We start from the raw sequence: 57,671 nt of genomic DNA on the forward strand, positions 1-57,671 counted from the left end.
AGGAAGATTGCTCCAAATGCTAGACCGATAATAAGACCGATCCAATACCCTTTTGCTGCCCAGTCAGTATAAGTTGCTAACATGTAGCCAAGAGGTAGACCTATTACCCAATAAGCTATTAATGTCATAATTAAGGCAACATTTACGTCTTTATAACCACGAAGTGCTCCTTGTACTGGAGTTGCAATCGCATCTGAAATTTGAAATAAAATCGCGAATATAAGAAATTCTTTAGCTAAATGATGGACATTTGCATTTGTCGTATAAATAGAAGCAATTTCATCATCAAAGAAATAAAGAAGGATTGAATATAAAAGAGCGAAAGCAAGGGCTAATCCAATTCCGATAAATCCATATTGTTTCGCATTATTGTATCGTTTTGCTCCAACTTCAAATCCAACTGCTATCGTCATTGCCATTGCTAAACTTAAAGGAGTCATATATAACAAGGAAGCAAAGTTCATAGCTGCTTGATGTGCTGCTATTGTTGTCGTACTAAAATTGCTCATCATAAGTGTTACCGCAGCGAAAATACTCGTCTCAAAAAAGATAGCAAATCCGATAGGGACACCAAGTTTCAGGAATTCCTTCCAGCTCGTAAAGGAAGGGCGGTATAACTGTTTAAAGATATTGAAAGAAGCGAAAGGCTCTTTCGTACGAATAATAATGACGGTAATAATTAAAATACACCAATATGTTGCTGCAGAAGCGATTGCCGCACCAACACCACCGAGTTTTGGAAAGCCAAAGTGACCAAAAATTAATAAGTAATTTAATACTACGTTAATTGGTAATGATAGTAATGTAATAATCATCGTTGTTCGAGTTTTTCCTAATGCATCAATAAATCCACGTAAGACGGTGTAAGTAAATAAAGGGATAATTCCAATCGCGATAATACTTAAAAATTGTGCTGCAATACGTTCCACAGGTTCTTCTAATTGCATGCCATTTAAAATAGGTGAAACAGCGAAGAATCCGATAAGGATAACAACGAAACTAGCACAAATTGCTAAATATACTGCTTGTATGACAATGTGGGGAACGTCCTCCTTTTTCTTTGATCCAACGAGCTGTGCAACAATAGGAGTAGTAGCCATTAAAATTCCTGTTAAGCCGGTACTAACGGGAAGCCATATACTTGTCCCGATAGCAACACCCGCTAAATCAATAGGACTTGCATGTCCTGACATTGTCGTATCAAAAAAGCTCATCGAAAATAATGACATTTGCGTTACAAAAATCGGGAAAAAGAGTAATAAAAATTGCTTTAACTTTTGTGAGAATGAAGTAGTTTCTTTCATAAAATCCCCTTTCAACGTAAAAAACAAACTCTTATTATCATACAATTTAATCAAAAAATAGAAAAGAAATAAGCGTATACAACAAATGAAATCAATAAAAAAAGGATGCACTTTGAAAAGGGATAAGGTATTATGATAAGGTGTGAAAAAATTACATATTCGTTATTAAGGAGGCACTACTTGTGGCTGATTGGTTAATTGGATTAATCATGGGTGCTGTTGAAGGTTTAACAGAGTTTCTACCAGTTTCATCAACAGGACATATGATTTTAACAGGTCATTTACTTGGATTCGACGATGAGAGAGCGAAAGTTTTCGAAGTTGTTATTCAGTTGGGATCGATTTTAGCAGTTGTTGTTATATTTTGGAAACGTTTATGGTCATTAGTTGGAATAGGGAAAGTAACTGATGGACCATCTTTAAATTTATTACATATTATTATCGGGATGATTCCTGCCGGCATACTCGGCGTATTATTCCATAGTGCAATTAAAGAAGTTTTATTCGGTCCAGGACCGGTTGTTATTAGCTTAGTAGCTGGTGGTATTTTAATGATTGTTGCTGAGAAGTTTTCAAAACCAAGTACAGCAAGAACGTTAGATGAAATCACATATAAGCAAGCATTTACAATCGGAATGTTCCAATGTTTAGCACTTTGGCCAGGATTTTCTCGTTCTGGTTCTACAATAAGTGGTGGTTTATTAGCACGTGTTTCGCATACAGCGGCAGCGGAATATACATTTATTTTAGCGGTGCCAATGATGGTAGCTGCAAGTGCCTTAGATTTAATTAAAAGCTGGGATATATTAAGCGTAGCTGATATACCGTTATTTGCAACTGGATTTATTACAGCATTCGTTGTTGCGATGCTTGCAATTGTTTCATTCTTAAAATTATTAGGTCGTGTAAAACTAACACCGTTCGCTTATTACCGTTTCATTTTAGCTGCGGTATTCTATTTCTTCATTATGTAAGAATAAATTGTCAGCAATACCCTATAGAATAGACATTTGAAAAAAGTCTATTCTATAGGGTATTTTTTTATAGCGAGAGAAAAATAAAACTTTTACCTTCAATTACTTGTATTTCACCATGTGAAATATGCCATAATGATTTCGTTATAATAATTTTAAGGAAATCGATAGGGTATTTGAGATGGGCAGTTTAGTGAGTTTTGCAATAGAAATAGTAATTCCAGCACCAATTGATGTTGTATTTGATTATGTAAATAATGACGAGAAAATAATGGAATGGAGTACCTTCATGGTAGAAAATAGGTATCCTCCAAACGTAGATGTAAACAATCTTCGTGAAGGTGATAAATATATATCCGTGCAAAAGATGGGGAAGAAAATATATGAGTTTGAGGCGGAAATTTTAGAGTGTGAAGCACCTTATATCGTATCAATTGGATGTGAAATGAATCAAGGCTATACAGCCGCAACTTATATGTTAGAAGAAGATGAAGAAGGTACATCGCTTACCTTAATATTAGAATTTGAACCGAAGAATTTTTTATATAAGATTATGTATAAGTTGACTGGATGGATGACACGTGCAGTATATATGGGTGAAATGGAACGTTTAGCAGAGTGCGTAGATGCTGCACATTCTCAAAAAAAAGTAGTAAAATAAAAAAACTGCCGAGTTCGGCAGTTTTTTTATTTTACTACTTTTTCAATCATGCTTTCCATTACATGTTCCCAAAGAGAAGTATCATCAGCTAATGTAGCACGGAAATTAGCGTACATTTCTTTTTGTTTTTCCTCGAATGTTGGATCTTCTTTTTCAGGCAATGTAGCACGCATGGAAGTTACTAATTCTTGTACTTTTGGAGCGCGTGGTCCCCAAACGGCTTGTTCATTTCCATCTTTATCAATGAAAATAAAGATTGGAATCGCACGTGCAGTTCCGTTTGTTAAGTATTGATCCATTAATTCTAAGTTTTCATCACGAATTAATAATCGCATATCGATATTTGCAACTTCAGAAATTCGTTTCATAACAGGTACGCATAAAAGAGCGTCACCACACCAATCAGCTGTTAATACGATAACGCGCCAGCCGTCATTTTGGCGTTTTTCTAATACAGGAAGTAATTCATTTGGAATTAAAAAGTTATTGTAAATGTGTAGTAGCTCGTATTGGTTTACTTTCATTTCATTCACATATGTATCAAAGGACATACCTTTATCAGCCCATTGTTGTAAGTTCATAAGTAACACCTCTTTAGTATGATTTGTTTTTATTGTACCAATTTTTATATAGAAAAGCTTGTATTCTTACTCTTTCTTATCACTTAATAATTTATTTAGTGTGAAAAGGAATAGTGCGACATATAATTCAGCTGTATTTGACATTTGTACGCTCTCTATCCAGTCGTCAGCGGTATGAATGACGAACCAATCTAACGTAATTTCAATAATGGAGAGAAGAGCAATCGAGAGCCAATTAGGCATACTTGTCATCATTGGATGTAGGAGTACTTTAAAGAAAATGAATATAAAATATGTAAGACCATCTAAGAAAAGGATAAGTAAAAAAAAGAGTAGTAGAGCTGTTCGTGATGAATATTCTATACCTGTGATTTGAAAGATTCCTACATATACAAAGAATATAAATGCAAAGAATATAATGAGAATAAGAATAACAAAACCAATAATAATAGTCTTATCTTTTAGACTGAGATTAGAAAACTTGTCTTCTTCACTCACTATTCCAACTCCTTTTTCTGGAAATTAACTTCATTGTAACATGAAATATATATTAAAAAAGTACGAATTATGGGAAAATAAGGTGACAAAAAGTAAGATTTCATGTAAAATTATTAATAAGGTTTTTATTTAACTAAATGAAATAAAAGGGGCTGTCAAAGTTGTCTCAAAATAGAGAGCAATTAATGGAAGAACTATCGACAAATGTTTTTTCTATGTTTCGCACGTTGCGTAATGATATTGGAAAAATATTTGGTGGTTACATACCGTGGAATGAGTTCATTGTCCTTAGAATATTGAACCGCACGAATAAAGAAATGGTATCACGTGTAGCTAATGAGTTAAATGTGTCGAATAGTCATATTACAGCCGTTACAGAAAAATTAATTAATAAAGGCTTTGTAACTCGTTCACGTTCTACATCAGATCGCCGAGTTGTATATTTAGAGATTACAGAACAAGGGAAAGAGTTAGTTGCGAAAATGGAAGGTGAGAAAAAGAAATATTTACAAGAAAGATTCTCCTCACTTTCAGAAGAAGAAATGAATGTAATGATATCTATTTCTAAAAAACTTATTTAAGTAGTTATAAACAAGAAAACGCTTACTTAACACAGAAGAAGACCTTCCTCATATATGGAAGGTCTTCTTCTGTGTGTAATAGATGATAAAAAATAAAATGTGTATGAAAAAAGATAGAGCGCCATACTACTAATAAAGGAAGGAGGGGGAAATATGACGAATCGTAATGGTAGTCAAGGAAGTGGAAATCAAGGTTCACCAAAATCAGGGCAATTCCAGCAGGAGTTTAGTGCTGAATTTGAAACAGGTAATGATAACAAAGGAAAAGAATATCGTTCGAAAAAAGGAAGCAAATCAAAAAAGGAGTGAATCATTTCACTCCTTTTTGATTTAAGATGCTGCAGATTGATCCGTATTATATTTTTCTTCTGATTTTGAAACAATCATTGCACAAATTGCATCGCCAGAAATATTGACCGCATTCTAGACATGTCTAGAATGCGGTCAATACCGATAATTAAAGCAATACCCTCTACTGGTAGATTTACTTGATTTAAAACCATCGTAAGCATTACTAGTCCAACACCTGGTACACCTGCAGTACCGATACTAGCTAGTACAGCAGTTAATACAACCATAGCTAATTGCTGAAATAAGCGAAGAGAGTTAAATTATGTATTGGGAAAATAAAATAGACCATCACATGATGGTCTATAGGGAAGGGGACAATTTATGTCAATTTAATTAGGGATGGAAAGCTGTTCAAGACACTGGGGAATGTCTTATAAATTAGGGAGGAACAGCTCCGATACATATACTATAAAAGATAGATGTGACCTAGATGTGAACATAGAGTGAAAGAGAGAGGGAGTTTTAAGTAAGAAGAAAGAGAGAATAAAAAAATAAGACCATCACATATAGGATGGTCAAGGAAGGGGACAATTTATGTCAATTTAATTAGGGATGGAAGCTATTCAAAGACACTGGGGAATGTCTTATAAATTAGGGAGGAATAGCTCCGATACGTATACTATAAAAGGTGGATGTGACCTAGATGTGAACATGGAGTGAAAGAGAGAGGGAGTTTCAAATAAAAGATAGAAAGAACAAAAAAATAAGACCATCACATATAGGATGGTCAAGGAAGGGGACAATTTATGTCAATTTAATTAGGGATGGAAGCTATTCAAAGACACTGGGGAATGTCTTATAAATTAGGGAGGAATAGCTCCGATACGTATACTATAAAAGGTGGATGTGACCTGGATGTGAACATGGAGTGAAAGAGAGAGGGAGTTTCAAATAAAAGATAGAAAGAACAAAAAAATAAGACCATCACATATAGGATGGTCAAGGAAGGGGACAATTTATGTCAATTTAATTAGGGATGGAAGCTATTCAAAGACACTGGGGAATGTCTTATAAATTAGGGAGGAACAGCTCCGATACGTATACTATAAAAGGTAGATGTGACCCTCGTGTGAATTTGGAGTGAAAGATATGGGGATTTGAAAAGGGATATAATAGAAAATATTCTTTTGTAAAACGATAGGAGTCTGAATAGAAATAAAAGTTGAAATCTATGAAAAAAAGGATTATGCTCAACTATATTATAAGAATATAAGGTTTATTCCGCTACTTGTAGGCTCTTAAAGAGTCTTTATTTATGAGGGGATAAAAGCTTCACTTGATAAAGGGAGTTAGTGATATGGAAGTAGCAAAAAAACAAGGGTTGTATAATCGCTTTATACGATTAAATCCACCACAAATTTTAGCATTAGGCTTTTTTTGTTTAATTGTGGTCGGAGGATTGTTATTAAAGTTACCGTTTGCAACGAAAGTACATATTAGTTGGGTAGATGCTTTCTTTACAGCTACGTCGGCAGCGACTGTAACCGGTTTAGGTGTTGTAGATACTGCAAGTACGTTTACGATGTTTGGTGAAATTGTTATTATGTTTTTAATTCAAACGGGTGGTCTCGGTCTTATGACGATTGCCATTTTAATAGTTTGGGTATTAGGTAAAAAAATCGGTTTACGCCACCGGTTATTAATTGGAGAAGCATTTAATCAAACAAATATTGGTGGTCTTGTGAAATTAGTGAAACGTGTCTTTATTTTTTCTATTTGTATTGAGCTAATTGGAGTTATCTTTTTATCGATTCGCTTTATTCCAGAGTTTGGTTTTGGAAAAGGTTTATACTATAGTATTTTTCACGTTATTGCGTCATATAATAATGCTGGCTTTGCGCTTTGGCCAGATAATTTAACAAGATATGTAGGAGATCCTATTATTAATATTGGGATTTGTTCTTTAATTGTAATAGGAGGATTAGGGTTTACGGTATTAATTGATATATGGTATAGCCGTAGTTTCCGAAAATTATCACTGCACTCCAAAATCATGATTGTTGGAACGATAGCACTTAATGTTATTGCGATGATTGTGATTTTTGTATTGGAATATAATAATGTGAAGACTTTGGGACACTTATCTTTAAATGAAAAGTTATGGGCTTCGTTCTTCCAAGGAATTACACCTCGTACAGCCGGTTTTAACACGGTAGATTATGGGGGGATGGAAGAGTCATCGATACTATTTACGATGGTATTAATGTTTATTGGTGCGGGAAGTGTATCGACAGGCGGTGGGATTAAGTTAACGACATTTGTTATTTTAATTACATCAGTTCTTTCTTTCTTTAGAAAGAAAGAGGATTTTGTTTTATTTCAGCGTACTATTAAAATGTCGACAGTAACGAGAGCATTAGCAATTGTCGTTGCTAGTCAAATACTTATTTTTACAGCGGTATTTGTATTAATGCTTACAGAAGATTTCAGTTTTATTCAGTTATTATTTGAGACAATTTCAGCGTTTGGCACAGTAGGGTTAACGATGGGGATTACTGCGAAGCTATCGGCGTTTGGAAAATGTATTATTATGTTTGTTATGTTTTGTGGATTAATCGGACCGTTAACACTTGTGTTCTCTTTGGCTCGACCAGCGAAACAAAAAATTAAATATCCATCAGAAGATGTATTTACAGGATAAGGTATCCCGCATAAAGCGAGATACCTTTTTCTTTTTAAAAAAGAGAGAACAATAAACCAATAAGCGCCACTCGGAATAAAATCGCAATGAGTGCAGCGATACCGCCAATAATCGCTGCGGTGCCACCAGTTACAGTAGCCCCGCGATTATAAGCGTAAATACCGAGTAAAACAGACACAAGACCAAATAGTGTTGGGAATGTGAATAGTGATAATATTGCTAAAGCAAGAGCGATAAAACCAGCAGTCGATCCAGCTGCAGATGATCTTACATCATCGTTATCTTTATCATCATAATCAATACGCTGTGGTGCAACTTCAGCTGCGTATTCTTCTTTATAGTCACTATAATCACTATCTATTCGATCTCTTTTTTTATATTCATCAAATTTCTCAGTCAAAGTAAGGACTCCTTTCATAACAAGGTTCAATAGTAGTATGTTTCTCTTTACTGTTTTTATCCCGCTATTTGCGGGCAGTAAGACTCCCACCTCAAAATTCGGCTGGAGCGAAGAAGTTAGGTGGGAGTCGGGCTGCCCGTAAACGCCCGATTGGTGAGGGCTAATAATCAGTGGGGGATGAACAAAACCTCCACTGATTAAAGTTTCACTTTATCCGAACTTGTACAGGGAGTAATATCCAATCGGAAAGTGAAAAATGTTTTTTCAAAATAGGAAAACTTAGTATGACTTCCTCTATTTTGGAAAGTATAAAAAAGAATAATGAGGAAAGGGTGTAGTACATAATGGAACATCCAATTGAAAATTTAATGAAAACAGCAATGACAAATTTAAAAGAGATGGTAGATGTAAATACGATTGTTGGAAGTCCGGTTTCAACAGCTGACGGAAATGTAGTATTAACAGTATCTCAAGTGGCTTTTGGTTTTGGAGCTGGTGGAAGTGACTTTAAAGGGGATTTTATTTCTGAAAAACATAATGGCGGACAAGGGCAGCATAAAGAGAACAAGCAAAGTCATCCATTCGGAGGCGGAAGCGGGGCTGGGGTTTCTATTAGCCCAGTTGCTTTTTTAGTAGTTGGATCTAACGGTGTGCAAGTATTACACCTCAATAGTAGTACACATTTAATTGAAAAGGCTTTAAATACTGTACCAAGCACTGTAGATAAATTTGTAAATGGTCGCCAAAAGTGAACTTGCATTTTTTAGGAATTATGATATATTAGAAAAAGTGCGCTTTAGGATGATCGGAATAATTGAACTGTAAATATATATGATGTGTGGAATAAGGGAGAGGAATTTATGATTAATATCAAAAACTTAGTAGTTGGCTTATTTATGTTAGTAAGCGGTTTTGTTGTATATGTAATAAAAGAAAAAGCTCCATTCTAAAACAGACAAACCGTTAATGTCTGTTTTAAATTTGTAAAAAATGTTGACAAGTTATTGTATTGGTGTTAAAATTTTAATTCGTGTCTCGGTTAAAGCTAGTGTAAAGTAAATAAATCTTATGAATATAATACGAAAAGTTTGCGAAAGATCGGGTAGTCTTACCAACAACTTTTGTGAACAAACCCTATAAATTGTATATGTAAGCTTTATATGTATACTAGTGAATCAAGGAGCGGTCAGTGGAACCGTAATGATGAGAGAGAGGTAGGGCTTTCATCCAGTATATGTTACTTTCCCGTTAGGTGAATATAAAAAAGAGGGCTCCTTTTGAAAAGGAGCCCTCTTTCTATAGATAAATTGAAACTATAATCAGTGTGAACATTCCTTTTACATGTTAGCTCGCAAATAACGTGATAAAAATGATTAAGTGCGGTTTTCAACTTGTTGACAAATTTCATCTGTTGTTAAACCATGTGCTTTAATTACAGATCCTTTTATCGATGCATCTGCAATACCCATCATATTAGAATCTTGCCCGGTTACAACGCAACAATCGCATCCATGTGCATCATTTTCAGAGTTAAGTGAAACGACTTCATGTCCTTGTTGCTGAAGAGCTTGTTGAACATCTGTTAAAGAGTTCTCAACGCCAATTCTAGCCATAATTTTCACCTCCTACCATCTAGTTGCTAGTATGCTCAAGTCCATAGCATATATTTATGAAAAGATGGTAGGAAGAGATTATTTGTTTAGTCGTTATATACACCAGTAAGCATTTGACTAACGAATTGATCATTTAATGTATCTTGTGCTGAACTGTTATTAGATTGAATATCGATTGAAGCTGTATAGTTGTTATGTTTCCTGCCATTTGGTTCTACTTCAACGTAATTATCGAATTTACAAAACCCTTTCGTATCCATTAGATCGAATAGTTGTAGCATTTCTACTACCTCTTGTCTCGTTCCTTTAATTTGTACACACGCCATTTTAATTTCCTCCTTCAATTTGACAAATTGTTTTTTAAAAATAGGATTATGATTACTAAATGAAAAATATGAATGTTATTTTTAGACAGCGTTATTTTTGTTATTTTCCCCCTTTTTCACCAAAAGTCGTCGTATATTCCCGAATTTATAAAATCGGACGTCCGTTTATTGAATACAATAGATTCGTATCAATTGGCGAAAACCCTTCTTTTAAACAAATATTTTTTTAGTAGAATTTGGCGAAAAAAAATTTTTGGATTTTTGTAAACGTTAACAATGTTGTTAAATCAATATAATCAAAGATGTACGTACGATTAAAAATTAGAAATTTTCTAAAAATTCACTTGATTTATTTGAAAAGGAGAGTAAACTAGGAAACAATAAAAAACTCATAGAACATAGGGGGCGCTTTCAAGTGAACGAGCAGTGGATTTTCTTAAATGGAGAATTTGTTCCAAAAGACGAAGCAAAGGTTTCAGTATATGATCATGGCTATTTATATGGCGATGGAGTGTTCGAAGGAATTAGGGTATATAGCGGTAATGTTTTCCGTTTGAGAGAGCATCTTGTCCGGTTATATGAATCAGCGAAATCCATCATGTTAGAAATTCCATATACGTTAGAAGAAGCAATGAAAATCGTTGTTGAAACGATTCGACAAAACAAACTATCTAATGGATATATCCGCCTCGTTGTATCAAGGGGACCTGGGAATTTGGGATTAGATCCCGATTCTTGTACGAAACCAAATGTAGTAGTAATTGCAGAGCAATTATCTTTATTCCCACAAGAATATTATGAAAAAGGGATTCCGATTATAACAGTTGCAACGCGTCGTAATCGCCCGGATGTTTTATCGCCTCAAGTAAAATCTTTAAATTACTTAAATAATATTTTAGTTCGCATTGAGGCGAAACTAGCTGGAGTACAAGAAGCACTTATGTTAAATGACCAAGGATATGTAGCTGAAGGCTCTGGAGATAACGTATTTATTGTGAAGGGAAATAAATTAATTACACCACCAAGTTCTGCTGGAGCGTTAGAAGGTATTACACGAAACGCGATTTTAGAAATCGGCGAAAAACTTGGATATGACGTAAGAGAAGAATTATTTACAAGGCACGATGTATATGTAGCTGATGAAGTGTTTTTAACAGGAACAGCTGCTGAAGTAATTGCTGTTACGACAGTAGATGGAAGAACGATTGGTTTAGGGAGAACAGGGCCACATACGAATCGTTTATTAGAAGAATTCCGTAAATTAGTTGTAGAAGATGGAGAGAAAATTTACGAAGAAAATAAAGTTGGATAATAGCTCTTTATGACATGATAAAGCGTTGATAGGGAGGAGTAGTTGACTGTGAAGCCTCACAGAGAGTCGGTGGTTGCTGGAAACCGATGGTTCACGTCGACGAACATCACCCTTGAGTGCTAAGCTGAAGTGTTTATTTAGGCTTAGACGGTAGCTCCGTTATTAGCTAGACTCATATCCCGAGTCACTGAGGCAAGAGTAATCTTGCAAAGAAGGGTGGTACCGCGAAATCTTTCGTCCCTTCAGCACATAGCTGGAGTGTGGACGTAGGATTTTTTTATTTTATAAATGGTTTAAAAAAGGGGGCTTATAAGAAAAATGTCTTCAAAAACGGAAGAGAAACTGGCAACTGGTGCACAGCTATTGTTAGAAGCGCTAGAAAAGGAAGAAGTAGAAGTGATTTTCGGGTATCCAGGTGGTGCGGTTTTACCTCTATATGATGCGCTTTATGATTGTGAAATCCCGCATATTTTAACGAGGCATGAGCAAGGTGCAATTCATGCTGCTGAAGGATATGCAAGAATTACAGGGAATCCAGGAGTGGTAATTGCAACAAGTGGACCGGGTGCTACAAATGTTATTACTGGTTTAGCTGACGCGATGATTGATTCATTACCGCTTGTTGTATTTACAGGGCAAGTAGCAACAACGTTAATCGGAAGTGATGCTTTCCAAGAAGCAGATATTATGGGGCTTACGATGCCGGTGACAAAACATAATTATCAAGTGCGAAAAGCATCGGATTTACCCCGAATTATTAAAGAAGCATTTCATATCGCTAGAACAGGAAGACCGGGCCCAGTCGTAATTGATCTTCCGAAAGATATGGTAGTAGAGCAAGGCGAGAGATGTAGCGACGTACAAATGGATTTACCAGGATACCAGCCTAATTATGAACCGAATCTACTACAAATAAACAAATTATTACAAGCGATTGAGGTCTCAAAAAAGCCATTAATTTTAGCTGGAGCAGGTGTATTGCATGCGAAAGCATCGAAAGAATTAACAAGCTTTGCTCGCAAATATCATATTCCAGTTGTTCATACATTACTTGGTCTTGGCGGGTTTCCGCCAGATGATGAACTATTTCTAGGGATGGGAGGAATGCACGGTTCATACACCGCAAATATGGCGTTATATGAATGTGACTTACTTATTAATATAGGTGCAAGATTTGATGATCGTCTTACTGGGAATTTAGCTTATTTTGCTAAAGAAGCGATTGTCGCACATATAGATATTGATCCAGCGGAAATTGGGAAAAATGTGCCGACTGAAATCCCTATTGTTGCGAGCGCGAAGCAAGCATTAGAAGCTATACTCACTTTTAAAGAAGGGGAAGTAGATTACAATGATTGGCTTTCGTTATTGAATAGTAGAAAAGAAAAATATCCTCTTTCTTACAAAGAACATGCAGAACGTATTAAACCTCAATATGCAATTGATATGCTATACGAAATTACGAAAGGAGAAGCGATTGTAACAACAGATGTTGGGCAACATCAAATGTGGGCAGCTCAATATTATCCATTGAAAAACCCAGATAGATGGGTAACTTCTGGGGGATTGGGAACAATGGGCTTCGGGTTTCCAGCAGCAATAGGTGCACAAATCGCAAAGCCTGAAGAACTAGTTATTGCAATTGTCGGTGATGCTGGATTTCAAATGACCTTGCAAGAACTTAGTGTGTTGAAAGAGCATTCTTTACCGGTTAAAGTTTTTATTTTAAATAATGAAGCTTTAGGGATGGTAAGACAATGGCAAGAGGAATTTTATAATAGGCGATATTCGCACTCCTTACTTTCATGCCAACCAGATTTTGTCGCACTTGCCAATGCATATGGCATAAAAGGTGTTCGTATTGAAGACCCACTTCTTGCAAAGCAACAATTACAGTATGCAATTGAATTAAGAGAGCCAGTCGTAATTGATTGCCGCGTACTTCAATCTGAAAAGGTTATGCCGATGGTTGCACCAGGGAAAGGGGTTCACCAAATGAAGGGGGTGGAGAAAAGGTGAAGAGAATTGTAACAGCGACAGTTCGAAATCAAAGCGGTGTGTTAAATCGAATTACAGGTGTTATGACACGTAGACATTTTAATATTGAAAGTATTTCAGTAGGTCATACGGAATCATCGGATATTTCGAGAATGACGATTGTTGTACACGTTGAAAATGAACAGCAAGTTGAGCAGTTAATTAAACAACTTCATAAGCAAATCGACGTACTGAAAGTATCAGATATTACAGAAGAAGCGATGATCGCTAGAGAACTTGCACTTATTAAAGTAGCAACGTCTGTAGCAAGAGCAGAATTATATAGTTTAATTGAACCATTTCGAGCCACTGTAATAGATGTTGGGAAGGATTCCATAGTGGTGCAAGTAACAGGTACTCAGGAGAAAGTAGAAGCGTTAATTGAATTACTTCGTCCATACGGTTTGAAAGAAATTGCTAGAACAGGTGTAACAGCATTTACACGTAGTATGAAAAAACAAGATAAACAAGTTATGTTAATTCAATAATTATTTAAAAAATAGGGGGAAATGAAAATGGCGAAAGTTTATTATGAAAAAGACGTAACGGTAAATGTATTAAAGGAAAAGAAAGTAGCAATCATCGGATATGGATCGCAAGGCCATGCGCATGCACAAAACTTACGTGATAACGGATTTGATGTAGTAGTTGGACTGAGGAAAGGGAAGTCATGGGATAAGGCGAAAGAAGACGGATTTTCTGTATATACAGTAGCGGAAGCAGCAGAAAAAGCGGATGTAGTAATGATTCTACTACCTGATGAATTACAGCCAGAAGTATATGAAGCTGAAATTGCACCAAACTTACAGGCAGGTAATTCTCTTGTGTTCGCACATGGCTTTAATGTTCACTTTGATCAAGTAAAACCGCCAGCTAATGTAGACGTATTTCTAGTAGCACCGAAAGGTCCAGGACATCTAGTACGTCGTACGTTTGCAGAAGGGGGAGCTGTTCCTGCATTATTTGCAGTATATCAAGATGCAACAGGAGTTGCGACTGAAAAGGCACTTTCATATGCAGATGGAATTGGGGCGACGAGAGCAGGTGTATTAGAAACAACGTTTAAAGAAGAAACAGAAACAGATTTATTCGGAGAGCAAGCTGTACTTTGCGGCGGAGTGACTGCACTTGTAAAAGCGGGATTTGAAACGCTAGTTGATGCTGGCTATCAACCTGAACTTGCATATTTTGAATGTTTACATGAACTGAAATTAATTGTTGACCTTATGTATGAAGGCGGACTTGAAAATATGAGATACTCAGTTTCAGATACAGCGCAGTGGGGTGACTTCGTATCAGGTCCACGTGTTGTTACTGAAGATACAAAGAAAGCGATGGGGGAAGTATTGGCAGAAATTCAAGATGGTACATTTGCAAGAGGCTGGATTGCAGAGCATAAAGCAGGAAGACCAAATTTCCAGGCGACAAATGAGAAAGAAAATGAACATGAAATCGAAGTAGTTGGACGTAAATTACGTGAAATGATGCCTTTTGTACAGCCGCGAGTAAAGGTAGGGATTAAATAATATGAAGCAGATTTTGTTCATGGATACGACGCTTCGTGATGGCGAACAATCACCAGGAGTTAATTTAAATGAACAAGAGAAATTACAAATTGCGAGGCAACTAGAGAGACTTGGTATTAATGTAATGGAAGCTGGATTCGCAGCGGCTTCTGAAGGTGATTTTCAATCGGTAAAACGTATCGCAAATACCATTCAAAATGCTACTGTTATGAGTTTAGCTAGAGCAAAGGAAAGCGATATTCGAAGAGCATATGACGCAGTGAAAGGTGCTGTCTCTCCTCGATTACACGTATTTTTAGCTACGAGTGATATTCATATGAAATATAAGCTGTGTATGTCGAAAGAAGATGTATTAGATAGTATTCATCGCTCGGTTACACTTGGAAAATCATTATTTCCAACAGTGCAATTTTCAGCAGAAGATGCGACAAGAACATCGAGAGCATTTTTAGCTGAAGCAGTAGAAGTAGCGATTCGTGCAGGAGCGAATGTAATCAATATTCCTGATACAGTTGGATATACGAATCCAGAAGAATATTATTCTCTTTTTAAATACTTAAAAGAATCCGTTCCTTCGTATGAAAAAGCAATTTTCTCTTGTCATTGTCACGATGATCTTGGGATGGCAGTAGCGAACTCGTTAGCTGCAGTTGAAGGCGGAGCGTTACAAGTAGAAGGAACGATTAATGGAATTGGAGAAAGAGCAGGAAATGCAGCCTTAGAAGAAGTCGCAGTTGCTCTCCATATTAGAAAAGATTTCTATGAAGCAGAGTCCTCTATGACGTTAAAAGAAATTAAAGCGACAAGTACATTAGTAAGTCGTTTAACAGGTATGGTTGTACCGAAAAATAAAGCGATTGTTGGAGCAAATGCGTTCGCTCATGAATCAGGTATTCATCAAGATGGTGTTTTAAAAGAAGTGACGACATATGAAATTATTGAACCGGCGCTTATAGGTGAATCTCAAAATCTATTTGTACTTGGAAAACATTCTGGACGTCACGCATTTACGGAAAAAATGAAAGAATTAGGCTACGAATTTACAAACGAAGAACGAGATGCGGTGTTTGCAGCATTTAAAAAATTAGCTGATCGAAAAAAGGAAATTACAGAAGAAGATTTACGTGCGCTTATGCTTGGTGAAGCAGCATTTTCGGCACAACAATATAGCATTACGCAATTGCAAGTACACTTCGTATCAAATAGTACACAGTGTGCAACGGTTGTACTAAAAGATGAGGAAGGGAATATGTACGAAGATGCAGCAACTGGTTCTGGAAGTATTGAAGCAATCTATAATGCAATTCAAAGAATTTTAGGATTAGAATGTGACTTAGCGGATTATCGCATACAATCTATAACGCAAGGTCAAGATGCACTTGCACATGTTCATGTTGAATTAAAAGAAGGAACTCATCAAGTATCAGGTTTTGGTGTTGCGCAAGACGTATTAGAAGCATCGGCGAGAGCGTACGTTCATGCGGCGGGAAAATTAAAATCTTTTATTACTCTTGTGAAGTAACTGTTTGATAAGTGAGGGACTCGTCCCTTACTTATCAAAATATATTTCTGAAAATTCAGATAAAAAAGGAGTGTTTAAATTGGAAAAACGTATCGTTTGTTTAGCGGGTGATGGTGTTGGTCCGGAAGTTATGGAAAGCGCGAAGGAAGTATTGCATATGGTAGAGAGGTTATATGGACATCATTTTCATTTACAAGATGAGTACTTTGGCGGAGCTGCTATCGATTTAACTGGGCAACCATTACCACAGCGAACACTTGCCGCTTGTTTAGCGAGTGATGCGGTTTTACTTGGAGCGGTTGGTGGACCTCGGTGGGATGATGCGAAAGAAAGGCCAGAGAAAGGATTATTAGCTTTAAGAAAAGGACTTGGTGTATTTGCAAATGTTCGCCCTGTAACAGTAGAAAGCGCAACTGCACATTTATCGCCATTAAAAAACGCAGATGAAATTGACTTCGTTGTCGTTCGTGAACTAACAGGTGGTATTTATTTCTCTTATCCAAAAGAAAGAACGGAAGAATCGGCAACTGATACACTTACGTACCATCGTCATGAAATTGAACGTATCGTGTCGTATGCTTTTCAATTAGCGAGTAAGAGAGAGAAAAAAGTAACGTCTATTGATAAAGCGAATGTTTTAGAATCTAGTAAACTGTGGAGAGCTGTTACGGAAGAAGTAGCTCTTCGTTATCCTGATGTTGAATTAGAGCACATTTTAGTAGATGCAGCTGCTATGGAGTTAATTCGGAATCCAGGACGTTTTGATGTAATTGTAACCGAAAATTTATTTGGTGACATTTTAAGTGACGAGGCCTCTGTATTGGCAGGTTCATTAGGAATGCTTCCATCAGCGAGTCATGCGGAAAATGGGCCGTCTTTATATGAACCTATTCACGGATCAGCACCAGATATTGCAGGGAAAAATAAAGCGAATCCAATTGCGATGATGCGTTCAGTTGCGATGATGCTCGGACAATCATTTGGATTAACGAGAGAAGGGTATGCAATTGAATCCGCGATATCTGCAGTTCTTAAATCTGGAAAATGTACAGCTGATATTGGGGGAGATGAGACGACAATTTCATTTACGAAAGCGGTTATTCAAGAAATGGAAGAGCAAGCGCTAGTAGGGAGAGGACGATAATGGGAAAAAGATTACTAGATAAGCTTTGGGAAAGACATGTAGTTGTAACGAATGAAAATGGATTGGATTTATTATATATCGATCTTCATCTCGTTCATGAAGTAACGTCACCGCAAGCCTTTGAAGGCTTGCGGCTTGCAAATCGAACTGTTCGAAGACCGGAATTAACGTTTGCAACGATGGATCATAATATTCCAACGATAGATGTTTGGAATATTACCGATCGTATTGCGAAGCAGCAATTGGATACACTTCGTGAGAACTGTAAACAATTTCAGGTTTCATTAGCTGATATTGGTGATGAAGAGCAAGGAATCGTTCACGTTATAGGACCAGAACTTGGACTCACGCAGCCAGGGAAAACGATTGTTTGTGGTGATAGTCATACAGCAACCCACGGTGCTTTCGGAGCGTTAGCATTTGGTATTGGTACGAGTGAAGTAGAACATGTATTAGCAACGCAAACGTTGTGGCAACGAAAGCCGAAAGCGATGGGAATTGAATTAAAAGGAAAGTTACCAAAAGGCGTTTATGCAAAGGATATTATTTTGCATCTCCTTTCAAAGTACGGTGTAGCAGTTGGAACTGGATATGTAATGGAATTTTACGGTGAGACGATTCATGCTATGGAAATGGAAGAGAGGATGACGCTTTGCAATATGGCAATTGAAGGGGGAGCGAAAGCTGGCATCATTGCACCAGATGAGAAAACATTTTCTTATGTAAAAGGGCGTGAATATGCACCGAAAGACTATGAAATGTTTACGGGAAAATGGTCGCAGCTTTATACAGATTCAGATGCAATTTATGATTTACATATTTCGGTAAATGTTACGGATTTAGCACCGTATGTCACTTGGGGAACAAATCCTAGTATGGGTGTTCGAATTGATGAAAAATTACCAGAAAAACATGATGAAAATGATGAAAGAGCATATTCGTATATGGGATTGAGTCCTGGACAAAGTACTTTTGAAATTCCAGTTCAGCATGTCTTCATTGGGTCTTGTACAAATTCTCGATTATCTGATTTGGAAATTGCAGCATCTGTTGTAAAAGGGAAAAAAGTGAAAGACGGTGTGCGAGCCCTCGTTGTGCCTGGTTCTAAAAGGATAAGAGAAGCAGCGATGCAAAAAGGATTACATCACATATTTGAAGAAGCGGGATTTGAATGGAGAGAGCCTGGATGTTCAATGTGTCTTGGAATGAATCCGGATCAAGTGCCTGAAGGGGAGCATTGTGCATCTACTTCAAATCGTAATTTTGAAGGAAGGCAAGGGAAAGGAGCACGAACACATTTAGTAAGCCCAGCTATGGCAGCAGCAGCTGCGTTATATGGTCATTTTGTTGATATTAGAAAGGAGAATTATGATGGAGCCATTTCGTATTCATAAAGGTACTGCCGCAGTACTTATGAATGATAACATTGATACAGATCAAATTATTCCGAAGCAATATTTAAAGAGAATTGAAAGAACGGGATTTGGAAAATATTTATTTGATGAGTGGCGTTACGATAATGAGCGCCATGAAAATCCTAATTTCCCTCTTAATGCGCAAGAACGAAAAGGAGCAAGTATATTAATTACGGGTGATAATTTTGGGTGCGGTTCTTCAAGAGAACATGCTCCGTGGGCGCTTGCTGATTATGGTTTTCGCGTTATTATCGCCGGGGGATTTGCAGATATTTTTTATATGAATTGCATGAAAAATGGTATGTTACCGATTGTAATGGATAAAGAAATGCGTGAACAACTTGCTAAAACGGATGCGAGAGAACAAATAGAAGTAGATTTAGAGAATGAGGTAATTACAACGAATACGCATAGGTTTCATTTTACAATCGAAAAAATGTGGAAAGAAAAATTATTAAATGGTCTAGATGAAATTAGCATTACGATGCAATACGAACGAGAAATTGGAGAGTATGAAAGAGAGATAGCCTTATATTAAGAAATAACGGAATATTAAAAAATCTGTTTACATTCAGAATTAACTGTTATATACTATGTGAAAATCAGAGGAGAAAGGGAGTAAGTATTATGAATATCGTGCAATCTATTAAAATGCTTACACAACTACATCATCATACATGAAACCCTTGAACCTAACGTGAAAACGTGTAGGAACAAGGGTTATTCCCGTTGTACCTACACTCTACTAAAGAGCCTTGTAGGTATTTTTTCTACAAGGCTCTTTTTATTTTCGGTTTAGGTGAATGGAATGAGCATACATTAGAGAGGGAAAGGTGTGTGAAATGAGATGGCAAAGTGGAAGCGTGCAAATCCGAATGGAACGAGGGATTACTTATTCGAAGAATGTACGTTAATTGAAGAAGTGGAACAAAAATTAAGACGGACCTTTTTAGGCAGAGGTTATGAAGAAATAAGGACACCTACAATTGAATTTTACGATGTTTTTGCATTTCAAAATAGGCCAATAGATGAAGAAAAGATGTATAAATTTTTTGATGAAAAAGGGCGGATTATCGTTTTACGCCCAGATATGACAATTCCTTTAGCCAGAGTAATAGGAACGCAGAGATGGGACACTCCTCTTAAAGTGACATATAGTGGAAATGTATTTCGGGCAAATGAGTCGCTTTCTGGAAAATATAATGAAATGGTACAAAGTGGTATTGAAATTATCGGGATTGATAATGTAAGAGCGGAAATTGAGTGTGTCATAAGCGTAATTCAAGCACTTCAAAAATTGAAGGTACAATCTTTTACAATTGAGATTGGGCAAGTGCAGTTATATAAATGTATTGTAAAAAAACTCTCCATTCATGATGAAGAAGAGAAGTTACTTAGAACATATATTGAGAGTAAAAATTATGCCGGTCTCTCAAATTTTATCGAAGAAAAAAAATTAGATCGGTGTGATGAAACAGTAAAATTACTTGAGAAACTACCAAGGTTATTCGGGAGTTTAGATGTTATTGAGGAAGCAGAAAAACTCGCCTCAAGTAATGAAATGAAAATGGCCATTGCAAGAGTGAAAGAAATATATGAAACAATTGAAAAGTTAGGATATGGCCCTTACATATCAATTGATTTAGGTATGGTTCAACATTTGGATTATTATACAGGAGTTATTTTCAAAGGGTATATATATGAAATTGGAGAAGAAATTATTAGTGGCGGAAGATACGATGAGTTAATTGGAAATTTTGGAGAAATGATGCCAGCTGTTGGACTCGCGGTGCAAGTAAATCAAATAGTTAAGGCACTTCAAGAGCAACAAGAACCATATAAACGAAAGAGAATAGATATTATGATTCATTATGAGTTAAATAGATTAGCAGAAGCGGAAAGATTACGAAATTTACTTCAAAAGGACGGGAAAAAAGTAGAGCTATCTTTGTTCTCTAATTTAAACGATACTTTTCAATTCGCAAAAAAGAATAAAATAATGACAGTCGTTGAGACGAAGAGTGATTCACTAGTGGAATATGTATGGAGAGAGAAATGGATCATCCAGAAAGAAGGGGAGGCTTCATGCGTAACATTCAAATTGCGTTAACGAAAGGAAGATTAGAAAAGCATGTTATTCCACTGTTTGAGAAAATTGGAATTGATTGTTCGGAGCTCAAAGATAAAGGAAGAAAACTTGTGTTTAAAAGTAAAAACACAAATATTTCATTTATTTTAGTGAAAGCGGTAGATGTTGCTACTTATGTAGAACATGGTGTAGCTGATATTGGAGTCGTTGGAAAAGATATATTAATGGAATGTGAGAAAGATATATATGAGATGGTGGATTTAGGAGTAGGCGTGTGTAAATTTTGTGTCGCTTCTATTCCTACGTATAATCCGAAGAGTTATCGAAAAAAACGAATTGCTACGAAATATCCGCACATTACTTCTACATATTTTCATGATAAAGGGGAGGATGTAGAAATTATTAAAATAGAAGGATCTGTAGAGATTGCTCCACTTCTAGGGTTGGCAGATGCAATTGTGGATATTGTTGAAACAGGAAAAACATTACAAGAAAACGGGTTAATTGTATTTGAGGAAATGTGCTCTATATCAGCTCGAATGATTGTGAATAAGGCTGCATTGAAAACTAAAAAAGACGAAATATTCGGTATTATAAATATGATGGAACAAGAAATTTTGTCAGGAAAATAGGGGGACTTTAAATGGAGATAGTTTGTGAAGATTTCCAAGAGGCTTTATCGAAAATAAAATTGCTACGAGAAAGCGCTAATTTAATAGAAGAAACTGTTCAAAGAAGTGTAAGCGAAATTGTTCAAAACGTAAGGGAGAGTAAAGATAAAGCTGTATCGTTCTATACAAAAAAGTTTGATGGTGTAGAGATAAAAGATTTTCGTGTAAGTGCAGAAGAAATAAAACAAGCAAGTAAGTTTGTAGAACAAGCTTTTTTAGAAGCGTTAGAAGAGGCAAAGAAAAACATTGTCTCGTATCACGAAAAGCAAACAAGACAATCTATGTTCGATTGCGTGAGTGAAGGGGTAATTAGAGGACAGCTCATTCGGCCGTTAGAAAATGTAGGTGTATATGTGCCGGGCGGGACAGCTTCGTATCCTTCATCAGTATTAATGAATGTATTGCCAGCAAAACTCGCAGGAGTGAAAAAAATTGTAATGGTAACACCGCCGAGGCAAGGAGGAATTGATCCGCATATTTTAGCTGCTGCAAGTCTTGCAGGTGTAGATGAAATTTATATGGCCGGTGGTGCTCAAGCAATTGCTGCTCTAGCATATGGAACGGAATCGATTCCTAAAGTAGATAAAATAGTTGGACCTGGAAATTTATATGTTGCTCTAGCGAAGCGAGAAGTATATGGGATAGTCAATATCGATATGATTGCTGGACCATCAGAAATTGTAGTTATCGCAGATGAAACAGGAAATGCCGAATATATTGCTGCTGATTTATTATCACAAGCAGAGCATGATGAAAGAGCGACTGCTATTTGTATTACAACGAATGTACAGCTTGCTAAAGAAGTAGAAAGAGAAATAGAAAGACAGCTAGAGACGTTACCAAGAAGTGAAATAGCTCGTGAGTCAATAAAAAGAAATGGAGCAATTTTTATTGTCCCTTCTTTAGAAGAGGCGTTTCATTTATCAAATGAAATCGCTCCAGAACATTTAGAGTTACACATAAAAGAGCCAATGAATGCTCTAGCTTATGTAAAGCATGCTGGATCAATTTTTCTTGGGCCATATGCACCTGAACCGCTTGGAGATTATTTGGCGGGGCCGAATCACGTATTACCGACAAGTGGAACAGCAAGGTTTTTCTCTCCGTTATCCGTCGATGATTTTGTGAAAAAATCAAGCTTCGTTTCTTATACGGAAGAAGCGTTAAGAAGTGTACAGCATCATATTGTAGAACTTGCAAATAAAGAAGGTTTACATGCACACGCAAGAGCGATCCAAATTAGGTTTAAGGAGGAAGAATAATGCGCCAATCTAGTCAAGTACGTGAGACGACTGAAACAAAGATTAAATTAAGTTTGCAGCTCGATGAAAGTACGAATGTTTCTGTGCAAACGGGAGTTGGTTTTTTTGATCATATGCTAACTTTATTTGCTAGGCATGGAAGATTCGGTTTGCAAGTTGAAGCTGAAGGTGATGTATTCGTTGATGCGCATCATACGGTTGAAGATGTTGGAATTGTACTCGGAACTTGCTTGAAAGAAGCATTGCAAAATAAAGAAGGGATTAATCGTTATGGCTCAGCGTATGTACCGATGGATGAATCTTTAGGATTTGTCGCGATTGATATAAGCGGGCGCTCATATATTGTATTTCAAGGTGAATTAACAAATCCGAAGCTTGGAGATTTTGACACAGAATTAACGGAAGAATTTTTTAGAGCAGTTGCCCATGCTGCAAATATTACGTTACATGCTCGCATTTTATACGGAAGCAATACACATCACAAAATTGAAGCTCTATTTAAAGCATTTGGTCGAGCGCTTAGAGAGGCAGTCGATAAAAATGCCAACATTACTGGTGTAAATTCAACGAAAGGGATGTTGTAATTGATTACTATTATAGATTATGGAATGGGGAATATTCGCAGTGTGGAACAAGCATTAAAATATATTAGAGCAGAGTACATCGTAACGGATGACAAAGAAGAAATATTGAGAAGTGATGGCGTTATTTTACCGGGAGTAGGTGCATTTCCGAAGGCGATGGACATTTTAGAAGAAAAAGATTTAGTATGTGTGCTAAAAGAAGTTGGAAGTTCAGGAAAACCACTTCTAGGTATTTGCTTAGGAATGCAGCTTTTATTTGAAAAAAGTGAGGAACTACAAGACTGTAACGGATTAAATTTATTGCCAGGTGTCATTAGAAAGTTAAAAGTTCCTTATAAAATTCCACATATTGGGTGGAATGAGTTGAAGAAAGATGGAGAAATACCGCTTTGGAATGGAGTAGAGGACGGTTCTTTCGTATATTATGTCCACTCTTATTATGCAGATTGTCCAAATGAAATTGTGTATGGGGCAAGTGAGTATGGAGTGCAAGTACCTGGTTTTGTAGCAAAAGGAAATATATTTGGCACACAGTTTCATCCTGAAAAAAGTGGTGAAATTGGAATGCAAATGTTAAAAAATTTCAAAGGAGTGGTAGAAGCATGGAAATCTTCCCAGCTATCGATGTAAAAGAAGGGCGATGCGTAAGGCTGTATCAAGGAGAGTTTAGTAAAGAAACGGTGATGAATGAAGACCCAGTCGCACAAGCAACAGTATTTGAAAAAATTGGAGCGAAAATACTACACGTTGTTGATTTAGATGGAGCAATTGCTGGGAAGTCAGTAAATTTACCTGTCATTGAAAAAATATGCAAGGCGGTACGTATTCCGGTGCAAGTTGGAGGAGGAGTTCGGTCACTCGCGGCAGTGGAGAAGTTGTTGTCAGTAGGTGTAGAAAAAGTGATATTAGGAACGGCTGCCCTTTACGATAAATCATTTTTAGAAGAAGCGGTTCGTCTATATAAGGAGAAAATCATAGTTGGAATTGATGCGAAAAATGGTTTCGTAGCAACAAGGGGCTGGTTAGATGTGTCTGAAATTTCGTACATCGATTTAGCGAAGCAAATGGAAAGCTTAGGTGTTCAAACGATTGTGTTTACGGACATTTCAAAAGATGGGACGCTTGCAGGACCAAATTTTGAGCAATTAGAGTTACTACAAAAAAGTGTGGGCATTCGTGTAATTGCATCTGGAGGTGTCGCATCTATTCAAGATGTGAAAAGATTAAATGATATGAATATATATGGCGTCATAATTGGAAAGGCACTTTACGAGAAAATGATTGATTTAGAAGAAGTGTTACGGGTAACAAAGCTATGTTAGCGAAACGAATTATTCCATGTCTAGATGTAAAAGCAGGGCGGGTCGTAAAGGGTGTAAATTTTATAGGGTTACAAGACGTCGGTGATCCTGTTGAAATAGCCGCATTATATAATGATGCGGGAGCAGATGAAATCGTATTTTTAGATATTACTGCGACGCATGAAGGGCGAAAAACGATTATAGATGTTGTAGAAAAAACTGCTTCAAAAGTATTCATTCCTCTCACAGTTGGCGGGGGGATTTCAAATGTGAGAGGAATGTACAATTTACTAAGAGCTGGAGCGGATAAAGTCTCAATAAACTCAGCGGCAGTGAGAAATCCGAAGTTAATCCAGGAAGGTGCAGAACATTTTGGCTCACAATGTATTGTCGTAGCAATTGATGCTAGAAAAGTAGCAGAAGATAAATGGAATGTATACGTAAATGGCGGAAGACTTAATACAGGGATGGATGCAATCGAATGGGCGAAGCGCGTTGTTGAGCTCGGAGCAGGAGAGATTTTGTTGACGAGTATGGATGCAGATGGAACGAAAAACGGATATGATATTCGTTTAACAGAAGCAATTTCAAACAGCGTCTCTGTCCCAGTAATCGCATCAGGTGGATGTGGTCATGTGGATCACATTATAGAAGTATTTCAAAAGACAACAGTTGATGCAGCATTAGCAGCATCAATCTTTCATTATGGTGAAGCGACTGTACAGGATGTAAAGCGAAAATTAAGAGAAGCAAATGTTGAGGTGCGGTTATGAAACCTAACTTTGCAAAAGGGTTGATACCAGCTGTTGTTATCGAGGAAGATACGAAAGAAGTTTTAATGTTAGCTTATATGAATGAAGAAGCGTATGACAAGACGCTGGAAACGAAAAGAACATGGTTTTATTCCCGTTCGAGACAATCGTTATGGAATAAAGGAGGTACATCGGGAAATATCCAATATGTGCAATCACTTTATTTAGACTGTGATCAAGATTCAATCGTTGTTGTCGTAAAGCAAGTAGGGCCTGCTTGCCATACGGGAGAAAAAACGTGTTTTCACTATAAAATTATATAGGGGGATACATATGGAAGATATTCTTAAGTTACTATTTGAAACAATTGAAGAACGAAAGAAAAATCCACTTTCTGAATCATATACGAATTATTTATTTTCAAAAGGTGAAGATAAAATTTTAAAGAAAATTGGTGAGGAGTGCACAGAAGTAATTATCGCGTCTAAAAATAATGATAAAGAAGAACTAGTGAAAGAAATGGTTGATGTATTTTATCACTGTTTTGTTTTATTAGCCGAAAAAAATATATCATTAGAAGATGTTATGAAGGAAGTGAAAGAACGAAACGGAAAGCTTTCGAGAGTAGGGGACAGAAGAGAAATAGATACATTATAGGGGGGATATGTATGAAAGTGGACTATCATATTCATTTAGAAGAAGGACCGTATTCAATAGGTTGGCTTGCTAAAATAAATGAAGCACTACAATATTATGAACCGCTTAAAGAAGAAAAATATTCTATGGAGTGGCTTATAAAAACGCAAGAGCGTTTGCAAAAACGTGTGAAGGAAGGGCCGTTTACAGCAAAATGGATTGATTTATATTTAGAAGAAGCTTTACGAAAAGGTATAAAAGAAGTTGGTATTGTTGATCATTTATATCGTTTTCGCGAGGCGCAAGGATATTATGAGAAATATGTAGATATTAGTCATTCAAAGCTGGGTCGTTTACAGAAGGAATGGTTAGATCAAGTAAGAGTAACGTCTATTTCTGAATTTACAAAGGCGATTGAAGATGCAAAAGAGCGATGGAGTAAACGGGGGATAACGCTTAAGCTTGGAATTGAAGCAGATTATTTTATCGGCGGGGAACAAGAGTTAAAAGGTTTGCTAGCACTAGGAGACTTTGATTATGTAATCGGTTCGGTCCATTTTATAGATGGATGGGGATTTGATAATCCAGATACGAAAGAGTATTTTGATACGCATGAGTTACATACTTTATATCATACGTTTTTCGCTACAGTTGAAAGTGCTGTTCGTTCTGAGCTCTTTGATATAATAGCTCATCTTGATAACATAAAAGTATTTAATTACCGATTAGATGAGAATGAACAGCTTTCTTATTATAAGGAAATTGCGTGTGCGTTAGTGGAAACAAATACCGCAACAGAAATAAATGCGGGATTGTACTATCGCTATCCTGTGCGCGAAATGTGTCCAAGTCCGCTTTATTTGCAAGTATTAGCTAAGTATGGAGTTCCGATTACTCTATCCTCAGATGCTCATTATCCGAATGATTTAGGAAAGTATGTGGAAGAGAATATAAAGACATTACGCAATCATGATATTTCTCACATAGCTACATTTACGAAACGAGTAAGAACGATGAGATTGCTTGAAGAAGAAGTAACAATTTCAAAATAAAACACGATTTTTTGATGAAAACGACCCTTTTTGTTCAAAATAAGAAAGAATGAAAAGGAGGGTGGAAAATGGCGAAACAACAAAATAAACAAAACGTACAAGCGGCAGATCAAGCTTATACTTCTGAAACGAATAATACAGCTAACTCAGTTATCGAGGAACAAATTAGTGATACAGTTGCAGAAGGAACAATCGATGCAAAGCTTGGGCAAGAATCACAAGAGAAAGCGTAAGAAGAGGGGAGAGATGAATCTCCTCTTTTCTTATGGGTAAAAAAGTGTCGATTTTCAAAACTATAATCAAATTCCTTGGTTTTTACATGTGGATTTCTTACAATGAAATATAAGAGATATCTTATTTTGTATAGAAGAGGTGTTAGTAGTGGCGAAAATATTAGTTGCAGGGAAAATTCCAGAAATCGGATTAGAACTATTAAAAGATCATGATGTAGAAATGTACGATAAAGAGGAGTTAATTTCTTTAGATGAATTAACAGAGCGTGTAAAAGATAAAGATGCATTGTTAAGTTTACTTTCTACAAAGGTGCCGAAAGAAGTTATTGATGCAGCACCTAATTTAAAGATTGTTGCAAACTACGGTGCTGGTTACGACAATATTGATTTTACGTATGCAGGAGAAAAAGGAATTGCAGTATCGAATACACCGAAAGTATCAACTGAAGCGACAGCAGAATTAACATTTGCACTTCTTTTAGCAGCGGCACGTAGAATTCCTGAAGGGGATACGTTATGTCGTACAACTGGATTTAACGGCTGGGCACCATTATTTTTCTTGGGCCGCGAAGTGCACGGTAAGACAATTGGAATTATTGGCCTTGGAGAAATAGGGAAGGCAGTTGCAAAGCGTGCGAAAGCATTTGGAATGGATATTTTATATACAGGGCCAAATCGTAAGCCTGAAGCTGAAAGTGAACTGGGAGCAACATATGTAACATTGGAAGAATTATTACAAACAGCGGACTTTATTACAATTAACTGTGCTTATAATCCGAAATTACATCATATGATTGATGAAGAACAGTTTAAAATGATGAAGAAAACAGCATATATTATAAATGCTTCACGTGGACCAATTATGCATGAATTTGCACTTGCTCATGCACTAAAAACGAATGAAATTGAAGGTGCAGCTCTTGATGTATTTGAATTTGAACCGAAAATTACAGAAGAGCTAAAAGGATTAAAGAATGTGGTACTTGCGCCTCACGTAGGGAATGCAACGTTTGAAACGCGTGATGCGATGGCTGAAATGGCAGTAAGAAATATTTTAGCTGTATTAAACGGTGAAGAACCTGTAACACCTGTAAATCAAAAAGTATTGGTTACAAAATAAAAAGAAACCTTCCAATTTCGGAAGGTTTCTTTTATTTTTCTTTATTTGCTTTTTTAGAAGGTCTTTGTCTAAGGAATTGAGATAGCATATACAAAATATATAGTGGAATGGCAATGAATAAGAAAACAGAAAAATTACCAAAACCTGTTTGGTACATTGTGATAATACTTCCAACTAAAAATAGTGTAATAATTATGCTATATCGTGGAATTGGTACATCTTTTAAACTTGGGATGCGAATTCGGCTCACCATTAAAAATGCGAACGTTACAAATACTGTAATAAGAACGATTTTTGGAATGGTATTTGAAAATAATGTTAGGAAAGCGACAAGCCCTCCTGCTGCAGTAATCGGAACTCCAGTGAAATATTTCATAGAAGTAGAAGATGGTGTTACATTAAATCGTGCTAAGCGATATGCTCCGAACAGTGGGAATAATCCCGCTATGTATAGTCCAATGATTCCGTAGTTGGAAAAAGATGTGTAATACATTAAAACAGCAGGTGCTGCGCCAAATGTTACAACATCTGCGAGTGAATCAAGCTCTTTTCCCATTTGTGAATCAACGCGTAATAAACGAGCAACACGACCATCAAGACTATCTAACATCATCCCGATAAGTACTAAAATAGCAGCTGATTTATAATATCCTAAAGATGCATAGCCGATTGACAAGAATCCGCTATATAAATTTCCGAGCGTAAATAAGTTTGGAATAGCTGCTCTATACAAAATCTGATCCCTTGCTTTCTGTTATAAATTCTTAATTAGTGTACGAAAGTTTACTTATTTTATCATACCATAAATTTCTTTCTCATACGAAAGAAATTCCCAATTTGTGAAAGATTTGAAGTGTAAGTAAAAAAGAAGCAACTTTTCACAAAGTTGCTTCCTGCATTATTCAAATTTCGTTGTCATCGTTCCAGTTTTAAATCGATTGTTAGGATCGAATCGTAATAAATCTCCATAAATCAGTTTGTCAGAGAGTTTTAAATCTGTTTTTGCTTTTTCAATATACGGCTGACACAGTGCTACATCTGCCTCTTCACCTGAGCTTCTTTTGTAGCACATATTTTTTGTATACACATAATCCTCTGTTACAAAACTACCATCTCGCATTACCATAAGTGGATCTTTTTCTTTTATAAATAAGTCAGTTCCAAATTCAACTGATTGATTCGTTTTAATACCAAGTAAATGAAGCAGCGTTGGTTTAATATCAATTTGTCCTGATACTTTAGAGATAACTTTTCCTTCTTGACCCGGTACATGAATAATGAGGGGGACGCGCTGTAATTGCATAGAATCAAATGGTGTAATAGCGTCTTTCCCAAGGAACTGAGCCATAGCTGCATTATGGTTTTCGGAAATGCCATAGTGATCCCCATAAATGACAATAACGGAATTGTCGTATAGTCCTTCTTCTTTTAATTGGTTAATGAATAATTTGAGAGCTTCATCCGTGTAGCGAACCGTTGGGAAATAGCGGTTTAGAACACCGCTTTCCGAATTAAACTCATCAACATATTGATCTTCTGGATTTAGAAGAAATGGAAAATGGTTTGTTAAAGTAATAAATTTCGTATAGAACGGTTGCGGTAAAGATTTTAACTTGGGAATAGATTGTTCAAAGAACTCTTTATCTTTTAATCCCCAACCGACAGACATTTGTTCAGTGCCTACGTAATCATTTAAATTAAAATAACGATCATATCCAAGTGCAGGATACATTACATCACGATTCCAAAATGTTTTATCGTTTGAATGGAAGACAGCGGAAGAATATCCGTATTTCTTTAACTGTTCGGGTGTGGCAGTATATTCATTTGTTGCATGAGTAAAGAATACAGAACCACGGTCTAACGGATAAAGTGAGTTTTCAACGATAAATTCAGCATCGGAAGTTTTACCTTGTCCTGTTTGATGATAGAAGTTATCGAAGTAAAAACTATCTTTTATAAACTGATTTAAAAATGGAGTAATCTCTTTTCCATTTATTTTTTTATTAATAACAAAACTTTGTGTAGACTCCATTGAAATTAAAATTACATTTTTACCTTTTGCAGCTCCAAATAAGTTTTTATCGACTTGCTTATCTTTTGCGTCAGTATAATTTTTAATTTCGGAGAATCCGTCGCCACTTGCAAATACACGTTCGGCCGAAGATTTAGATTGAAGTGTAATATCGAATAGATGATATGTGTATAAACCTAAGTTTTTCACGACAGTTTGACGATCAAATGAGCGTGAGAACATTTGTGGTTTATAAATAACTGAAACAGTAATTTGCAGTGCCAATAGCGCTGTTACACCACTAAAGAAAGTCCGTTTCTCAGAACGAGAAAGTGGCGTCCTGTCACAAAATGATGGGAATTTACGTGAAATAAACATTAAAATAATTGCATCTGCAAATAAAAGTAATGTCTTGTACGTAAAGAGCTCTTTAATGCTCGTTCCTAAGTCAGCCATATTATTTGTTTGGAATAAAACAGGAAAAGTAACAAAATCGTTATAGAACCCGTAAAACATTGCATTTCCAAATAAAATAAATGACAGTATAAAACTAATTCCAATAATAATTCGGTTTCGGTACTTAGATGCAAGTAAAGCTAAACCGAAAAATAAAAGTAATGAAGCTAGTGGATTAATAAAAAGCATAAATTCTTCAAAGAAATTATCAATTTTAATATCAAATGCTAGCTTGTACACAATATATGTTTTAATCCATAATAAAACGACTGCAACGAGTGCAAATCGTAATTTTGGAAACAGATGTTGTAGCATAATATACTCCTCTCTTAAAAGCATGACAGTTCCTGTGAGTTTGTTTGAAAATCGTCTCACTATATATATACGAACAGTCCTTTATTATTATGATTATTATACTATGAGTATCATTATACGAAAATAAAGGAGAGTTGTGGGCTTTTTTTGCAACAATTGAGTAGAAAAAGCGAAGTGGGAGACAATAAAATGGAATTTCTATGTATGATTATTATCATTCGTTAAACATGGAAAGTATCGCGTAATGATACGGAGGTTATGATGCGGAAATTATTATATTTTATAGTATGCATTAGTTTTATGCTTTTTGTTTCACCGAGTGTATCAGTAGCACAATATGATGCACCGCTCATGGAAGATGCTCTTTATTCTGTGTTATTTCCAAAAATGAATGAAGCGATTGAGAAACAATATGGAAAATTAAAACCGTTTGATTGTCCCAAAATTATTAGTCTAAAAAAACTTTATAGCGGTACATATTTATTTCAAGCAGTAATTGAAATAACGAAATATGAATCAGGAATAGGTGGAAAAGTACTTCCGCCGTTTGAGAAGATAAGTATGACGTTTAACAATGAAGAAGGAGAATGGACTGTTACAAAAATTTCTATAAAGCGCTTACCAAATGATACGAAATTAAACTGTAAAAAAACAATATAAAAAATTGTTTGACAAATAAAATGGTCCTTTGGTATTGTTAATAGCAACAATTAGATGTTTGAAAATTAAATAGACTTACCTCATCTACTCTCAAAGGTAGAGGCCGCGATAGGAAAGAGTAAGCTATGGGAGATTTAGTGGAATCTGTGATCATAGGTTGAAAGGGACTATTGCCGAAATATAAGAATGACCACGTTGTTCATATATTGGGACTGCATTGAATAAATGTAGTACTGTCATAATATTTATTTTATGGAGAGCTATTTGGAGATGTTGATGCGGTTTCTTATTTTGAGAAGATAACAACTTGTTTATTTTTTCAATATATATTTTTCCTAATAAGAAACGCGTGTGAACATTGTTCCGCGCGTTTTTTGTCTATCTAAAAACGTGCTGCAATGAATAGAAGATTGGGGTTATGAGTTTTAGAGGAAATAAGGGAGGAATTCAAATGTATTTACACGGCACAAGCCGAATCAATGGGCAAGGACACTTAGAAATTGGAGGGTGCGATACGACGCAACTAGCAAAACAATACGGAACACCACTTTATGTATACGATGAAGAGTCTATTCGAGGAAAATGTCGTGCGTTTCATCGTGCTTTTAAAGAAAGTGGTTTCTCTTATCAAGTAGCATATGCTAGCAAGGCGTTCTTGTGCATGGAGATGTGCCGAGTAGCTCGTGAAGAAAATATGTCTTTAGACGTTGTCTCTGGAGGAGAATTATATACTGCACTCCAAGCAGGATTTCCGGCTTCGCGCATTCATTTTCACGGAAATAATAAAACAGAAGAAGAAATGATTATGGCTCTTCAGGCAAATATTGGTTGTTTTGTGGTAGATAATTTCTTAGAATTAGAAATTTTACATGATTTAGCAGTGCAACATGGGAAATTTGTGAACATATTAATCCGTGTAACGCCTGGAGTAGAGGCACATACACACGAATATATAACAACAGGTCAAGAGGATTCGAAGTTTGGATTTGGTGTTTCAAATGGTCAAGCGATGCAAGCAATTGAGCTAGCTTTGCAAAAATCAAATTATAATGTGCTAGGAATTCACTCGCACATCGGATCACAAATATTCGAAACGGCTGGTTTTGTTCGAGCAATTGAAGTACTACGTCAATTTTTAGAAGAAGTGAGAGAGCGAACAAACTATGTGGTGAAAGTATTAAATGTCGGCGGAGGTTTCGGTATACGTTATACGGAGTCTGATACACCGTTAACACTTGAAACGTATGTGCACGCTGTAACAAGTACGGTGAGAGAGCAGTTTACATTATGTGAATATCCGCTTCCTGAAATATGGATTGAGCCAGGGCGTAGTATTGTAGGGGATGCGGGAACAACAATTTATACAGTCGGAGCGGTGAAAGAGATTCCAGGCATAAGAAAATATGTTTCAGTCGATGGTGGGATGACAGATAATTTAAGGCCGGCTCTATATGGAGCACGTTATGAGGCGATGTTGGCGAATCGAGGGAATGATGAAAATGAGGAACTTGTTTCGATTGCTGGGAAATGTTGTGAAAGTGGAGATATGCTGATTTGGGATATTAATCTTCCTAAAGTTGCTTCTTCTGATTTACTAGCGATTTCTTGTACAGGGGCATATGGGTACTCGATGGCTAATAATTATAATCGTATTCGTAGACCGGCTGTAGTCTTTGCAAAAGGCGGAACATCACAAATTGTTGTAGAACGTGAAACATATGAAAATATTATTGGGAACGATCGCATACGTATTAAAGAACTTGTTTAAATATGAAAAAAGGAGTTGTTCAGGATGGGCAATTCCTTTTTTATAAAATAATTAAAATATATCGGAAAACTAGGATTGAAAAAATTCAGAATTATGATAAAATACAAATACAAAGCTTATCAAGAGAAGCTGAGGGAACTGGCCCTACGAAGCTCGGCAACCTGCTTATAGAAAGCAAGGTGCTAAATCCAGCAAAATGGAATCCATTTTGAAAGATAAGGTAAAATATATTACCGAACAGTCTTTTCGAAATGGGAAAGCTTTTTTTTATGAATAAAAAGGGGGGCTGTTTGCGTGAGCGTACGGGAACATTTTGATGAAGTGTCCGAAAAAATTCAAACGATGCTTGCTGATATGAAATATGGTTCAATTACAATTGTGGTGCAAGATGGAAAAGTGATTCAATTAGAGAAAAGTGAAAAGGTCCGTTTAAAGTAAAAAGCGCTGACTAGAAAAACTAGAGGCGGTTTTAATCTATTTTATAGATTAAAACCGTCTTTTTGCTTTTACAGGGGGAAAAAACATGTTGACGTATGAAACGTGGGAAGAAAATGGTATTTCATTTTCAGAAGAAGATGAAACGAAAGGCGCGCTATCAGTATTAAGTTGGGCTTATAAAGAATATAAAGGTGAAATTGTATATGCATGTAGCTTTGGAGTGGAAGGGATGGTTTTATTGCATCTTATAAACCAAGTAAATCCATCTGCTAAAGTTGTATTTTTAGATACAAATGTTCACTTTCAAGAAACGTACGAATTAATTAAAAAGGTACGAGAGAGATTTCCTTCATTAAATATTATAGAAAAACAGCCAGCACTTACACTTGAAGAACAGGCGAAGCTTCATGGAGAAAAATTATGGGAAAGTAATCCGAATCTCTGTTGTAAGATCAGAAAAATTTTGCCGCTAGAAAAATCATTAGCAGCCGAAAAAGCGTGGATATCAGGCCTTAGAAGGGAACAATCAGAAACGCGTAAGCATACAAAATTTGTGAATCAAGATCATCGTTTTCGGTCTATTAAAATTTGTCCGCTCATTCATTGGACTTGGAAAGAAGTTTGGCGATATGTATACAAACATAGTTTGCCGTATAATCCGCTACATGATGTTGGCTATCCAAGTATTGGGTGTGAAAAATGTACATTGCCTGTAGGAGATGGTGGCGACTCAAGAGATGGAAGATGGGCTGGGAAAATGAAGACAGAATGCGGACTTCATTTTCAATAAGATAAATCTTGAAATAAAGCTAAGAGGGGATATAAAAAGATGAGTACAACAAATAAATTAGTAAACCGTATTGATGAAACATATGACATATCGAATATTGTAAAAGAAATTGAGCTAGACAAAATTGCGCTTAGTGATTTAGAACTTCTGGCGATAGGGGGATATAGTCCACTTACAGGATTTTTAGGGAAGAGAGATTATGACTCAGTTGTAGAAACACTGCGCTTAGTAAACGGTAGTGTTTGGAGTATACCGATTGCATTACCAGTAACAGAAGAAGAAGCGGATAGATTGAAAATTGGAGAAGAAGTAAAACTGGTTAAAGATGGAACTGTATATGGTGTTATTCAAATAGAAGATATTTTTGTACCGGATAAAGAAAAAGAAGCGTTACTCGTGTATAAAACGACGGATGAGGCTCATCCAGGTGTGAAAAAATTGTACGATCGACCGAACGTTTACGTTGGAGGAGCTATTATTCTAATACAACGCTCTGAAAATAATCAGTTTGCTTCTTATTATTTAGATCCAATCGAAACAAGAGAAGAATTTAAAAAACGGGGATGGAAAACAGTAGTTGGTTTCCAAACACGCAATCCTGTACATCGTGCACATGAATATATTCAAAAATCTGCACTTGAAATTGTAGATGGTCTCTTTTTAAACCCGCTCGTTGGTGAAACGAAATCAGATGATATTCCAGCTGATGTAAGGATGGAAAGTTATGAAGTATTACTGCAAAATTATTATCCAAAAGATCGCGTTTTTTTAGGGGTATTTCCCGCAGCGATGCGTTATGCAGGACCACGTGAAGCGATATTTCATGCGCTTGTAAGAAAAAATTTCGGCTGTACACATTTTATTGTAGGGCGGGATCACGCTGGAGTGGGAAATTATTACGGAACATATGAAGCGCAGGAAATCTTTACTGACTTTACGGTGGAAGAGTTAGGAATTACGCCGCTATTTTTTGAACATAGTTTTTATTGCGTTAAATGTGAGGCGATGGCTTCGACAAAAACGTGCCCACACGAGAAAGCGGACCATGTTATTTTGTCAGGTACGAAAGTAAGAGAAATGTTACGAAATGGAGAGATTCCACCAAGTGCATTTAGCCGTAAAGAAGTAGTGGAAGTGTTAATTAAAGGTTTGAAGAAAGAAGCAGTAACAGAATAGGGAGAGAACGAGATGGATACAAATATTACTTGGCATGCAGCGTCTGTTTCAAAGGAAGAGAGAAGAGTGAAGAATGGTCATCATAGTTTTGTAATTTGGTTTACAGGCTTATCAGCTTCGGGTAAATCAACAGTAGCAAATGCGGTGGCTCGGAAACTATTTGAAAACAATATCGGAAACTATGTATTAGATGGGGATAACATTCGTCACGGTTTAAATAAGGATTTAGGTTTTTCTGAAAGTGAACGTATGGAAAATATAAGGCGTATTGGTGAAGTGGCGAAGTTGTTTGTAGATGAAGGAACAGTTGTCCTTACAGCGTTTATTTCACCATATCGAGTAGATCGTAAACAAGTTAGAGACCTTTTGGTAGAAAATGAATTTATTGAAGTCTTTGTGAAGTGTCCGATTGAAGAATGTGAGAAACGTGATCCGAAAGGACTTTATAAAAAAGCGAGACAAGGTGATATTAAGCAGTTTACGGGCATTGATTCACCGTATGAGGAACCAGAACGAGCAGAATTAATTGTAGAAACGCACAAGTATTCTATTGAAGAATGTGCAGAACAAATTGTGAAGTACTTACAAGAGCGCAGTTTCATATAGGGGGATAAAAGATGAGTTATGAAAAAGTGTGGGCTAATAATGAAAAATTAAATCAAACAGAGAAAAAGAAATTAGAGAAAGACGGATTAGAAATCTTTAATGATATTCCTTACTATGCGGAGAATGGATTTGAATCTATTCCGAAAGAAGAGTGGGACGCATTTAAATGGGCGGGATTGTATTTGCAACGACCGAAAGAAGCGGGCTATTTTATGATGCGTGTCAATATTCCTTCTGGGATTATTACAAATGCGCAGGCAGAGGTGCTAGCTTCCATCGCTGAAGATTATGGGCGTGATGTGTTAGATATTACGACAAGACAGGCGATTCAGTTTCATTGGTTAGAAATTGGGCAAATTCCGGATATTTTTAAAAGATTAGCGAGAGCTGGTTTATCTTCAGCAGGGGCATGCGGTGATATTACGCGTAATATTACAGGTAATCCACTTGCTGGAATTGATGCGAATGAACTATTTGATACAACATCGATTGTTAAAGAAATATACGATTACTTCCAACATAATGAAGAGTTTTCTAATCTACCACGTAAATTTAAAATGTCTATTAGTTCTAACATTTATAATTCAGCAAATGCAGAGATTAACTGTGTGGCATTTACACCTGCTACGAAAGAAATAGATGGTGAGAAAAAAGTTGGTTTTCACATAAAAGTAGGCGGAGGCTTATCAGCTCGTCCGTACTTAGCGGAAGAATTAGATGTATTCGTTTTACCAGAAGAAGTGAAGGCAGTATCGATTGCAATTGCTACTATATTCCGTGATTTTGGATATCGTGAAAAACGCCACTTAGCACGCTTGAAATTTCTTGTCGCTGACTGGGGCGCTGAGAAATTTAAAGAGAAATTAGTAGAATACACAGGCCTATTGCAAAGTAAAGGGGAAAGTGCTCTCAAAGGCTGGAATGCAGGATACTTTTATGGTGTTCAAGATCAAAAACAAGAAGGATTAAAGTATGTCGGCTTTAATGTACCAGTAGGACGTTTACATGCAGAGGAAATGCTTGAGATTGCTAGAATTGCAAAGCAATATGGAAACGGGCAAATTCGTACTTGTAACTCACAAAATTTCATTATTCCGAATGTTCCGCCAGAAAATGTTGCAGGATTATTAAGTGAACCTTTGTTTGAAGCAATTTCTGCAAATCCGAAATCATTTATTGGTCATGCGGTTTCATGTACTGGTATTGAGTATTGCAATCTTGCGTTAGTAGAAACGAAAGAAAGATTACGCAAAATCGCAGAGTACTTAGATACACAAATTGCACTCGATGTTCCAGTTCGAATTCATATGGTAGGATGCCCGAATTCCTGTGGTCAACGTCAAATTGCTGATATTGGTTTGCAAGGGATAAAACTGAAAACGAAGGAAAAGGGAATCGTTGAGGCGTTTGAAATATATGTGGGCGGAACGCTATTAGACGGAGGAGCATATAACGAAAAATTAAAAGGGAAAATAGATGGAGAAGATTTGCCGGATGTTCTCGTGTCCTTTTTAAGTTATTTCCAAAAGAATAAATTACTAGCCGAAACGTTTTATGATTTCGTAGGGCGTGTTGGAGTGGAAGAATTACAAATTGTACTAAATCGTGTATTAGAAGAAGTAATAGCGTCTTAGGAGGGACAATATGGATTTATATCGATTTGAAGCTGTAATAGCGAATAGTGTTGTTCCAATAGTCGTTGTTGCTCAAAGTGAAGAACAGGCATTTAAGCTTGCGGAGATTGAGCTTGAAAAGCATTTTTTACCGTTGCCAGAAGTAAAGGAGATTTCTTTGTTTGAAAAAAAGAAGATTCGAAAAGGTGCGGCATTTGTTGTTCATGAGTAAATAACATTGTAATACGAAAGTATTCTAACTTCCATTCATATAAAAGGATGGAAGTTTCACTTTAATAGTAGAAATGAGGAGAGATGATGGGGAAGGTTTATATCGTTGGGGCGGGTCCTGGTGATCCGGATTTAATTACTGTTAAAGGGTTGAGATGCATCGAGAAGGCTGATGTTATTTTGTACGATCGTCTCGTAAATAAAGAATTGCTTTCTTATGCAAAGCCTGAAGCAGATTTAATTTATTGCGGGAAACTCCCAAATTATCACACGATGAAGCAAGAGACAATTAACACATTTCTTATTAAATATGCGAAAAAAGGAAAAGTTGTAACGAGGCTTAAGGGCGGAGATCCATTTGTATTTGGAAGAGGTGGAGAAGAAGCTGAAGCGTTAGCAAAGCAAAGTATCCCATTTGAAATTATTCCTGGTATTTCAGCTGGTATAGCTGCTCCTGCTTACGCTGGAATTCCAGTAACACATCGCGATGCAAGTGCAAGTTTTGCTGTTGTGACAGGGCACCGGAAAGAAGGGGCTGAAGAGGAAGTGAAGTGGGAAAGTTTAGCGAAAGGTGTAGATACATTAGCGGTCTATATGGGGGTTAGTAATTTACCTTACATATGTGAACAACTAATAAAACATGGAAAAGATCAAAGCACACCTGCCGCTATTATTGAGTGGGGAACGACATCTATGCAGCGTACTGTTACAGCGACGTTAGGAACAATTGTAGATGTTGCTAAAAAAGAACAAATTCAAAATCCGAGTATGATTGTTATTGGAGAAGTTGTCCGTTTTAGAGAAAAGATACATTGGTTTGAGAAACAAGCGGAAAATGCATATCCAGTAAGCGGAGTATTGTAAAATGAAGGCTGTATTATATATATGTCATGGAAGCCGTTTGAAAGCAGCAAAAGAAGAAGCCGTTGCATTTATTACGTCATGTATGAACCGTGTAGAGGCAAATATTCAAGAAATTTGTTTTTTAGAGCTAGCGAGTCCTTCTATTGAAGAAGGATTTCGTACATGTGTGAAGCATGGTGCTACAGAGATTGTCGCTATTCCTGTTTTTTTATTAGCGGCAGGACATGTAAAGAAAGATATTCCGCTTGAATTACGAAAGTTAAACGAGGAATATCCGGATATCAAAATAGTGTATGGTAATCCATTTGGTGTATCAGAAGTGCTTGTAAAAGCGGTATATAACGGAAGTGGCATTCAAGACTATGAAGAAGAAGTAACACTTTTGCTTGTTGCAAGAGGGAGTAGTGATCCGGAAACTTTACAAGACATAAATTGGATTTCTTCTTTATTTCAAAAAGAAGAGAACATTAAAGAGGTGGAAGTTTGTTATTTAGCAGCTGCAGAGCCGAAGTTTGATGAGAAGTTGAAAGAAATTGTAGAACAAAAAGAACGGAACATTGTTGTGTTACCTTACTTATTATTTACAGGCTTACTCATGAAACATGTTGAGAAAGAAGTGCGTCAATATGAGTCGGAAGAGATAAAAATAAGTCCATATTTAGGAAAGAATGTAGCGTTTCGAGAGATGTTAATTCAGAAAACAGAGGAAATATTGAAGGGAGATCAATATGTATCCACTTACAGTGCGAGTTGATAAGAAACGTGTTGTTGTCATTGGTGGAGGGAAAGTAGCAGGGTTTAAAATTATTCCTTTACTAAAACAAGGTGCGGATATTGTTGTGGTAAGTACAGAATTAGATGCAAATTTAGTGAAACTTGTAGAAGAAAAGCAAATTCGTTGGTATCAAAGAGAGTATGAGAAAAGTGATATTAAAGATGCTTTTTTAGTAGTTGCAGCGACTAGCAATTCGGTACTAAATGAACAAATTGCTGAAGATGCCTCGGTAAATCAATTGGTAAATGTTATTACGAATCCGGAAAGTGGAAATGTTCATTTTCCGGCGGCAATTCATCGTGGACTACTTAATGTAGCTGTTTCTACTGGAGGGGCAAGTCCGAAACTTGCAAAAAAAATTCGTGATGATATCGCAAATAAATATGATGAGACATATGAAACGTATCTTGATTTTTTATATGAAGTAAGAATAAAAGTGAAAGAATTACAAGTAGATAAGCGGCAGAGAAATATATTATTACAAGAAGTATTAAAGTCAGTATATGTTCTAAATGGAGAAAAAAGAGAATTGTTTTTACAAGAATTAGAGAGAAAGGTTCATATAGGATAATGAATAAATTGTGCTTTACAACTATAAGAATATAATTTATAATCACAAGTAACTTCAATAGATGAAATCGATGAGCAAGAAGAGTACGTATATTTGATGCGTTCAGAGAGCTGGGGTAAGGTGTGAGCCCGGTACGGTAAAATATACAGAATGGGCTTGCGAGAGGTATGCTGAACATTGCAGTAGGCAACCCGGGTTCCGCCGTTAAAAGGATAGAGTATCGGAATTTTCCTGTACTTGAACAAGTGGGATTTATCAATCCAATTGAGGTGGTACCACGGTATTTATATTACATATATCGTCCTCTACATGCATATTTGCGTGTAGGGGACTTTTTTATTTTCTAAAGGAGGTGTGCGAGTATGAAATGAAAGTGTATAATTAATAAAAATCACAATATTCAGAAAAGGAGAAATTATAATGAAAGAAACACAGCAATGGACGTCGAAAATAGGCTTTGTACTCGCAGCAGCGGGAGCCGCAGTAGGTCTTGGGGCAATATGGAAGTTTCCATATGTTGCAGGTAATGGCGGGGGAGGCGCATTCTTCCTTGTATTCTTACTATTAACTATATTTATTGGTATGCCTCTTCTTGTAGCTGAATTTGTTATTGGCCGTAGTACTCAAAAAGAGGCAGTTACAGCTTATAAAGTATTAGTACCAAATAGCAAGTTATATCCTTGGATTGGTCGTATGGGGGTTGTTACTTGTTTTAGCGTACTATCTTTTTATAGTGTTGTAGGTGGATGGATTTTACTTTATTTATACTATAGTGTCACAGGTAGTTTCTGGAACGGAGTAGTCGATTATGGGCAATTGTTTGCTGAAACAATTGCAAATCCAGTAAGTGCGATTGGGGCGCAATTCATCTTTATGCTTTGTACCATTTTTGTTGTTAGTAAAGGTGTGGAAAAAGGCATAGAAAAGGCAAGTAAGTACATGATGCCGCTATTATTCATTTTATTTATTGCTATCATTATTCGTGCATTAACACTTGATGGTGCTATGGCTGGGGTAGAGTTCTTCTTAAAACCAGATTTTTCAAAGCTTACAGCAGATACGATTTTATATGCGATGGGACAATCTTTCTTCTCACTAACGGTAGGTGCCTCGGTAATGGTAACGTATAGTTCGTATTTAAAGAAAGAAGAGCATTTAGCTAAATCAGCAACATCTATTGTAAGTTTAACTGTATTTGTTACAGTACTTGCAGGATTAGCGATTTTTCCGGCGATTTTCGCATTAGGAGTTAAACCGACAGAAGGACCAGGGCTACTGTTTATCGTTCTTCCTGCTGTCTTTGCGAAAATTCCATTTGGACAATTTTTCTTCATTATGTTTTTAGTTTTATTCTTCTTTGCGACTTTAACATCTGCGATTTCAATGCTTGAAATTGTAGTAGCATCTGTTGCGAAAGATAATGAGAAGAAGCGTCCGTCAGCTTCGTTATTAATTGGTATTCTTATTTTTGCAGTTGGAATTCCATCAGCGTTATCGTTTGGAATTATGAGTGATGTGAAAATATTTGGTAAGACATTCTTTGATTTCGTCGATTTTTCGGTGAGTAATGTGTTACTGCCGTTAGGGGTACTAGCCATTTCGCTATTCGTACCAAATAAAATGAGTAAAGAGTTATTAATGAAAGAATTAGAAGTTACGGAAACGAAAGGGAAAACATTATTTAACATTTGGTTCTTCTTACTTCGTTATGTTATTCCGGTAACTGTAATTATCGTATTTTTAAATGCGGTAGGCGTATTTAAAATGTTTGCATAATAAAAAGACGGAGATTTCTCCGTCTTTTTATTATGTTGTAGAAGTATTTAATAAGCGATTATATGCTTTATAAGCTGTGACAACTGCGATAAATGATCCAATTAAAAATAACGCTGAGCCGCCGAATGTAAATAACCGACCGATGTATGTTTCTCTAGCTTCTTCTATTTCTTCTTGTAATTGTGTATTCATATTTACCACCCCGCAAAATATAGGCATTTAGTTGTAGTTTATGTGAAATGCCTATAAAGTGTGAAATGGTAGTAAAAAAACTCGGTATGCACCGAGTTTTTTATAATCCAATATAAGGAGATGGATCGACAGCGTTTGTCTTACCGACATTCCATTCTCCAAGGTGAAGTTCGAAGTGTAAATGTTGACCGAAAGATTGTCCAGTATTCCCCATAAATCCAAGTTGATCACCTTGTTTTATAGTTTGTCCATTAGATACAGAACGGCTACTCATATGTGCATATACAGTTGTATATGTTTTTCCGTTTATACGGTGAGATAAGTATACAACGTTTCCGTAACTAGATGATAATTCTGAACGGATAACGACGCCATCTGCAGCAGCCACGATTGGCACTGTCCCTGAAGCGGCAATATCGATTCCTTTATGGTTATCTAAAGAACGTGTACCAAACCCTGAAGTTTTCGATCCGGCTGCTGGTTTAATAAATCCACCTTTGTTCGTATCTTGCGGTGTTGGTGCGGATTGTTTGCTTTCTTTAGCAGAAGCGGCGGCTTGTTTTTTTGCTTCCTCAGCCTTGCGTGCCTCTTCAACTTTACGCGCTTCTTCTGCACGTTTTTCTTCTTCAATTGCTTTTTGAACAGCTTGACGCTGGTTTTCTAAAATGCCTTTTGACTCTTCTAATCCTTCAATCTCAGAATCTACTTTTGCTACTTTCGTATGTAGATCGTTAATAAAAGTTTGTTGCTGTTGTTGGTTATTTTGTAACTCTTGTTGTTTTTGTACTAATTTCTGTCCGGATTCTTTCAGTTGTTGCTCTTTTTTCTCAACAGCCTCTTTTTCGGTCGTCACAGCATCTTGATCACTTGTTTGCTTTTTTACAATATCTGTATCGTTATTTAAAATTAAACTTATAGAATACATATTATCAACAAGATCGGCAATATTTGCAGAACTTGTTATTACTTCTGTAATGATACTCGTACGAGGCTTTTCTTGCATAGATTGTAGTCGTTGTTTAATAACTTCCTGCCGTGTATCTATGTTCGTTTGTAATTGCTCTATATGTTTCTTTTTTTCAGTAATAACTTGCTGTGTGTTGCTAATTTCTTTTTGTGTATCTTTTAATTCAGCTTCGTTTTTATTAATAGAAGTAGTTAATTCGTCGATTTTCTTTTGTAATTCCTGGATTTCTTTTTCTATTTGTTCTTTCTCAGCTGATTTATTTTGTAAGTCATTTTGTTTGCCTTCTAATTCGGATTGAATATTAGATAATTTATTTTCATTCGTTTCAGCGTATACGGGTGAAAGTAATGGGGAAACGAAAATCGTTCCAGCTGCTAAAACACTAAATGCTGCAAATTTCTTTTTCATTGTTGTCTTGCTCCTTTCCCTATGAATGTATATATCATAAGAAGAAGAAGGGTGTCTATTGTTGTAATCATAATGTAAAGAAAACTTTATAAATTTGCTAAGTTTTGTCGGAATTTAGTATCTTTTCGTAGTGTTTGTCATAAAGTGAAATTTTTGCATGCATACAAAAATGCACCATTTTCTATTTTGTTCTAAAAAAAACATGGAAAATGATGGAGTTTTCGATGGTGAAACATTACTTTAAAAACCTATAAATCACTAGTGAGGAATCGTTCTCATGTGAGGTTTTCTGACATGGGTTTTGTTTTTGTCAACAAAATTATTTGCATTCGGGCAAACTTATTTTGTTGTCAGATTTTAAATTTTGATTTATGATTTTTAACAGGGACAAAATGTAGTGAATTGTCGAATAATATGTAATACTCTTAATTTCATGTTTTATAGAGATAGAATGAGAGATAGAGTGACACATCGAAGAGGGGGTTACCACAAGTATGAAAAGAATAGGACTTGCATGGCAAATTTTAATAGGACTTGCGCTTGGTATTGCAGTTGGGGCGATTTTCTTTGGCAATCAGGAAGTGGTGAAGTACTTACAACCAATTGGTGATATTTTCATCCGATTAATTAAAATGATTGTTGTACCGATTGTTGTAGCAAGTATTGTTGTTGGGGTTGCTGGTGTTGGCGATGTTAAGAAGTTAGGTCGACTAGGCGGAAAAACAATTCTTTACTTTGAAATTATTACAACGATTGCAATTGTTGTTGGTCTATTAATAGCGAACATTTTCCAACCTGGAAAAGGCGTGGATATGGATAAATTGACGAAAACAGATATTTCAAAATATACAGCTACGACAGAGCAAGTACAAAGTCATTCGTTCGCGGATACGTTTGTAAATATTGTTCCGACGAACATTATGAAATCATTGGCTGAAGGTGATATGCTTGCTATTATCTTCTTCTCAGTATTATTTGGTTTAGGTGTAGCAGCAATTGGTGAGCGTGGTAAACCAGTTCTACAATTTTTCCAAGGTGTAGCAGATGCAATGTTTTATGTAACGAACCAAGTTATGAAGTTTGCACCATTTGGTGTATTCGCATTAATTGGTGTTACAGTTTCTACATTCGGATTAGCTTCATTAATTCCATTAGGGAAATTACTCATTGTAGTATACGGAGCAATGATCTTCTTCGTTGTAGTTGTATTAGGACTTACAGCGAAAATATTCGGTATTAACATTTTCCAATTCTTTAAAATTTTAAAAGACGAGCTGATCTTAGCGTACTCTACAGCAAGTTCAGAAACAGTTTTACCGAAAATTATGGAGAAAATGGAGAAATTCGGTTGTCCGAAAGCAATTACATCTTTCGTTATTCCAACAGGTTATTCATTTAACTTAGATGGATCAACTTTATATCAAGCAATTGCGGCAATTTTCTTAGCGCAAATGTACGGTATTGAATTATCCATTACACAACAAATTACGTTATTACTTGTATTAATGGTTACATCAAAAGGTATCGCGGGTGTACCGGGCGTATCATTCGTTGTATTATTAGCAACACTTGGTACAGTTGGTATTCCAGCTGAAGGTTTAGCGTTTATTGCAGGTATTGACCGTATTCTAGATATGGCTCGTACAGCAGTTAACGTTGTAGGTAACTCTTTAGCGGCTGTAGTTATGTCTAAGTGGGAAGGTCAATATGACGCTGAAAAAGGACAAGCCTATTTAAAAGAGATATCTGAAAAAGGTCAAGCGGCTTAATTAGGATTTGAAAAGCTCTCACATATTATGTGAGAGCTTTTCTGTATGTAGAAGAGGAGAGAAAGTTATGAAACGTAAGTACGGTGATGGTTCTACGTGGAAGCGATTAATAGAGAAGACATACACAGTAAAACAAGTTGAAGCAGGTATGTTAGGAATATTGGATATAAAAAAGGTGAGAGAGCCTAGTTATAAAGAATACAATAGTAAAGAGCTTTGCATTGCAGGTGATGGGTATACATGGATGCAATATTTTATAAACGGCAAAAACTTTGCAATTACAGCTATGTTAGACAATCAAAAACAATTAGTGCAATATTATATCGATGTGACGAAAGAATTTAAAATAGACGATCGTGGTTTACCTTATTTTGATGATTTATATTTAGATGTAGTATTGTTACCGAACGGTGAGGTCTATGTACTGGATGAAGACGAGTTAGAGGATGCTTACAAAATTGGTGATGTTACAAAGGAAGAATATGAGTTAGCATGGAATACAACAAAATGGATTATCGCGACGATAAAAAATAGAAAATTTTATTGGATCTCAATATTGGATAAAGAAATTAAAAAGTTGAAATGATTGGTTTATTCACCTTTTTGTATAATTACCAAAAAAATCTATACAAAAAATAATTGACTTTTGTTTTGTAAGCGAGTAAAGTTAGGAAAGAAATTATTATTTAAAAATAAATATGAAACCTTCTTATAAAGAGAGGCGGAGGGACTGGCCCTACGATGCCTCGGCAGCGGACTCGATTTCAGAGTGCTGTGCCAAATCCAGCAAGCATGTGCTTGAAAGATGAGAAGAGTGTTTCTTATAGATGTATAAGACCTCTTCTCGTTGGAAGAGGTCTTTTGTTATTCATTAGAAAAAGGTTGAAACTAGGGAGAGATGGTACTTTGAAAGAAACGAGAGGAAATGGTTTAGCTTTATTACCACTTGGGATATTTTTGGCACTATTTATTGGTTCTGGAATTATTACAGGTGATTTCTATAAATTGCCGATACTTATAGCGATTTCAATTGCTGTAGGAATTGCTTTAGTGATGAATCGTAAGGAAAGCTTTAATGTGAAAGTAGAACGATTTGCTAAAGGTGCAGGAAACCCTGATATTATGATCATGGTTTTGATTTTTGTACTTGCAGGGGCGTTTTCTGAAACAGCAAAAGGAATGGGCGGAGTTGATTCCACTGTTAACTTAGCGTTAACTATTTTGCCACCAGGATTTATCGTAGCTGGAATTTTTGTTATAGGGGCATTTATTTCATTAGCGATGGGAACTTCAATGGGAACAATTGCTGCATTAGCACCGATTGCTGTAGGTATTAGTGGGCAAACTGATATCTCAATTGCGCTTACGATGGCTACTGTTGTTGGCGGAGCGATGTTTGGTGATAATTTATCATTTATTTCTGATACGACAATTGCTGCTGTTCGTTCGCAAGGAACAGAAATGAAAGATAAGTTTAAAACGAATTTTTTAATTGTATTGCCAGCTGCAATCATTACAATTGTACTATTAGTAATGATTACTTTAGGTAATGATACAGAAATTAAAGCTCATGCATTTGATTGGGTGAAGATTTTACCATATGCAGGTGTACTTGTTACAGCGCTACTTGGCTGGAATGTACTCATTGTATTAACTGGTGGAACAGTATTATCAGGTGCTATCGGTCTTATAGATGGAAGTTACACGTTAGAAAGTTTCTTTAAAAGTGTAACGACTGGAATGGGCGGTATGATGGAGTTAGTATTACTTGCCATTTTAATCGGTGGTATGGTGGAACTGATCCAATATAATGGTGGCATTCAATATTTAATGAATCTTTTAACGCGTAATATTCGTTCGAAAAAGGGCGCAGAATTCGGTATTGCTGGCTTAGTGAGTATGACGAATATGTGTACAGCGAATAATACGATTTCAATTATCTTTACAGGTCCGCTTGCAAAAAACATTGCAGATCAATATGAAATTGATCCCCGTAAATCAGCGAGTGTATTAGATCTTTTCTCTTGCTGTATACAAGGGTTAATCCCATATGGTGCTCAAATGTTAACAGCGGCAGGGTTTGCTGCGTTATCTCCGATCGAATTGTTACCATATGCATTTTATCCAATTTTAGTTGGCGTATGTGGAATCATTTCTATATTAATTGGTTTCCCGAGGTTTTCTAAAGTGGCGGAAAAGAAAGAGTATCATAAAACAGCATAATTAAATATGAATTTTATTCGTAGCAACAAAAAGCCGTACAGAGAATATTCTCTGTACGGCTTTTTCTGTGCGATAAAAGAGTGAGTTATCCTATCTTTCCTTATATTTTTACAAAAGGCTGAATGGAACTCAGTCTTAAGTCTGAGTTAAAAACGGTTCTTAAGCTCGTTATGAAAAAATGAAAAAATAGTTAAGATAAGAGTATCAAATCGAAGGGAGGCAAGCACAAGATGAAACAATTTCTAGCGTTTATCGCGGCCGGTATTTTGGCTTTAATTGCTCTTGGTAGTCTTGCTGGTATTGTAGGATTCGCAATCGGAGCAGGAGTTGTGTACTGGAGCTATAAATCATTTGTGCGAGCTAAATCATTTTTTGGAAAGTTAGCTTGGGGTATTGTTGGTTTGATCGGCTTGTCCATTGCACTTTCTCATTCTCCAGCATTAATCGGTATCGCAGCATTAGTAGTTTTATACTACGGATACCGTGAGTGGAAAAAAGGAAAAAATGTAGTTGTTGATTCTGCTCCAGAAAGTTCTAAACCATATAGCAACTTTGAAGATGAGTGGAACAAGTTAATGAAAAACTAATATAAAATAAATCAAATCAAATTATAAAGTAGAAGAGAGGAAGATTATAATGAAACAATCTTTATTCGGACGTGTACGCGATGCAATTTTAGCTGATTTTCATAATGTGTTAGATGAGAAAGAAAGAAAAAATCCAATTGCTATGTTAAACCAATATTTACGCGATAGTGAGCGTGAAATAACAAAAATTGAGAAGTTAATTCAGCGTCATAAAACATTAAAATCTAACTTCGCTCGTGAGCTTGAGCAAGCACGTTATTTCGTTAATAAAAGATCAAAGCAAGCTATCATCGCACAAGAAGCAGGCGAATTGCAATTGCATGAACGTGCATTAGAAGAAGTAGCGTATTATGAAGGGCAAGTAACTCGCTTAGAAGAAATGTATGCTGGTGTTGTAGAGCAAATTGATGAGTTAGAGCGTCGTCTTTCAGAAATGAAAAATAAATTAAAAGAAATGAACGCAAAGCGTATGGAATTAATGGCACGTGAAAATATGGCGCATGCAAACCGTCGTATGAATACTGCTATGCATAAAATGGATGAAAATAATCCGTTCTTACGATTCGAAGAAATTGAAGATCACATTCGTGACATAGAGCTTCGTATAAATGAAGAGCATGAGCGTGATACATTTGATATGAAAATTGCAAAACTAGAGCGTGAAATGAAAGAGAAAAATGAAGTATCATTAACGAAAGAAGTAACAAAATAATTGTAGTATATAATAAAACAGGCTTATGATATAGTGATAGGAGAAAAGGTGTTGGAAAGCAATGCCTTTTCTTCTATGTATATGTGACAAAGAGGGGGGGAGCTGAAATGAAGAAGCACTTTTCAAAAACACAATTTATGGGGATGCTCCTCATCATATTTGGATTCGGTCTTTTTCTTGATATGATACTTGGACATTTTGAACCAGGTGGTCTAATATTTGCATTTATTATGATTATGTTTGGAAGACATTATCGAAAGAAGAATCGTTATGTAAGAGGGAATGTATTTTTATTTGTCGGTGGTATTGTATTCTTATTCTTCTTATTTTCATCAGCAGCATTCGTACTTGTTGTGTTTGCTTGTTTAGCTTTAATTGGTTATCAGCTTATTCAACAAGGACATCAGCAAAAAGCAATGAAAGTTGAAATTAAAGAAAAGGGATATATAGATGAAGAAAAACAAATATATCGTACAGAACCGTATATAAAAAATATGTTTGTAGGTAATGTACGAATGATGGATCATATTTATGAAATAGAGGATATTAACGTCCAATATGGTGCTTGTGACGTCGAGATTGATTTAACAACTGCTATGATTCCAGAGGGGGAAACGGTTATTGTTATTCGGGGCGTCATTGGTAATATTCGTTTATATGTACCATATGATATTGAATTGTCTTTAAATCATTCTGTTATTGTTGGGCGAGTGCTCCTGCCAGGACATGAAGAAACTGGATTTAACCGTAATGTTACGTTTAGAACAGAACAGTATAAAGAAGCCCCTCGTCGTATTAAAATTATTTCTTCGCTTGTCGTAGGCGATACGGAAGTGAGGAAAGTATAATGAAAAAACAAAGGAATATTTCGTGGATGTATATTCGTTATTCTATGTTGTCCTCTGTGAGTATCGCACTTATTTGTACAATTGTATATGTATGGAAAAGTGAGCAACAAGTTTATGATTTACTATGGAAAGAATCCATTGCTTCTGTTCCAATTGGCTTGTTTATTATGAGTACGAGTCTTCTTATCGGAGGAATTGTAGGATATGCAATCGGTTATTATATAGAGCAGCGTATACAAGGATTAAATACTTTTCTATTTGAAGTAGAGCGAGGGAATTTTCCGAGTGATGTTTCATTTACTGCGGATGATGAATTTCATGAAGTGGAACGAAAAGTAATTGGTCTTGCTCGTCGCTTAGAGGAGCAAGCTGGGCTATTTCAAAAAGTAACGAATGAACGAGCCCATTGGAATGAAGAGATGAGACAAGAAGCGATTTCTCAAGAAAGGCATCGATTAGCGAGAGAGCTGCATGATTCTGTAAGTCAGCAGCTTTTTGCAATGTCGATGATGATGTCAGCCATTAATGAACAAGTAGCTAAAATTCCAGACACGACGCAAAAACAGTTGCAGCTTGTTGAAAATATGGTTGTAAATGCACAATCAGAAATGAGAGCATTGCTCCTTCATTTACGCCCAGTGCAGTTAGAAGGTAAGAAACTAACAGAGGGTATAGAAGAATTATTAACAGAGCTGTCTAGAAAGCAACATATGAAAATTGAATGGTTAATTGAACCGATTCAATTGAAAAAAGGTGTAGAGGATCATTTATTCCGTATTGTACAAGAGGCGCTGTCTAATACTTTACGGCATGCGAAGGCAAAGAAAACCGAAGTACGCCTTCGTAAAATTGATCAATATGCGATTTTGAAAATTATTGATGACGGTGTTGGGTTTAAAGTTGGTGTTAATAAGGCTGGTTCATACGGTTTAAGGTCAATGCAAGAGCGAGTTCATGAAATTGGTGGTACATTAAAAGTTCTTAGTTTTCCGAATAAAGGTACGCAAATAGAAGTGAAAGTACCGATTATGATTGAGAGAGGGGGAGAATCATGATAAAAGTATTATTAGTTGATGATCATGAAATGGTTCGAATGGGTGTATCAGCATATTTATCAACGCAGCCAGATATTGAAGTAGTTGGAGAAGCTGAAAATGGAAGAAAAGGTTCAGAGTTAGCTTTGCAATTAAGACCGGATATTATTTTAATGGACCTTGTTATGGATGAGATGGATGGGGTTGAAGCGACACGTGCTATTATTCAAGAATGGCCAGAAGCAAAAATTGTAGTTGTCACGAGCTTTTTAGATGATGAAAAGTTATATCCTGTTATTGAGGCGGGGGCGACAAGTTATTTATTAAAAACATCAAGAGCGAGTGATATTGCAGATGCTGTACGAGCTACTTATGATGGGGAAACGGTATTAGAGCCGAAAGTTACTGGCAAAATGATGTCTCGTATGCGTCAGAAGAAAGAACAACCTTTGCATGAGGAGTTAACAGAAAGAGAGTCTGAAATTTTGTTATTAATTGCAGAGGGGAAAAGTAATCAAGAGATTGCAGATGAGTTGTTTATTGCCCTTAAAACAGTAAAGACACATGTGAGTAATATATTAAATAAGCTAAATGTAAGTGACCGGACACAGGCGGTTATTTATGCGTTTAGACACCAATTGACGAAATAAGAAGGAAGCTTTGGCTATATATGGTCAAAGCTTTTTGTTGACGGTTAATTATGTAAGCGTTATCATTAAGGTGTTAACAGTACATACAAAGGGGAGAGAGTGTATGTTAGTTCAAACGATATTTGGAATGGATGAAACGAAAAAATTAGGTAACTATGTGAATGCGTTGCAAGCACTTTGTGAACAATATGATATTGAAACAGATCGTATTGCAATTATTGAGGCGACAGAAGAATATTATTTATTTCTAGTAAAACAAGAAGATTGTTATGATGTTGTAAAAGTAGAAACAGTGGATACGAATATTGATTACTATACGAAAGCTTATAAAGTAAGTAGCTTTAATCATACTTCTTATCAAATGTAAAAAACTCCCGAAATGGGAGTTTTTTTATGATACTTTCGATTCAGGTGAATGATCCGTTAATGGTACTGCTTTGGCGCCACTTAATTTTGCGATAGTAAAACCGATAATAGCCCCAATTAATGCTGGTACTAACCAGCCAATTCCTTCATTATATAATGGAATAAACTCGAAATAAGATGTGATAGATGAAACAGGAATATTCCCTTGTTTTAAACCATCAAATACGCTCACAACTGCAGATCCAATTAACGCACCTACATAAACAGAACGATATCCACCGAAATATTTATGAAATAATGATAGTAATACGAGTACAATCGCAATTGGATATACAACAAGTAAAATAGGAACAGAGATTGCGATAATTTTTGTTAAACCTAAGTTGGCAACTAATAATCCTAACGAGCAAATGACACTTGCTAACGTTTTGTATGAAAATTTCGTTAATAATGTTGAGAAGTATTGACTGCATGCAGATACAAGTCCAATACATGTTGTTAAGCAAGCGAGTGTAACGATAAGAGATAATAGAATTAGACCATATGGACCGAGTAATTGTTGTACGATAACGGTAAGTAGCTGTCCGCCATTTGTTGCGTATCCGAGAGAGACACTAGTTGTACCAAGCCAGCCAAGTGCACCATATACAAGTACGAGACCGGTAGCGGCAATAAGTCCTGCTTTTGCTGTTGCGATGGCAATGGATTTACGGTCATTCACACCTTTTGAGCGAATTGCATTTACAACGATAATTCCAAATGCAAGTGCTGAAATGGTATCCATTGTTAAGTATCCTTCCATAAAACCTTTGAAAATTGGAGAAATTTGATACTCTTGCATTGCTGGTCCGGATGGCCCGAGGGGTGTAAATACACCCTTAACGAATAATAAGAAAATAGAGAGTAATAAAATAGGTGTTAATACGCTTCCGATACGATCGACGAGTTTAGAAGGATTTAAACTAAGCCAAAATACGATAGCAAAGAAGATGACTGTGTATAAAAATAGCGCTAGGCTGCTAGAGCGAATAGTTTCTGGTAAGAAAGAACTAACTCCCATTTCATAAGCGACATTAGCAACGCGTGGGATGCCCATAGATGGACCGATTGCAATGTATACAACTACTGTAAAGAATATTCCGAATGATGGGTGAACATGACTTGCAAGTTGTTGCATTCCATTTCCTGATAGAGAAATGGCGATAACAGTAAGTAGCGGTAAGCCGACTCCTGTTAGTAAAAAACCAATCATTGCTGGCCAAAAGTTTTCACCAGCATTTTGTCCAAGCATTGGAGGGAAAATTAAATTACCTGCTCCAAAAAATAAAGAAAATAGCATAAGACCTGTGAAAAAAATATGTTTTTTTGATACAGTGTTCATTGTTTTTGCCTCCTTTTTTGTAAATTCATTGTAAGAACACAAAAAACTCGTCCCTTAAGAAAGGGACGAGTTATATTTACCCGCGATACCACCCTAATTTATACATGTAGAAATATATTTATATGTATACGGCTTACAACGTACAACATGATACGTGTTCCTTGTAACGGAGGACGACCGGTAAGAACTTACTTCAGCATTCGGTTCTACTTCTCGGAGATGATTTTCGGTTACGAACTGAGCATTGGCTTTCAGCAAAATACCAACTCTCTGGGGAACAGCCCTGTAACGTACTCGTTCTCGTCAATGAATTTTTATTTAAGTATTCTGACAATATTTTCACATGTTTTTTTTAGAAAGTCAATATATTTTTTGGGAAATACACTTTCCTGTAGAAATATAGCTGAGAATATAAGGGTTAATGCTGTTTGTAAAAATGCTGTAAAACATTATAGAGAATTGTAAAGTTTATGGAGAAAATCGATATTTATAGGAGTAAGGGAGGAATTATTTGAATTTATAGAGAATAATACAACAATCCACTTGCTGGAAAGAACAAACCAAAAGAGGTGACTGAAATGCTTGCGATGGGAGTATTATTTGGCATTATTGCTATAATTGGTTTTATGTGGTTATATTATTCGCGTTCGTTTAAACAAGCAGAAGTTTTACTCTTTCAAAAAGGTAGTTTGTTGACAAATCAGTCTAGATATTTAGTATGTCCGAAGTGTGGAAGTGCGCAGGCCAGGAGTGGAGGATATCAAGAGTGTTGCAAAACTAGATTATGAAAGAAGGAAGCCTCACATTATTTTGTGAGGCTTCCTTCCTTACAATTTCTTAGCGCTCCAAATTGTCCAATGATCTCTTTCGATGATAGGAGAGACGTTTTGTAATGCTGTTTGGATATGATGTAGAAGTTGAGAAAGTTCATTATCTGTTAATTCATATAGAATGGATCGTCCGGTTCGAGGAGATAAATCTTGCAGCAATGCTTCTACAGAATCATGTGTTTTTCGTACTTCCCAGTGTGCTTGAATGGGGAACACTTGAAGAGAATATTTTTGTAATTCTTGCTGTATAGTAGTGGTTTTTGGTCTTCTTTTTGATTCTATTTCAATGAGTTTTGGAAATACAGAGAAAAAGTATCCACGAATGTGTTCAGGATTTCCTGAAATTGTACAATCTTCAATAGTTCGGTCTTGTAAAATAAGTATACCGTCTTTTTTTAATATGCGAGAAGCCTCTCGTATAAATGTAGGAACATCTTGTAAATGATGGATGACTGCGCGAGAAATGACAAGGTCGAATGATTCGTTAGGATATGGAATGTTATGCGCATCACCGTGAATGAATGAAATGTTTGGGAAGGCATTACAATTTTCTTTTGCAGCTTGTAATATTTCTTTTGAAAAATCAAGCCCAACAACATTTTTGGCTCCCATAAGAGCAAGTTCTTTCGTATAAATGCCTCCACCACAACCTATATCAATTACTTGTTTGTTTTGTACATCTACAATATTGTTTATTGTTTCCTGCCATGAAATATGTGCGTTACGATTTGCATACGTATACTTATTATTTGCATCATGAAAATTAATGGACATTGTAAAATCCTCCCTTCAGTGTATAGTATAGCTCATTCTATATAATGTAACGTTTTTGTTTTATGCATGAGGATTATAAGAATTTCTTATTGGAAAAGGAGAATCGATTTGAAAGGGAAATATTTAATGTTTTTATGTGTTATTTTACTCGCGTCGTGTGGTCAAGCCGAGCAAAAGAAGGAATCGAAACAAGTAGAGGAGACAGTGAATGAAGTGAAAGAACCATTACAAATAACTGTTATGCAAAAAGGTAAAGAAGAAAAAAATTTAAAGAAAATGGATGCGGAGTTGGTGGTGGATATTATAAACAAAGCGGAAAAACAAGAAGTAACGGGTAGTTTTGGTGAACCGGAATATGAAATACAAATTAGTAGAGATGGGAAAATTGAAACATATTATGCATGGTTAAGAGGAGAAGATCGCCGAGGATGGGTGCAATATAAGAAAGATATGTATATGCTGAACGAAAAAGATACGGAAAAACTTTTGGCTATCTTTCCAAAGATTCCAGAACAAAAAGAAGATGAGATGCAAGTAGGGCCTTTAACGGAAGTAACGAAAAAAGATTTGCAGATTACCGCGTTTCATATTAAAGCAGGCGATCAAAAAATAAATTATACGGTACGTTATACGATTTCACAATCACTATATAATAAGTTAGCAAAGGAACAAGAATATTATTTGCAATTGATTTTCCCGGAAAAGGTTCAAAAATTAATTGGCGCAAAAGATAGTGAAATGATTTCAGCTGAAAAAGTAAAGGAAGGGTATAAACAGTATGAATTGAATGTTACTGTTCCGATAAAAGATGCTTCAGAATCACAATTAAAATCACTAGAAACCTATTATGATAATTACGATTTGCAAATATTAAATAGTAAGAAAGAAAAAGTAGGAGCATTTCAAAACATTATTCAAATTGTTAAAGAGTATGGTGAAAAAATGAATTTACAAAGATAAAGTGAAACTTTAATCAGTGGGGGGGCATCCCCCGCTGATTATTAGCACGACTCCCACCTAACTTCTTTGCTCCAGCTGAATTTTGAGATGGGAGTCTTACTGCCCGCAAATAGCGGGATAAATATGAATCGTAAAGTCTATATGGCCTTTCCTAGGAAATGATAATAGAGGGGAAAGGTCCCCCTCTATTATTTTGCTTTTGCAGATGGCTCATTCATTGATTTTCGTGTAATTAGAAAAGAAATCATAAGAGCAGAAAGAATAATAAGGGCTATAAATAAGTGATTTGGCAACCAATCTAATAATAATACGTAGCTGACGGTATAAAAAATAAGAGTTGAAGCTAAAAACGATAGAGCGCCTATCATAAGAGATTGTAATTTCATTTGTATTTACCTCCTTTTATTTTTATTTTTGGCTAAAAATGGATGAAATAAACATTATTTCTAACAATAGAAAAAAATATGTCATAATAGAGAAAAGAATAAGTTTTGATGAGTGTATATGGCTCAGTAAAGCGAGATAAAGGAGAGGGAAATGAAAAATAATAAAAAAGGATTATGGGGAGTTATCGTTGCAATAGGGTTATTTTTACTGTCTAAGTTAAAATGGGTATTTGCCATTTTTAAGTTAGCAAAATTTTCAACTGTATTTAGTATGTTTTTATCGCTTGGTGCATACGCAGTCATATATGGTTGGAAGTTTGGGGTAGCACTCGTTTATTTGTTGTTTGTACATGAGATGGGGCATTTATGGGCAGCGCGAAAGAAAGGTATACCAACATCGCCAGCAATCTTCATACCTTTTATGGGGGCTCTTATTGGGATGAAAGAGATGCCGAAAAATGCAAAAGATGAAGCATACATTGCCTATATGGGACCTCTTTTCGGATTGCTTTCATTTTTACCCGCGATTCCACTTTATCTGGTAACGAAAGAGCCGTTTTGGGCGCTTATTATTTTACTTGGCAGTATGATTAATTTCTTTAACTTAATTCCAGTTTCTCCGTTAGATGGTGGACGAATAATTTCAGTTGTAAGTACGAAAATTTGGGGAGCAGGGCTAGTTTTACTACTCGGCTATTCTATTTACTATAAGAGTATTTTGGGAGGATTTATTGTTATTATCGGCTGCATGGAACTATATAGAGTAATAAAGAGAGATGAGCCGATTAAGGAATTAGGATATAGAATCGATGGAATGAAAGCATATGTTGCTAGGCTTGAAGAGGAATTAAAAGAAACTGGTGCGGTGCATCGAACGATTTATATGATTCACCATGAGATGAATGTATTAAGACAAAGAGAACGTGAAAAAGAATTAAAAACAGG

At 36.1% G+C, this 57,671-nt stretch carries 64 protein-coding genes, 1 pseudogene, 3 riboswitches and 3 other annotated features (2 of these 71 cut by a window edge); of the genes and pseudogenes, 51 read left to right on the top strand and 14 right to left on the bottom strand.

Going from position 1 to position 57,671, the window contains the following annotated elements:
- A protein-coding gene (locus NSQ47_RS01835) for an MATE family efflux transporter (protein ID WP_002158693.1) crosses the window boundary here: on the bottom strand, positions 1–1,304 show its 5' portion. 55 nt of this gene lie to the left of the window's left edge; only the first 1,304 of its 1,359 coding nucleotides appear in the window; its start codon is at positions 1,302–1,304; the stop codon falls past the left edge of the window.
- 182 nt (positions 1,305–1,486) lie between these two features.
- On the opposite strand from NSQ47_RS01835, the gene uppP reads away from it, so the two are divergent.
- Together uppP and NSQ47_RS01845 are read left to right on the top strand one after the other, a co-directional pair.
- The gene (gene uppP / locus NSQ47_RS01840; RefSeq protein WP_002158692.1) at positions 1,487–2,278 is read left to right on the top strand and encodes a bacitracin resistance undecaprenyl-diphosphatase; all 792 of its coding nucleotides are present in this window, start codon (positions 1,487–1,489) and stop codon (positions 2,276–2,278) included.
- A gap of 193 nt (positions 2,279–2,471) precedes the next feature.
- Positions 2,472–2,939, top strand: a complete 468-nt coding sequence (locus NSQ47_RS01845; protein WP_341035947.1) for an SRPBCC family protein — start codon at positions 2,472–2,474, stop codon at positions 2,937–2,939.
- Between the two features lie 26 nt (positions 2,940–2,965).
- On the opposite strand, the gene NSQ47_RS01850 is transcribed toward NSQ47_RS01845, so the two are convergent.
- Together NSQ47_RS01850 and NSQ47_RS01855 are read right to left on the bottom strand one after the other, a co-directional pair.
- Positions 2,966–3,553, bottom strand: coding sequence for a thioredoxin family protein (locus NSQ47_RS01850; RefSeq protein ID WP_131229869.1), 588 nt, complete (start codon positions 3,551–3,553; stop codon positions 2,966–2,968).
- 33 nt (positions 3,554–3,586) lie between these two features.
- A complete protein-coding gene (locus NSQ47_RS01855) occupies positions 3,587–4,018 on the bottom strand; it encodes a YrvL family regulatory protein (RefSeq protein ID WP_341035949.1) in 432 nt (143 codons plus the stop codon).
- Between the two features lie 161 nt (positions 4,019–4,179).
- Between NSQ47_RS01855 and NSQ47_RS01860 the strand changes: the two genes are divergently transcribed.
- Both NSQ47_RS01860 and NSQ47_RS01865 read left to right on the top strand, forming a co-directional pair.
- Positions 4,180–4,599, top strand: coding sequence for a MarR family winged helix-turn-helix transcriptional regulator (locus tag NSQ47_RS01860; protein ID WP_002158687.1), 420 nt, complete (start codon positions 4,180–4,182; stop codon positions 4,597–4,599).
- Between the two features lie 153 nt (positions 4,600–4,752).
- Positions 4,753–4,908 (top strand): hypothetical protein, encoded by a 156-nt coding sequence (locus NSQ47_RS01865; protein ID WP_002149538.1) that lies wholly within the window; start codon positions 4,753–4,755, stop codon positions 4,906–4,908.
- Between the two features lie 21 nt (positions 4,909–4,929).
- Here the strand turns inward: NSQ47_RS01865 and NSQ47_RS01870 are convergent.
- Positions 4,930–5,186, bottom strand: a pseudogene (locus NSQ47_RS01870) (dicarboxylate/amino acid:cation symporter); the annotation flags it as partial.
- A gap of 1,061 nt (positions 5,187–6,247) precedes the next feature.
- Here NSQ47_RS01870 and NSQ47_RS01875 point away from each other — a divergent pair.
- Positions 6,248–7,591: a TrkH family potassium uptake protein gene (locus NSQ47_RS01875; RefSeq protein WP_002140965.1), complete on the top strand. Its 1,344-nt coding sequence runs from the start codon at positions 6,248–6,250 to the stop codon at positions 7,589–7,591.
- Between the two features lie 34 nt (positions 7,592–7,625).
- Here NSQ47_RS01875 and NSQ47_RS01880 read toward each other — a convergent pair whose 3' ends face one another.
- Positions 7,626–7,991, bottom strand: a complete 366-nt coding sequence (locus tag NSQ47_RS01880; RefSeq protein WP_002158683.1) for a hypothetical protein — start codon at positions 7,989–7,991, stop codon at positions 7,626–7,628.
- 344 nt (positions 7,992–8,335) lie between these two features.
- On the opposite strand from NSQ47_RS01880, the gene ytfJ reads away from it, so the two are divergent.
- Both ytfJ and NSQ47_RS01890 read left to right on the top strand, forming a co-directional pair.
- Positions 8,336–8,743, top strand: a complete 408-nt coding sequence (ytfJ, locus tag NSQ47_RS01885) for a GerW family sporulation protein (protein ID WP_002030645.1) — start codon at positions 8,336–8,338, stop codon at positions 8,741–8,743.
- Positions 8,744–8,851: 108 nt separating this feature from the next.
- Complete coding sequence (locus tag NSQ47_RS01890; RefSeq protein WP_000608227.1) at positions 8,852–8,941, top strand: hypothetical protein; 90 nt, start codon at positions 8,852–8,854, stop codon at positions 8,939–8,941.
- Positions 8,942–9,364: 423 nt separating this feature from the next.
- Here NSQ47_RS01890 and NSQ47_RS01895 read toward each other — a convergent pair whose 3' ends face one another.
- Together NSQ47_RS01895 and NSQ47_RS01900 are read right to left on the bottom strand one after the other, a co-directional pair.
- Positions 9,365–9,604 carry a YkuS family protein gene (locus NSQ47_RS01895; RefSeq protein ID WP_002158681.1) on the bottom strand — a complete coding sequence of 80 codons (240 nt, stop codon included), beginning with the start codon at positions 9,602–9,604 and terminating at the stop codon, positions 9,365–9,367.
- Between the two features lie 86 nt (positions 9,605–9,690).
- Positions 9,691–9,930: a DUF3911 family protein gene (locus tag NSQ47_RS01900; RefSeq protein ID WP_002158680.1), complete on the bottom strand. Its 240-nt coding sequence runs from the start codon at positions 9,928–9,930 to the stop codon at positions 9,691–9,693.
- A gap of 415 nt (positions 9,931–10,345) precedes the next feature.
- Here NSQ47_RS01900 and ilvE point away from each other — a divergent pair, with 415 nt between their 5' ends.
- The 20 genes from ilvE (at position 10,346) to NSQ47_RS02000 (ending at position 28,586) form a co-directional block, all read left to right on the top strand.
- Positions 10,346–11,242 carry a branched-chain-amino-acid transaminase gene (gene ilvE, locus NSQ47_RS01905; protein ID WP_002030649.1) on the top strand — a complete coding sequence of 299 codons (897 nt, stop codon included), beginning with the start codon at positions 10,346–10,348 and terminating at the stop codon, positions 11,240–11,242.
- A 16-nt stretch (positions 11,243–11,258) separates the two neighbouring features.
- Positions 11,259–11,487, top strand: a binding site (T-box leader).
- A 73-nt stretch (positions 11,488–11,560) separates the two neighbouring features.
- Positions 11,561–13,261, top strand: a complete 1,701-nt coding sequence (gene ilvB, locus NSQ47_RS01910) for an acetolactate synthase large subunit (RefSeq protein WP_341035952.1) — start codon at positions 11,561–11,563, stop codon at positions 13,259–13,261.
- Positions 13,258–13,767, top strand: coding sequence for an acetolactate synthase small subunit (gene ilvN, locus NSQ47_RS01915; RefSeq protein ID WP_000822949.1), 510 nt, complete (start codon positions 13,258–13,260; stop codon positions 13,765–13,767). Before ilvB ends, ilvN begins: the two co-directional genes overlap by 4 nt.
- 27 nt (positions 13,768–13,794) lie before the next feature.
- On the top strand, positions 13,795–14,805 hold the full coding sequence (gene ilvC, locus NSQ47_RS01920; protein WP_002158678.1) for a ketol-acid reductoisomerase: 1,011 nt from the start codon (positions 13,795–13,797) through the stop codon (positions 14,803–14,805).
- A 1-nt stretch (position 14,806) separates the two neighbouring features.
- The gene (gene leuA, locus NSQ47_RS01925) at positions 14,807–16,327 is read left to right on the top strand and encodes a 2-isopropylmalate synthase (RefSeq protein WP_002158677.1); all 1,521 of its coding nucleotides are present in this window, start codon (positions 14,807–14,809) and stop codon (positions 16,325–16,327) included.
- A gap of 79 nt (positions 16,328–16,406) precedes the next feature.
- Complete coding sequence (leuB, locus tag NSQ47_RS01930; protein WP_341035953.1) at positions 16,407–17,471, top strand: 3-isopropylmalate dehydrogenase; 1,065 nt, start codon at positions 16,407–16,409, stop codon at positions 17,469–17,471.
- A complete protein-coding gene (gene leuC, locus NSQ47_RS01935; protein WP_131229871.1) occupies positions 17,471–18,865 on the top strand; it encodes a 3-isopropylmalate dehydratase large subunit in 1,395 nt (464 codons plus the stop codon). Before leuB ends, leuC begins: the two co-directional genes overlap by 1 nt.
- Complete coding sequence (gene leuD / locus NSQ47_RS01940; protein ID WP_002158674.1) at positions 18,843–19,424, top strand: 3-isopropylmalate dehydratase small subunit; 582 nt, start codon at positions 18,843–18,845, stop codon at positions 19,422–19,424. The genes leuC and leuD overlap by 23 nt, the downstream gene beginning before the upstream one ends.
- Before the next feature lie 309 nt (positions 19,425–19,733).
- A complete protein-coding gene (locus NSQ47_RS01945; protein ID WP_341035955.1) occupies positions 19,734–20,996 on the top strand; it encodes an ATP phosphoribosyltransferase regulatory subunit in 1,263 nt (420 codons plus the stop codon).
- Entirely contained in the window at positions 20,972–21,607 is a 636-nt protein-coding gene (hisG, locus tag NSQ47_RS01950) for an ATP phosphoribosyltransferase (protein ID WP_002202661.1), read from the top strand. Before NSQ47_RS01945 ends, hisG begins: the two co-directional genes overlap by 25 nt.
- Positions 21,608–21,618: 11 nt before the next feature.
- On the top strand, positions 21,619–22,908 hold the full coding sequence (hisD, locus tag NSQ47_RS01955; protein ID WP_215581090.1) for a histidinol dehydrogenase: 1,290 nt from the start codon (positions 21,619–21,621) through the stop codon (positions 22,906–22,908).
- Positions 22,908–23,492 carry an imidazoleglycerol-phosphate dehydratase HisB gene (gene hisB / locus NSQ47_RS01960; RefSeq protein WP_002158670.1) on the top strand — a complete coding sequence of 195 codons (585 nt, stop codon included), beginning with the start codon at positions 22,908–22,910 and terminating at the stop codon, positions 23,490–23,492. Before hisD ends, hisB begins: the two co-directional genes overlap by 1 nt.
- The gene (gene hisH, locus NSQ47_RS01965; RefSeq protein ID WP_078179578.1) at positions 23,493–24,122 is read left to right on the top strand and encodes an imidazole glycerol phosphate synthase subunit HisH; all 630 of its coding nucleotides are present in this window, start codon (positions 23,493–23,495) and stop codon (positions 24,120–24,122) included.
- A complete protein-coding gene (hisA, locus tag NSQ47_RS01970) occupies positions 24,095–24,814 on the top strand; it encodes a 1-(5-phosphoribosyl)-5-[(5-phosphoribosylamino)methylideneamino]imidazole-4-carboxamide isomerase (protein WP_341035956.1) in 720 nt (239 codons plus the stop codon). Before hisH ends, hisA begins: the two co-directional genes overlap by 28 nt.
- Entirely contained in the window at positions 24,808–25,566 is a 759-nt protein-coding gene (gene hisF / locus NSQ47_RS01975) for an imidazole glycerol phosphate synthase subunit HisF (RefSeq protein WP_341035957.1), read from the top strand. Before hisA ends, hisF begins: the two co-directional genes overlap by 7 nt.
- Complete coding sequence (gene hisI / locus NSQ47_RS01980) at positions 25,563–25,868, top strand: phosphoribosyl-AMP cyclohydrolase (protein WP_002158666.1); 306 nt, start codon at positions 25,563–25,565, stop codon at positions 25,866–25,868. The genes hisF and hisI overlap by 4 nt, the downstream gene beginning before the upstream one ends.
- Before the next feature lie 10 nt (positions 25,869–25,878).
- Entirely contained in the window at positions 25,879–26,202 is a 324-nt protein-coding gene (hisE, locus tag NSQ47_RS01985) for a phosphoribosyl-ATP diphosphatase (RefSeq protein WP_002158665.1), read from the top strand.
- A gap of 11 nt (positions 26,203–26,213) precedes the next feature.
- On the top strand, positions 26,214–27,233 hold the full coding sequence (locus NSQ47_RS01990) for a histidinol phosphate phosphatase domain-containing protein (RefSeq protein ID WP_341035958.1): 1,020 nt from the start codon (positions 26,214–26,216) through the stop codon (positions 27,231–27,233).
- 68 nt (positions 27,234–27,301) lie between these two features.
- Entirely contained in the window at positions 27,302–27,466 is a 165-nt protein-coding gene (locus NSQ47_RS01995; RefSeq protein ID WP_002158663.1) for a YozQ family protein, read from the top strand.
- A 148-nt stretch (positions 27,467–27,614) separates the two neighbouring features.
- Complete coding sequence (locus NSQ47_RS02000; protein ID WP_002201194.1) at positions 27,615–28,586, top strand: NAD(P)-dependent oxidoreductase; 972 nt, start codon at positions 27,615–27,617, stop codon at positions 28,584–28,586.
- Positions 28,587–28,617: 31 nt separating this feature from the next.
- Here the strand turns inward: NSQ47_RS02000 and pssA are convergent, their stop codons facing one another.
- On the bottom strand, positions 28,618–29,319 hold the full coding sequence (gene pssA / locus NSQ47_RS02005; RefSeq protein WP_002158661.1) for a CDP-diacylglycerol--serine O-phosphatidyltransferase: 702 nt from the start codon (positions 29,317–29,319) through the stop codon (positions 28,618–28,620).
- A gap of 165 nt (positions 29,320–29,484) precedes the next feature.
- Positions 29,485–31,371 (bottom strand): LTA synthase family protein, encoded by a 1,887-nt coding sequence (locus NSQ47_RS02010; protein WP_078179583.1) that lies wholly within the window; start codon positions 31,369–31,371, stop codon positions 29,485–29,487.
- Between the two features lie 261 nt (positions 31,372–31,632).
- On the opposite strand from NSQ47_RS02010, the gene NSQ47_RS02015 reads away from it, so the two are divergent.
- From NSQ47_RS02015 to NSQ47_RS02070, 12 genes are all read left to right on the top strand, one after another.
- The gene (locus NSQ47_RS02015; protein ID WP_002158658.1) at positions 31,633–32,031 is read left to right on the top strand and encodes a DUF3888 domain-containing protein; all 399 of its coding nucleotides are present in this window, start codon (positions 31,633–31,635) and stop codon (positions 32,029–32,031) included.
- A gap of 89 nt (positions 32,032–32,120) precedes the next feature.
- A riboswitch (Lysine riboswitch) is annotated at positions 32,121–32,302 on the top strand.
- Between the two features lie 180 nt (positions 32,303–32,482).
- Entirely contained in the window at positions 32,483–33,799 is a 1,317-nt protein-coding gene (gene lysA / locus NSQ47_RS02020; RefSeq protein WP_002158657.1) for a diaminopimelate decarboxylase, read from the top strand.
- 113 nt (positions 33,800–33,912) lie between these two features.
- Positions 33,913–34,021: riboswitch (SAM riboswitch) on the top strand.
- Between the two features lie 72 nt (positions 34,022–34,093).
- Complete coding sequence (locus NSQ47_RS02025; RefSeq protein ID WP_002149491.1) at positions 34,094–34,237, top strand: YezD family protein; 144 nt, start codon at positions 34,094–34,096, stop codon at positions 34,235–34,237.
- An 85-nt stretch (positions 34,238–34,322) separates the two neighbouring features.
- Positions 34,323–35,027, top strand: a complete 705-nt coding sequence (locus NSQ47_RS02030; protein WP_002158656.1) for a phosphoadenylyl-sulfate reductase — start codon at positions 34,323–34,325, stop codon at positions 35,025–35,027.
- A 39-nt stretch (positions 35,028–35,066) separates the two neighbouring features.
- A complete protein-coding gene (gene sat / locus NSQ47_RS02035; RefSeq protein WP_002158655.1) occupies positions 35,067–36,203 on the top strand; it encodes a sulfate adenylyltransferase in 1,137 nt (378 codons plus the stop codon).
- A gap of 12 nt (positions 36,204–36,215) precedes the next feature.
- Entirely contained in the window at positions 36,216–36,809 is a 594-nt protein-coding gene (gene cysC / locus NSQ47_RS02040) for an adenylyl-sulfate kinase (RefSeq protein ID WP_341035960.1), read from the top strand.
- Positions 36,810–36,820: 11 nt separating this feature from the next.
- Positions 36,821–38,443, top strand: coding sequence for a nitrite/sulfite reductase (locus NSQ47_RS02045; RefSeq protein WP_341035962.1), 1,623 nt, complete (start codon positions 36,821–36,823; stop codon positions 38,441–38,443).
- A gap of 10 nt (positions 38,444–38,453) precedes the next feature.
- On the top strand, positions 38,454–38,654 hold the full coding sequence (locus tag NSQ47_RS02050) for a DUF3906 family protein (RefSeq protein WP_002158652.1): 201 nt from the start codon (positions 38,454–38,456) through the stop codon (positions 38,652–38,654).
- 86 nt (positions 38,655–38,740) lie between these two features.
- Positions 38,741–39,517 carry a uroporphyrinogen-III C-methyltransferase gene (cobA, locus tag NSQ47_RS02055; RefSeq protein ID WP_070138997.1) on the top strand — a complete coding sequence of 259 codons (777 nt, stop codon included), beginning with the start codon at positions 38,741–38,743 and terminating at the stop codon, positions 39,515–39,517.
- 1 nt (position 39,518) lies between these two features.
- Complete coding sequence (locus NSQ47_RS02060; protein ID WP_341035963.1) at positions 39,519–40,271, top strand: sirohydrochlorin chelatase; 753 nt, start codon at positions 39,519–39,521, stop codon at positions 40,269–40,271.
- The gene (locus NSQ47_RS02065; RefSeq protein WP_341035965.1) at positions 40,246–40,863 is read left to right on the top strand and encodes an NAD(P)-binding protein; all 618 of its coding nucleotides are present in this window, start codon (positions 40,246–40,248) and stop codon (positions 40,861–40,863) included. The genes NSQ47_RS02060 and NSQ47_RS02065 overlap by 26 nt, the downstream gene beginning before the upstream one ends.
- Positions 40,864–40,924: 61 nt before the next feature.
- Positions 40,925–41,172, top strand: a binding site (T-box leader).
- A 111-nt stretch (positions 41,173–41,283) separates the two neighbouring features.
- The gene (locus tag NSQ47_RS02070) at positions 41,284–42,639 is read left to right on the top strand and encodes a sodium-dependent transporter (protein WP_002158648.1); all 1,356 of its coding nucleotides are present in this window, start codon (positions 41,284–41,286) and stop codon (positions 42,637–42,639) included.
- A 30-nt stretch (positions 42,640–42,669) separates the two neighbouring features.
- Here the strand turns inward: NSQ47_RS02070 and NSQ47_RS02075 are convergent, their stop codons facing one another.
- Positions 42,670–42,831: a hypothetical protein gene (locus NSQ47_RS02075; RefSeq protein ID WP_002158647.1), complete on the bottom strand. Its 162-nt coding sequence runs from the start codon at positions 42,829–42,831 to the stop codon at positions 42,670–42,672.
- A gap of 100 nt (positions 42,832–42,931) precedes the next feature.
- Positions 42,932–44,206: a murein hydrolase activator EnvC family protein gene (locus tag NSQ47_RS02080; RefSeq protein ID WP_341035967.1), complete on the bottom strand. Its 1,275-nt coding sequence runs from the start codon at positions 44,204–44,206 to the stop codon at positions 42,932–42,934.
- Between the two features lie 494 nt (positions 44,207–44,700).
- Here NSQ47_RS02080 and gltP point away from each other — a divergent pair, with 494 nt between their 5' ends.
- The 9 genes from gltP to NSQ47_RS02125 all read left to right on the top strand — a co-directional run bounded on the left by gltP (position 44,701) and on the right by NSQ47_RS02125 (position 52,396).
- Positions 44,701–45,975 carry a glutamate/aspartate:proton symporter GltP gene (gltP, locus tag NSQ47_RS02085; protein WP_002158645.1) on the top strand — a complete coding sequence of 425 codons (1,275 nt, stop codon included), beginning with the start codon at positions 44,701–44,703 and terminating at the stop codon, positions 45,973–45,975.
- A gap of 67 nt (positions 45,976–46,042) precedes the next feature.
- Positions 46,043–46,561: a DUF402 domain-containing protein gene (locus NSQ47_RS02090; RefSeq protein ID WP_341035970.1), complete on the top strand. Its 519-nt coding sequence runs from the start codon at positions 46,043–46,045 to the stop codon at positions 46,559–46,561.
- Positions 46,562–46,681: 120 nt separating this feature from the next.
- A riboswitch (SAM riboswitch) is annotated at positions 46,682–46,787 on the top strand.
- A gap of 94 nt (positions 46,788–46,881) precedes the next feature.
- Positions 46,882–48,198: a Na+/H+ antiporter NhaC family protein gene (locus tag NSQ47_RS02095; protein WP_033710430.1), complete on the top strand. Its 1,317-nt coding sequence runs from the start codon at positions 46,882–46,884 to the stop codon at positions 48,196–48,198.
- A 230-nt stretch (positions 48,199–48,428) separates the two neighbouring features.
- Positions 48,429–48,785, top strand: coding sequence for a lmo0954 family membrane protein (locus NSQ47_RS02100; protein WP_002149463.1), 357 nt, complete (start codon positions 48,429–48,431; stop codon positions 48,783–48,785).
- A gap of 49 nt (positions 48,786–48,834) precedes the next feature.
- Entirely contained in the window at positions 48,835–49,497 is a 663-nt protein-coding gene (locus tag NSQ47_RS02105; protein ID WP_002158642.1) for a PspA/IM30 family protein, read from the top strand.
- 107 nt (positions 49,498–49,604) lie between these two features.
- Positions 49,605–50,345: a cell wall-active antibiotics response protein LiaF gene (gene liaF / locus NSQ47_RS02110; RefSeq protein WP_002158641.1), complete on the top strand. Its 741-nt coding sequence runs from the start codon at positions 49,605–49,607 to the stop codon at positions 50,343–50,345.
- A complete protein-coding gene (locus NSQ47_RS02115) occupies positions 50,345–51,400 on the top strand; it encodes a sensor histidine kinase (RefSeq protein WP_002158640.1) in 1,056 nt (351 codons plus the stop codon). The genes liaF and NSQ47_RS02115 overlap by 1 nt, the downstream gene beginning before the upstream one ends.
- Complete coding sequence (locus NSQ47_RS02120) at positions 51,397–52,029, top strand: response regulator (RefSeq protein WP_000598709.1); 633 nt, start codon at positions 51,397–51,399, stop codon at positions 52,027–52,029. The genes NSQ47_RS02115 and NSQ47_RS02120 overlap by 4 nt, the downstream gene beginning before the upstream one ends.
- 10 nt (positions 52,030–52,039) lie before the next feature.
- Positions 52,040–52,396, top strand: a complete 357-nt coding sequence (locus tag NSQ47_RS02125) for a DUF3992 domain-containing protein (RefSeq protein WP_002158639.1) — start codon at positions 52,040–52,042, stop codon at positions 52,394–52,396.
- A 24-nt stretch (positions 52,397–52,420) separates the two neighbouring features.
- Here NSQ47_RS02125 and brnQ3 read toward each other — a convergent pair whose 3' ends face one another.
- The gene (gene brnQ3 / locus NSQ47_RS02130) at positions 52,421–53,776 is read right to left on the bottom strand and encodes a branched-chain amino acid transport system II carrier protein BrnQ3 (protein ID WP_341035972.1); all 1,356 of its coding nucleotides are present in this window, start codon (positions 53,774–53,776) and stop codon (positions 52,421–52,423) included.
- A 58-nt stretch (positions 53,777–53,834) separates the two neighbouring features.
- Positions 53,835–54,092 (bottom strand) — a binding site (T-box leader).
- Positions 54,093–54,354: 262 nt separating this feature from the next.
- Between brnQ3 and NSQ47_RS02135 the strand changes: the two genes are divergently transcribed.
- Positions 54,355–54,564, top strand: coding sequence for a hypothetical protein (locus NSQ47_RS02135; RefSeq protein WP_000880631.1), 210 nt, complete (start codon positions 54,355–54,357; stop codon positions 54,562–54,564).
- Positions 54,565–54,603: 39 nt separating this feature from the next.
- Here the strand turns inward: NSQ47_RS02135 and NSQ47_RS02140 are convergent, their stop codons facing one another.
- On the bottom strand, positions 54,604–55,380 hold the full coding sequence (locus NSQ47_RS02140; protein ID WP_341035973.1) for a class I SAM-dependent methyltransferase: 777 nt from the start codon (positions 55,378–55,380) through the stop codon (positions 54,604–54,606).
- Between the two features lie 108 nt (positions 55,381–55,488).
- Here NSQ47_RS02140 and NSQ47_RS02145 point away from each other — a divergent pair, with 108 nt between their 5' ends.
- Complete coding sequence (locus NSQ47_RS02145) at positions 55,489–56,340, top strand: hypothetical protein (protein WP_341035974.1); 852 nt, start codon at positions 55,489–55,491, stop codon at positions 56,338–56,340.
- Between the two features lie 188 nt (positions 56,341–56,528).
- On the opposite strand, the gene NSQ47_RS02150 is transcribed toward NSQ47_RS02145, so the two are convergent.
- The gene (locus NSQ47_RS02150) at positions 56,529–56,726 is read right to left on the bottom strand and encodes a hypothetical protein (protein ID WP_000776287.1); all 198 of its coding nucleotides are present in this window, start codon (positions 56,724–56,726) and stop codon (positions 56,529–56,531) included.
- 151 nt (positions 56,727–56,877) lie between these two features.
- On the opposite strand from NSQ47_RS02150, the gene NSQ47_RS02155 reads away from it, so the two are divergent.
- Positions 56,878–57,671: the 5' portion of a site-2 protease family protein gene (locus NSQ47_RS02155; protein WP_002158635.1), read on the top strand. 304 nt of this gene lie beyond the right edge of the window; the window shows 794 of its 1,098 coding nt (coding positions 1–794); its start codon is at positions 56,878–56,880; the stop codon falls past the right edge of the window.

The sequence above is a fragment of the Bacillus sp. FSL R10-2780 genome, from assembly GCF_038006125.1.
In the GTDB taxonomy this organism is placed as follows: domain Bacteria; phylum Bacillota; class Bacilli; order Bacillales; family Bacillaceae_G; genus Bacillus_A; species Bacillus_A cereus_U.

Bases quoted from the DNA above. Each gene is read 5' to 3' on its own strand.
- NSQ47_RS02070 (WP_002158648.1), top strand. From the start codon at position 41,284: ATGAAAGAAACACAGCAATGGACGTCGAAAATAGGCTTTGTACTCGCA.
- hisE (WP_002158665.1), top strand. From the start codon at position 25,879: ATGGAAGATATTCTTAAGTTACTATTTGAAACAATTGAAGAACGAAAG.
- NSQ47_RS02080 (WP_341035967.1), bottom strand. From the start codon at position 44,206: ATGAAAAAGAAATTTGCAGCATTTAGTGTTTTAGCAGCTGGAACGATT.
- cobA (WP_070138997.1), top strand. From the start codon at position 38,741: ATGGGGAAGGTTTATATCGTTGGGGCGGGTCCTGGTGATCCGGATTTA.
- NSQ47_RS02075 (WP_002158647.1), bottom strand. From the start codon at position 42,831: ATGAATACACAATTACAAGAAGAAATAGAAGAAGCTAGAGAAACATAC.
- NSQ47_RS01990 (WP_341035958.1), top strand. From the start codon at position 26,214: ATGAAAGTGGACTATCATATTCATTTAGAAGAAGGACCGTATTCAATA.
- sat (WP_002158655.1), top strand. From the start codon at position 35,067: ATGAGTACAACAAATAAATTAGTAAACCGTATTGATGAAACATATGAC.
- liaF (WP_002158641.1), top strand. From the start codon at position 49,605: ATGAAGAAGCACTTTTCAAAAACACAATTTATGGGGATGCTCCTCATC.
- lysA (WP_002158657.1), top strand. From the start codon at position 32,483: ATGTATTTACACGGCACAAGCCGAATCAATGGGCAAGGACACTTAGAA.
- NSQ47_RS01890 (WP_000608227.1), top strand. From the start codon at position 8,852: ATGATTAATATCAAAAACTTAGTAGTTGGCTTATTTATGTTAGTAAGC.
- ytfJ (WP_002030645.1), top strand. From the start codon at position 8,336: ATGGAACATCCAATTGAAAATTTAATGAAAACAGCAATGACAAATTTA.
- brnQ3 (WP_341035972.1), bottom strand. From the start codon at position 53,776: ATGAACACTGTATCAAAAAAACATATTTTTTTCACAGGTCTTATGCTA.
- NSQ47_RS01900 (WP_002158680.1), bottom strand. From the start codon at position 9,930: ATGGCGTGTGTACAAATTAAAGGAACGAGACAAGAGGTAGTAGAAATG.
- NSQ47_RS02120 (WP_000598709.1), top strand. From the start codon at position 51,397: ATGATAAAAGTATTATTAGTTGATGATCATGAAATGGTTCGAATGGGT.
- leuA (WP_002158677.1), top strand. From the start codon at position 14,807: ATGAAGCAGATTTTGTTCATGGATACGACGCTTCGTGATGGCGAACAA.
- hisD (WP_215581090.1), top strand. From the start codon at position 21,619: ATGGAGATAGTTTGTGAAGATTTCCAAGAGGCTTTATCGAAAATAAAA.
- NSQ47_RS01895 (WP_002158681.1), bottom strand. From the start codon at position 9,604: ATGGCTAGAATTGGCGTTGAGAACTCTTTAACAGATGTTCAACAAGCT.
- hisF (WP_341035957.1), top strand. From the start codon at position 24,808: ATGTTAGCGAAACGAATTATTCCATGTCTAGATGTAAAAGCAGGGCGG.
- hisI (WP_002158666.1), top strand. From the start codon at position 25,563: ATGAAACCTAACTTTGCAAAAGGGTTGATACCAGCTGTTGTTATCGAG.
- NSQ47_RS02090 (WP_341035970.1), top strand. From the start codon at position 46,043: ATGAAACGTAAGTACGGTGATGGTTCTACGTGGAAGCGATTAATAGAG.
- NSQ47_RS02135 (WP_000880631.1), top strand. From the start codon at position 54,355: ATGCTTGCGATGGGAGTATTATTTGGCATTATTGCTATAATTGGTTTT.
- gltP (WP_002158645.1), top strand. From the start codon at position 44,701: ATGAAAAGAATAGGACTTGCATGGCAAATTTTAATAGGACTTGCGCTT.
- NSQ47_RS02150 (WP_000776287.1), bottom strand. From the start codon at position 56,726: ATGAAATTACAATCTCTTATGATAGGCGCTCTATCGTTTTTAGCTTCA.
- NSQ47_RS02015 (WP_002158658.1), top strand. From the start codon at position 31,633: ATGCGGAAATTATTATATTTTATAGTATGCATTAGTTTTATGCTTTTT.
- NSQ47_RS02140 (WP_341035973.1), bottom strand. From the start codon at position 55,380: ATGTCCATTAATTTTCATGATGCAAATAATAAGTATACGTATGCAAAT.
- NSQ47_RS01875 (WP_002140965.1), top strand. From the start codon at position 6,248: ATGGAAGTAGCAAAAAAACAAGGGTTGTATAATCGCTTTATACGATTA.
- hisG (WP_002202661.1), top strand. From the start codon at position 20,972: ATGCGTAACATTCAAATTGCGTTAACGAAAGGAAGATTAGAAAAGCAT.
- NSQ47_RS02060 (WP_341035963.1), top strand. From the start codon at position 39,519: ATGAAGGCTGTATTATATATATGTCATGGAAGCCGTTTGAAAGCAGCA.
- NSQ47_RS01945 (WP_341035955.1), top strand. From the start codon at position 19,734: ATGGCAAAGTGGAAGCGTGCAAATCCGAATGGAACGAGGGATTACTTA.
- hisB (WP_002158670.1), top strand. From the start codon at position 22,908: ATGCGCCAATCTAGTCAAGTACGTGAGACGACTGAAACAAAGATTAAA.
- cysC (WP_341035960.1), top strand. From the start codon at position 36,216: ATGGATACAAATATTACTTGGCATGCAGCGTCTGTTTCAAAGGAAGAG.
- leuC (WP_131229871.1), top strand. From the start codon at position 17,471: ATGGGAAAAAGATTACTAGATAAGCTTTGGGAAAGACATGTAGTTGTA.
- NSQ47_RS02065 (WP_341035965.1), top strand. From the start codon at position 40,246: ATGTATCCACTTACAGTGCGAGTTGATAAGAAACGTGTTGTTGTCATT.
- NSQ47_RS02030 (WP_002158656.1), top strand. From the start codon at position 34,323: ATGTTGACGTATGAAACGTGGGAAGAAAATGGTATTTCATTTTCAGAA.
- NSQ47_RS01995 (WP_002158663.1), top strand. From the start codon at position 27,302: ATGGCGAAACAACAAAATAAACAAAACGTACAAGCGGCAGATCAAGCT.
- NSQ47_RS01865 (WP_002149538.1), top strand. From the start codon at position 4,753: ATGACGAATCGTAATGGTAGTCAAGGAAGTGGAAATCAAGGTTCACCA.
- NSQ47_RS02045 (WP_341035962.1), top strand. From the start codon at position 36,821: ATGAGTTATGAAAAAGTGTGGGCTAATAATGAAAAATTAAATCAAACA.
- NSQ47_RS02105 (WP_002158642.1), top strand. From the start codon at position 48,835: ATGAAACAATCTTTATTCGGACGTGTACGCGATGCAATTTTAGCTGAT.
- ilvC (WP_002158678.1), top strand. From the start codon at position 13,795: ATGGCGAAAGTTTATTATGAAAAAGACGTAACGGTAAATGTATTAAAG.
- NSQ47_RS02100 (WP_002149463.1), top strand. From the start codon at position 48,429: ATGAAACAATTTCTAGCGTTTATCGCGGCCGGTATTTTGGCTTTAATT.
- leuD (WP_002158674.1), top strand. From the start codon at position 18,843: ATGGAGCCATTTCGTATTCATAAAGGTACTGCCGCAGTACTTATGAAT.
- NSQ47_RS02115 (WP_002158640.1), top strand. From the start codon at position 50,345: ATGAAAAAACAAAGGAATATTTCGTGGATGTATATTCGTTATTCTATG.
- NSQ47_RS02010 (WP_078179583.1), bottom strand. From the start codon at position 31,371: ATGCTACAACATCTGTTTCCAAAATTACGATTTGCACTCGTTGCAGTC.
- hisA (WP_341035956.1), top strand. From the start codon at position 24,095: ATGGAAATCTTCCCAGCTATCGATGTAAAAGAAGGGCGATGCGTAAGG.
- NSQ47_RS02050 (WP_002158652.1), top strand. From the start codon at position 38,454: ATGGATTTATATCGATTTGAAGCTGTAATAGCGAATAGTGTTGTTCCA.
- ilvB (WP_341035952.1), top strand. From the start codon at position 11,561: ATGTCTTCAAAAACGGAAGAGAAACTGGCAACTGGTGCACAGCTATTG.